Source organism: Gordonia sp. (in: high G+C Gram-positive bacteria) (genome assembly GCF_012515855.1).
GTDB lineage: Bacteria > Actinomycetota > Actinomycetes > Mycobacteriales > Mycobacteriaceae > Gordonia.
Genome location: NZ_JAAYXO010000014.1, coordinates 1 through 56784, shown reverse-complemented (window position 1 = coordinate 56784; position 56784 = coordinate 1). Strand labels below are relative to the sequence as shown.

At 68.2% G+C, this 56784-nt stretch carries 57 protein-coding genes and 1 tRNA gene (1 of these 58 only partly in view); 28 read left to right on the top strand and 30 right to left on the bottom strand.

Annotated features, from left to right (window positions below; translation table 11 throughout):
• From GX543_RS00960 to GX543_RS00950, 3 genes are all read right to left on the bottom strand, one after another.
• A protein-coding gene (locus GX543_RS00960; protein ID WP_290849196.1) for an LppP/LprE family lipoprotein crosses the window boundary here: on the bottom strand, window positions 1-551 show its 5' portion. It extends 151 nt beyond the left edge of the window; the window shows 551 of its 702 coding nt (coding positions 1-551); it begins with the start codon at window positions 549-551; the stop codon falls past the left edge of the window.
• A gap of 124 nt (window positions 552-675) precedes the next feature.
• On the bottom strand, window positions 676-1929 hold the full coding sequence (gene purD / locus GX543_RS00955; RefSeq protein WP_290849194.1) for a phosphoribosylamine--glycine ligase: 1254 nt from the start codon (window positions 1927-1929) through the stop codon (window positions 676-678).
• Between the two features lie 50 nt (window positions 1930-1979).
• Window positions 1980-3170, bottom strand: coding sequence for a low temperature requirement protein A (locus GX543_RS00950; protein ID WP_290849193.1), 1191 nt, complete (start codon window positions 3168-3170; stop codon window positions 1980-1982).
• 127 nt (window positions 3171-3297) lie between these two features.
• On the opposite strand from GX543_RS00950, the gene GX543_RS00945 reads away from it, so the two are divergent.
• Window positions 3298-5409, top strand: a complete 2112-nt coding sequence (locus tag GX543_RS00945; protein ID WP_290849192.1) for a DEAD/DEAH box helicase — start codon at window positions 3298-3300, stop codon at window positions 5407-5409.
• Window positions 5410-5463: 54 nt separating this feature from the next.
• On the opposite strand, the gene GX543_RS00940 is transcribed toward GX543_RS00945, so the two are convergent.
• From GX543_RS00940 to GX543_RS00915, 6 genes are all read right to left on the bottom strand, one after another.
• Window positions 5464-5892 (bottom strand): HIT family protein, encoded by a 429-nt coding sequence (locus GX543_RS00940; protein WP_290849190.1) that lies wholly within the window; start codon window positions 5890-5892, stop codon window positions 5464-5466.
• 4 nt (window positions 5893-5896) lie between these two features.
• The gene (locus tag GX543_RS00935) at window positions 5897-7423 is read right to left on the bottom strand and encodes a HAMP domain-containing sensor histidine kinase (RefSeq protein WP_290849189.1); all 1527 of its coding nucleotides are present in this window, start codon (window positions 7421-7423) and stop codon (window positions 5897-5899) included.
• Window positions 7420-8127 carry a response regulator transcription factor gene (locus tag GX543_RS00930; protein WP_290849188.1) on the bottom strand — a complete coding sequence of 236 codons (708 nt, stop codon included), beginning with the start codon at window positions 8125-8127 and terminating at the stop codon, window positions 7420-7422. The genes GX543_RS00935 and GX543_RS00930 overlap by 4 nt, the downstream gene beginning before the upstream one ends.
• A 613-nt stretch (window positions 8128-8740) precedes the next feature.
• Entirely contained in the window at window positions 8741-9922 is a 1182-nt protein-coding gene (locus GX543_RS00925; RefSeq protein WP_290849186.1) for a winged helix DNA-binding domain-containing protein, read from the bottom strand.
• Entirely contained in the window at window positions 9919-10344 is a 426-nt protein-coding gene (locus tag GX543_RS00920) for a RidA family protein (RefSeq protein ID WP_290849184.1), read from the bottom strand. Before GX543_RS00920 ends, GX543_RS00925 begins: the two co-directional genes overlap by 4 nt.
• A 10-nt stretch (window positions 10345-10354) precedes the next feature.
• Window positions 10355-11935: a carboxylesterase/lipase family protein gene (locus tag GX543_RS00915; protein ID WP_290849183.1), complete on the bottom strand. Its 1581-nt coding sequence runs from the start codon at window positions 11933-11935 to the stop codon at window positions 10355-10357.
• Between the two features lie 64 nt (window positions 11936-11999).
• Here GX543_RS00915 and GX543_RS00910 point away from each other — a divergent pair, with 64 nt between their 5' ends.
• The 5 genes from GX543_RS00910 (at window position 12000) to GX543_RS00890 (ending at window position 15964) form a co-directional block, all read left to right on the top strand.
• A complete protein-coding gene (locus GX543_RS00910) occupies window positions 12000-12476 on the top strand; it encodes a GyrI-like domain-containing protein (RefSeq protein WP_290849182.1) in 477 nt (158 codons plus the stop codon).
• Window positions 12477-12510: 34 nt separating this feature from the next.
• A complete protein-coding gene (locus tag GX543_RS00905; RefSeq protein WP_290849181.1) occupies window positions 12511-13428 on the top strand; it encodes an alpha/beta hydrolase in 918 nt (305 codons plus the stop codon).
• A gap of 13 nt (window positions 13429-13441) precedes the next feature.
• Window positions 13442-13828, top strand: coding sequence for a helix-turn-helix transcriptional regulator (locus tag GX543_RS00900; RefSeq protein ID WP_290849179.1), 387 nt, complete (start codon window positions 13442-13444; stop codon window positions 13826-13828).
• 166 nt (window positions 13829-13994) lie between these two features.
• Complete coding sequence (locus GX543_RS00895; protein ID WP_290849177.1) at window positions 13995-15215, top strand: alpha/beta fold hydrolase; 1221 nt, start codon at window positions 13995-13997, stop codon at window positions 15213-15215.
• Window positions 15212-15964: a 3-hydroxybutyrate dehydrogenase gene (locus GX543_RS00890; protein ID WP_290849176.1), complete on the top strand. Its 753-nt coding sequence runs from the start codon at window positions 15212-15214 to the stop codon at window positions 15962-15964. The genes GX543_RS00895 and GX543_RS00890 overlap by 4 nt, the downstream gene beginning before the upstream one ends.
• A gap of 25 nt (window positions 15965-15989) precedes the next feature.
• Here GX543_RS00890 and GX543_RS00885 read toward each other — a convergent pair whose 3' ends face one another.
• Both GX543_RS00885 and GX543_RS00880 read right to left on the bottom strand, forming a co-directional pair.
• The gene (locus GX543_RS00885; protein WP_290849174.1) at window positions 15990-18620 is read right to left on the bottom strand and encodes a multicopper oxidase domain-containing protein; all 2631 of its coding nucleotides are present in this window, start codon (window positions 18618-18620) and stop codon (window positions 15990-15992) included.
• 137 nt (window positions 18621-18757) lie between these two features.
• Window positions 18758-18832, bottom strand: a tRNA-Thr gene (locus GX543_RS00880).
• 183 nt (window positions 18833-19015) lie between these two features.
• Here GX543_RS00880 and GX543_RS00875 point away from each other — a divergent pair.
• From GX543_RS00875 to otsB, 5 genes are read left to right on the top strand one after another with little or no spacing between them, the layout of a single operon-like run.
• Window positions 19016-20479 carry a threonine/serine exporter family protein gene (locus GX543_RS00875; protein WP_290849231.1) on the top strand — a complete coding sequence of 488 codons (1464 nt, stop codon included), beginning with the start codon at window positions 19016-19018 and terminating at the stop codon, window positions 20477-20479.
• Window positions 20476-21270 (top strand): MerR family transcriptional regulator, encoded by a 795-nt coding sequence (locus tag GX543_RS00870; RefSeq protein WP_290849173.1) that lies wholly within the window; start codon window positions 20476-20478, stop codon window positions 21268-21270. The genes GX543_RS00875 and GX543_RS00870 overlap by 4 nt, the downstream gene beginning before the upstream one ends.
• Window positions 21271-21293: 23 nt before the next feature.
• Complete coding sequence (locus tag GX543_RS00865; protein ID WP_290849172.1) at window positions 21294-21461, top strand: hypothetical protein; 168 nt, start codon at window positions 21294-21296, stop codon at window positions 21459-21461.
• Window positions 21462-21464: 3 nt separating this feature from the next.
• A complete protein-coding gene (locus GX543_RS00860) occupies window positions 21465-22895 on the top strand; it encodes a trehalose-6-phosphate synthase (RefSeq protein ID WP_290849171.1) in 1431 nt (476 codons plus the stop codon).
• Complete coding sequence (gene otsB / locus GX543_RS00855; protein WP_290849170.1) at window positions 22892-23656, top strand: trehalose-phosphatase; 765 nt, start codon at window positions 22892-22894, stop codon at window positions 23654-23656. The genes GX543_RS00860 and otsB overlap by 4 nt, the downstream gene beginning before the upstream one ends.
• A 24-nt stretch (window positions 23657-23680) precedes the next feature.
• Here the strand turns inward: otsB and GX543_RS00850 are convergent, their stop codons facing one another.
• Window positions 23681-24814, bottom strand: a complete 1134-nt coding sequence (locus tag GX543_RS00850) for an ROK family transcriptional regulator (protein WP_290849230.1) — start codon at window positions 24812-24814, stop codon at window positions 23681-23683.
• 81 nt (window positions 24815-24895) lie between these two features.
• Here GX543_RS00850 and GX543_RS00845 point away from each other — a divergent pair, with 81 nt between their 5' ends.
• Complete coding sequence (locus GX543_RS00845; protein WP_290849169.1) at window positions 24896-25654, top strand: SDR family oxidoreductase; 759 nt, start codon at window positions 24896-24898, stop codon at window positions 25652-25654.
• 12 nt (window positions 25655-25666) lie between these two features.
• On the opposite strand, the gene GX543_RS00840 is transcribed toward GX543_RS00845, so the two are convergent.
• Complete coding sequence (locus tag GX543_RS00840) at window positions 25667-26323, bottom strand: TetR/AcrR family transcriptional regulator (RefSeq protein WP_290849168.1); 657 nt, start codon at window positions 26321-26323, stop codon at window positions 25667-25669.
• Between the two features lie 161 nt (window positions 26324-26484).
• Between GX543_RS00840 and GX543_RS00835 the strand changes: the two genes are divergently transcribed.
• Genes GX543_RS00835 through GX543_RS00820 form a run of 4 tightly spaced genes read left to right on the top strand, consistent with a single transcriptional unit; the run spans window position 26485 to window position 30910 of the window.
• The gene (locus tag GX543_RS00835; protein ID WP_290849167.1) at window positions 26485-27300 is read left to right on the top strand and encodes an enoyl-CoA hydratase/isomerase family protein; all 816 of its coding nucleotides are present in this window, start codon (window positions 26485-26487) and stop codon (window positions 27298-27300) included.
• 31 nt (window positions 27301-27331) lie between these two features.
• The gene (locus GX543_RS00830; RefSeq protein ID WP_290849166.1) at window positions 27332-28072 is read left to right on the top strand and encodes an SDR family oxidoreductase; all 741 of its coding nucleotides are present in this window, start codon (window positions 27332-27334) and stop codon (window positions 28070-28072) included.
• Between the two features lie 28 nt (window positions 28073-28100).
• The gene (locus GX543_RS00825; protein WP_290849164.1) at window positions 28101-29768 is read left to right on the top strand and encodes an AMP-binding protein; all 1668 of its coding nucleotides are present in this window, start codon (window positions 28101-28103) and stop codon (window positions 29766-29768) included.
• Window positions 29765-30910: an acyl-CoA dehydrogenase family protein gene (locus tag GX543_RS00820; RefSeq protein ID WP_290849162.1), complete on the top strand. Its 1146-nt coding sequence runs from the start codon at window positions 29765-29767 to the stop codon at window positions 30908-30910. The genes GX543_RS00825 and GX543_RS00820 overlap by 4 nt, the downstream gene beginning before the upstream one ends.
• Before the next feature lie 21 nt (window positions 30911-30931).
• Here GX543_RS00820 and purU read toward each other — a convergent pair whose 3' ends face one another.
• Window positions 30932-31822, bottom strand: coding sequence for a formyltetrahydrofolate deformylase (purU, locus tag GX543_RS00815; RefSeq protein WP_290849160.1), 891 nt, complete (start codon window positions 31820-31822; stop codon window positions 30932-30934).
• 27 nt (window positions 31823-31849) lie between these two features.
• On the opposite strand from purU, the gene deoC reads away from it, so the two are divergent.
• Window positions 31850-32527 (top strand): deoxyribose-phosphate aldolase, encoded by a 678-nt coding sequence (deoC, locus tag GX543_RS00810; protein ID WP_290849158.1) that lies wholly within the window; start codon window positions 31850-31852, stop codon window positions 32525-32527.
• Between the two features lie 86 nt (window positions 32528-32613).
• Here the strand turns inward: deoC and GX543_RS00805 are convergent, their stop codons facing one another.
• From GX543_RS00805 to GX543_RS00780, 6 genes are read right to left on the bottom strand one after another with little or no spacing between them, the layout of a single operon-like run.
• Entirely contained in the window at window positions 32614-33810 is a 1197-nt protein-coding gene (locus GX543_RS00805; protein ID WP_290849156.1) for an LmeA family phospholipid-binding protein, read from the bottom strand.
• On the bottom strand, window positions 33807-34628 hold the full coding sequence (locus GX543_RS00800; RefSeq protein WP_290849228.1) for a carbon-nitrogen hydrolase family protein: 822 nt from the start codon (window positions 34626-34628) through the stop codon (window positions 33807-33809). The genes GX543_RS00805 and GX543_RS00800 overlap by 4 nt, the downstream gene beginning before the upstream one ends.
• A gap of 23 nt (window positions 34629-34651) precedes the next feature.
• On the bottom strand, window positions 34652-35578 hold the full coding sequence (locus GX543_RS00795; RefSeq protein ID WP_290849154.1) for a hypothetical protein: 927 nt from the start codon (window positions 35576-35578) through the stop codon (window positions 34652-34654).
• Between the two features lie 60 nt (window positions 35579-35638).
• Window positions 35639-36427 carry a class I SAM-dependent methyltransferase gene (locus tag GX543_RS00790; RefSeq protein WP_290849152.1) on the bottom strand — a complete coding sequence of 263 codons (789 nt, stop codon included), beginning with the start codon at window positions 36425-36427 and terminating at the stop codon, window positions 35639-35641.
• Window positions 36424-36936, bottom strand: coding sequence for a DUF2505 domain-containing protein (locus GX543_RS00785; RefSeq protein ID WP_290849150.1), 513 nt, complete (start codon window positions 36934-36936; stop codon window positions 36424-36426). Before GX543_RS00785 ends, GX543_RS00790 begins: the two co-directional genes overlap by 4 nt.
• A gap of 22 nt (window positions 36937-36958) precedes the next feature.
• Window positions 36959-37447 (bottom strand): DUF2505 domain-containing protein, encoded by a 489-nt coding sequence (locus GX543_RS00780; protein WP_290849148.1) that lies wholly within the window; start codon window positions 37445-37447, stop codon window positions 36959-36961.
• A 24-nt stretch (window positions 37448-37471) separates the two neighbouring features.
• Between GX543_RS00780 and GX543_RS00775 the strand changes: the two genes are divergently transcribed.
• The gene (locus GX543_RS00775) at window positions 37472-38551 is read left to right on the top strand and encodes a UDP-N-acetylmuramate dehydrogenase (RefSeq protein ID WP_290849146.1); all 1080 of its coding nucleotides are present in this window, start codon (window positions 37472-37474) and stop codon (window positions 38549-38551) included.
• Here the strand turns inward: GX543_RS00775 and GX543_RS00770 are convergent.
• From GX543_RS00770 to GX543_RS00750, 5 genes are all read right to left on the bottom strand, one after another.
• Window positions 38529-39608, bottom strand: coding sequence for an alpha/beta fold hydrolase (locus GX543_RS00770; RefSeq protein ID WP_290849144.1), 1080 nt, complete (start codon window positions 39606-39608; stop codon window positions 38529-38531). The two genes, GX543_RS00775 and GX543_RS00770, sit on opposite strands and share 23 nt — an antisense overlap.
• Window positions 39605-40384 carry a MerR family transcriptional regulator gene (locus GX543_RS00765; protein ID WP_290849142.1) on the bottom strand — a complete coding sequence of 260 codons (780 nt, stop codon included), beginning with the start codon at window positions 40382-40384 and terminating at the stop codon, window positions 39605-39607. Before GX543_RS00765 ends, GX543_RS00770 begins: the two co-directional genes overlap by 4 nt.
• A gap of 19 nt (window positions 40385-40403) precedes the next feature.
• A complete protein-coding gene (locus GX543_RS00760) occupies window positions 40404-40730 on the bottom strand; it encodes a DUF2516 family protein (protein WP_290849140.1) in 327 nt (108 codons plus the stop codon).
• Window positions 40731-40743: 13 nt separating this feature from the next.
• The gene (locus GX543_RS00755) at window positions 40744-41244 is read right to left on the bottom strand and encodes a helix-turn-helix transcriptional regulator (protein ID WP_290849138.1); all 501 of its coding nucleotides are present in this window, start codon (window positions 41242-41244) and stop codon (window positions 40744-40746) included.
• Window positions 41245-41366: 122 nt separating this feature from the next.
• Window positions 41367-42584: a DUF445 family protein gene (locus tag GX543_RS00750; protein ID WP_290849226.1), complete on the bottom strand. Its 1218-nt coding sequence runs from the start codon at window positions 42582-42584 to the stop codon at window positions 41367-41369.
• A gap of 213 nt (window positions 42585-42797) precedes the next feature.
• Here GX543_RS00750 and GX543_RS00745 point away from each other — a divergent pair, with 213 nt between their 5' ends.
• Window positions 42798-43541 (top strand): TetR/AcrR family transcriptional regulator, encoded by a 744-nt coding sequence (locus GX543_RS00745; RefSeq protein ID WP_290849136.1) that lies wholly within the window; start codon window positions 42798-42800, stop codon window positions 43539-43541.
• A gap of 92 nt (window positions 43542-43633) precedes the next feature.
• On the opposite strand, the gene GX543_RS00740 is transcribed toward GX543_RS00745, so the two are convergent.
• The 4 genes from GX543_RS00740 to GX543_RS00725 all read right to left on the bottom strand — a co-directional run bounded on the left by GX543_RS00740 (window position 43634) and on the right by GX543_RS00725 (window position 48114).
• Entirely contained in the window at window positions 43634-44332 is a 699-nt protein-coding gene (locus GX543_RS00740; RefSeq protein WP_290849134.1) for a heparin-binding hemagglutinin, read from the bottom strand.
• A gap of 272 nt (window positions 44333-44604) precedes the next feature.
• Window positions 44605-45480: a 3-hydroxybutyryl-CoA dehydrogenase gene (locus GX543_RS00735; RefSeq protein ID WP_290849133.1), complete on the bottom strand. Its 876-nt coding sequence runs from the start codon at window positions 45478-45480 to the stop codon at window positions 44605-44607.
• A gap of 190 nt (window positions 45481-45670) precedes the next feature.
• Window positions 45671-46960 (bottom strand): isocitrate lyase, encoded by a 1290-nt coding sequence (gene aceA / locus GX543_RS00730; protein ID WP_290849132.1) that lies wholly within the window; start codon window positions 46958-46960, stop codon window positions 45671-45673.
• Window positions 46961-47349: 389 nt separating this feature from the next.
• Window positions 47350-48114, bottom strand: a complete 765-nt coding sequence (locus tag GX543_RS00725) for a hypothetical protein (RefSeq protein ID WP_290849130.1) — start codon at window positions 48112-48114, stop codon at window positions 47350-47352.
• A gap of 74 nt (window positions 48115-48188) precedes the next feature.
• On the opposite strand from GX543_RS00725, the gene ramB reads away from it, so the two are divergent.
• From ramB to GX543_RS00680, 9 genes are all read left to right on the top strand, one after another.
• Window positions 48189-49619, top strand: a complete 1431-nt coding sequence (gene ramB, locus GX543_RS00720) for an acetate metabolism transcriptional regulator RamB (RefSeq protein ID WP_290849128.1) — start codon at window positions 48189-48191, stop codon at window positions 49617-49619.
• Between the two features lie 107 nt (window positions 49620-49726).
• A complete protein-coding gene (locus GX543_RS00715; protein ID WP_290849126.1) occupies window positions 49727-50272 on the top strand; it encodes a carboxymuconolactone decarboxylase family protein in 546 nt (181 codons plus the stop codon).
• A complete protein-coding gene (locus tag GX543_RS00710; RefSeq protein WP_290849125.1) occupies window positions 50272-50913 on the top strand; it encodes a class I SAM-dependent methyltransferase in 642 nt (213 codons plus the stop codon). Before GX543_RS00715 ends, GX543_RS00710 begins: the two co-directional genes overlap by 1 nt.
• Window positions 50914-51111: 198 nt before the next feature.
• Window positions 51112-51924: a class I SAM-dependent methyltransferase gene (locus tag GX543_RS00705; RefSeq protein ID WP_290849124.1), complete on the top strand. Its 813-nt coding sequence runs from the start codon at window positions 51112-51114 to the stop codon at window positions 51922-51924.
• 61 nt (window positions 51925-51985) lie between these two features.
• Window positions 51986-52345: a cupin domain-containing protein gene (locus GX543_RS00700; protein ID WP_290849123.1), complete on the top strand. Its 360-nt coding sequence runs from the start codon at window positions 51986-51988 to the stop codon at window positions 52343-52345.
• 10 nt (window positions 52346-52355) lie between these two features.
• Window positions 52356-53021, top strand: a complete 666-nt coding sequence (locus GX543_RS00695) for a hypothetical protein (RefSeq protein WP_290849121.1) — start codon at window positions 52356-52358, stop codon at window positions 53019-53021.
• A 74-nt stretch (window positions 53022-53095) separates the two neighbouring features.
• Window positions 53096-53566: a hypothetical protein gene (locus GX543_RS00690; RefSeq protein WP_290849120.1), complete on the top strand. Its 471-nt coding sequence runs from the start codon at window positions 53096-53098 to the stop codon at window positions 53564-53566.
• A gap of 4 nt (window positions 53567-53570) precedes the next feature.
• Window positions 53571-54320 carry an ATP-binding cassette domain-containing protein gene (locus GX543_RS00685; RefSeq protein ID WP_290849119.1) on the top strand — a complete coding sequence of 250 codons (750 nt, stop codon included), beginning with the start codon at window positions 53571-53573 and terminating at the stop codon, window positions 54318-54320.
• Window positions 54317-55195, top strand: a complete 879-nt coding sequence (locus tag GX543_RS00680; protein ID WP_290849118.1) for an ABC transporter permease — start codon at window positions 54317-54319, stop codon at window positions 55193-55195. Before GX543_RS00685 ends, GX543_RS00680 begins: the two co-directional genes overlap by 4 nt.
• Window positions 55196-55633: 438 nt before the next feature.
• Here the strand turns inward: GX543_RS00680 and GX543_RS00675 are convergent.
• The coding region (locus GX543_RS00675; RefSeq protein WP_290849116.1) for an HNH endonuclease signature motif containing protein at window positions 55634-56784 on the bottom strand (1151 nt) is incomplete at its 5' end.

Genomic DNA, 56784 nt, shown 5'->3' with positions numbered 1-56784 from the left:
GCGATCGACGTGTACGAGAGCTCGTGGGGTTCAACCGTTCCCAGGTACTTCCCGTTGCCGAACAGCAGCACGCGCGAGGTGTACGTCGCATCGTTGAAGCCGCTGCCGTTGACGAGGAGATAGTCCAGGCCGCATCCGCCGGACAGCGGATTGTTGCTCGCACCGACGATCCGCCACTCGCCGCCGTTCGAGTCGGTGCCGATCGACGCGATTGCGTCCTGCGAGAGCTTGGTGTTCAGATCGAAGCAGAGACCGTGGCCGCTGCCGGGCCGCTTGGACTCGGTCGCCGGCGCCGGCGTCGCCTCGGGCGCCGGCTCGGTCTGCGGAGTCGCCGCCGGACCGGACTCGACGGTCGTGACCGTCTGCGGTGCCACTGTCGGCTGTGCGTCCACCGACGTCGGAGCTCGCCCCTGTGTCGACGGTCGCGGCACCTGTGACACCTCCGACGACGGCTGGGCCACCTGGTCGTCCCCGGGGCTGCTGCACCCGGTGAGTATCAAGCCGAGGGCCGCTGCTGCGACGACGGCGCGCGTTGCGTTCTGATTCCTCATTCTTCGTCTCCCACACTTCGCTGTCGTGATCTCGCCCGACCTATGGGTTAGATCGCGCGGGACCACAGACGCGTGACCCCGGCGTCATTCATTCGAACGATGCCGGGGTCAGCGAACGGGGTGACTACAGACTGATGCGACCTTCTTCGGCTGCCTTGCCGATGTCGGTGCGGAAGTGCGAGCCGGTCAGCTTCACGCCGGCCAACCGCTCATATGCCTGGGCGCGGGCGGCCTTCAGGTCGGCACCGCGACCCACGATCGACAGCACGCGGCCTCCGGACGAGACCACCTCGCCCTTCTCGTTCAGTGCGGTGCCCGCGTGGAGCACGCCCTCGCCTCCCGCACCGGCGATCGGGTCGCCGGTGCGCGGCCGACCCGGGTAGTTCTCGGCGGCCAGCACGACCACCACGGCGGCGCCGTCGTACCACTGCAGCGCGGGGAGATCGGCCAGGGTGCCGCGGGCGGTGGCCGCCAGCGCCGTGCCGAGCGGGGTCTGGAGGAGTTCCAGGACGCCCTGGGTCTCCGGGTCGCCGAAGCGGCAGTTGAACTCGACGACGGCCGGCCCCTCGTCGTCGATCGCCAGGCCGGCGTAGAGCAGCCCGTTGAACGGCGTGCCGCGCTTGACCAGTTCGGCTGCGACCGGCTTGCAGACCTCGTCGACGATGCGGTCGACCATCTGCTGCGGCAGCCACGGCAGCGGCGTGTAGGCCCCCATGCCGCCGGTGTTGGGTCCTGCGTCGCCGTCGCCGACGCGCTTGTGGTCCTGCGCGGGCAGGAGCGGTACCACGGTGTCGCCGTCCACCAGGCAGAACAGCGAGACCTCGGGTCCGGACAGGAAGCTCTCGAGCAGCACCGGGTGCCCGTTCTCGAGACAGTCCGCGGCGTGCGCGCGAGCCGCGGCGCGGTCGGGGGTCACGACGACACCCTTGCCCGCGGCCAGGCCGTCGTCCTTGACCACCCAAGTGGGACCGAAGCGGTCGAGCGCAGCATCGAGTTCGGCGGGATTGTCGACGATCTCGGCGCGCGCGGTCCGTACGCCCGCGGCGGCCATGACGTCCTTGGCGAAGGCCTTGGAGCCCTCGATCTGAGCCGCCTGGGCACCCGGCCCGAAGGTGTCGATTCCGGCTTCGCGCAGCGCATCGGCGACGCCGAGGACCAGCGGGACCTCGGGTCCGATCACCACCAGATCGGCGGCGACTTCCTTCGCCAGCGCCACCACAGCGGCGGCCGACGCGACGTCGACGGCATGGTTGGTCGCCAACGCCGCGGTTCCGGCATTGCCTGGTGCCGCGTGGAGTTCCGTCACCGACGGGTCACGCTTGAGTCCGAGGAGGAGGGCATGTTCGCGGCCGCCCGAGCCGATCACGAGTACGCGCACGTCGTTCAGCGTAGTGGGTCCGCACCCGGTTTCACCTCACGGGCGGTGGTTCAGCGACTGCTTCTCGGAACGGCGAGCCGAACACTGACCTCCACCACCAGGACCGCCATCACCGGAGCCAGGCAACCGACCATCGCGGCGACCAACAGATTGGCGCCCGCCGCGGCGATCACCGCTCCGAGGATCAGTGGCACCATGCTCGCGAAGACCAGCGGAATCAGTCGGCGGTCCATGCCGGCCAGGAAGTAGTACATCGCGATGGTGCCCAGGCAGAAGATCGTCAACGGGATCGCGATGGCCGCGTACACCGCGATCTCCGAGATCGCCGTCTCCTTCTCCAACCACAGCGCGATCAGGTGGATGCCCGAGCCGACCGCGGCGCAACTCACCACGATCAGCATGCTGCCGTACCCGAACACGAACGACCGGCCCGGTCGCTGCGCCAACGGACGTCCGACGTCGAGGCCGAAGTACAACCACCACATCGCGAAGGTGACGCCCATCGCGGCCAGGCCGAGCGCCGCCGTCTCGACGCTCCACCCGGTGTTACCGATGATGGCCTGCAGCACGGCGACGGTGCCGACGACGCCCTCGCCGAGGGTGATGACGACCAGCGTCGAATAGCGTTCGACGATGTGCCCCGGATGCCACGGGGTCGACGCGAAACGCGTCTCCGCGATTCCCGGTCCCAGCAGTTCGATCGCCATGCACACGGCGATGCCGACGAGGGTCGGCATCAGGTCCAGCGGCAACGCTGCCACCACCACCCATCCCACCTGCGCGATCGCGGTCATCAGCGCGTAGGTGAGTGCCGTGGCGCGGTACTCGCGCGCCTGCGCGGCCGCCCGCAGCCACTGGACGATCATCGCCGCGCGCATCACCAGGTAGCCGATCACGACCACCGCGATGTCGACGTGCTCGTCCGCGTCGATCGACTCGAACACCGCGGGCATGCCGATCGCGATGATCGCCACGCCGATCATCTGCACCAGGGTCAGCAGGCGATAGACCCAGTCGTCGGTGTCGAACGCCGACGAGAACCACGCGAAGTTGATCCACGCCCAGACCGCCGCGAAAGTCGCGATGCCGTACCCGATGATCGCCGTTCGGTAGTGACCCTCGGCCAGGTACTCGGCGAGTTGGACCCCGGCGATCGAGAATGCGACCACGAAGACGAGGTCGTAGAAGACCTCGAGGTCGCTCGCGCCGCGTTCCTCTTCATTCGGATCTCGTCCGGTCATCTGGCGGAGGCTGGTCGCTATGCTCACCGGCAAAGCGTAGACCACGCAGACCGTCCTGTGGATGATTGTGGTTCCGCTGTGGACAACGTGTTCGCCGGTGTCACACCGCACCGATAGATTGGTCGGCATGAGCACGCAGCAGCCCGACAGGCAGCAACCGACTCGTGAACTCGATCCCCGGCAACGCGAGATCGCCGACGGTGTCATCACCTCGCTCGCCGGGCCCGACGCGCGCCTGCGCGCTGATCAGGAGACGGCGGTCGCCGCCCTCGCCTCGCCCGGCGCGCGGGTCCTCGTCGTGCAGGCCACCGGCTGGGGCAAGTCCGCGGTGTATTGGGCGGCCACCGCGGTGATCCGGGCCGCGGGCGGCGGTCCGACGCTGATCGTTTCACCCCTGCTGTCGTTGATGCGCGATCAAGTCGCGGCCGCCACCCGGGGCGGCCTGCGCGCCGCGACGGTGAACTCGGCCAACATCGACGACTGGTCGGCCGTGGAGCACGACCTTCTCGACGGCACGCTCGACGTGCTGCTGGTGTCACCCGAGCGGCTGGCGAATCCCGGTTTCGGTCGGCGAGTCCTCGACGCCCTCGCCGGGCGACTCGGCCTCGTGGTGATCGACGAAGCACACGCCATCTCCGACTGGGGCCACGACTTCCGCCCCGACTATCGCCGCGTGTCCGACGTCCTGCAGACGCTGAACCCGCAGACGTCGGTGCTGGCGACCACCGCCACCGCCAACGAGCGCGTGACCGCCGACGTCGCCGCGCAACTCGGCGACGCGACCCTGGTGCTGCGCGGCCCACTGGCGCGAAAGTCGTTGCACCTGAACGTGATCGACGGCCTCGATCCGTTGGAGCGCTATGCCTGGGTGGCGCAGGAGCTGCCGATGCTTCCGGGCTCCGGCATCGTCTACGTCCTCACCGTCGCCGACGCCGACCGCCTGGTCCAGGCCGTTCGGGCGGTGCACGGCGACGAGCTTCCGGTGGCCGCGTACACCGGCGGTCTGCCCGCCGACGAGCGTCATCGCCTCGAGGACGAGCTCCTGGCCGGCCGGGTCAAAGCCCTCATCGCGACCTCCGCGCTCGGGATGGGCTTCGACAAACCCGACCTCGGTTTCGTGGTTCACGTCGGCGCACCGCCGTCGCCGGTGTCGTACTACCAGCAGGTCGGTCGTGCCGGTCGTGCGCTCGACGAGGCCGTGGTGATGCTGCTCGCCTCGAAACTCGACGACGCCATCTGGGAACACTTCGCGACGGCCACCATCCCCGACCCCGCGCGGATGGACCGACTGCTCGAGGCCCTTGCGAACGCCGACGGCCCGATGACCGTGCCCGGCCTCGAATCGGCGACCGGCATTCGACGCGGCCGCGTGGAACTGATGTGCAAGCAGTTGGCCGTCGACGGCGCGGTGGAGCGCACCAGTGACGGCTGGCTGGTCACCGGGAAGCCCTGGACGTACGACGCCCCGCATTACGAGGGCGTCCTCGCGGTTCGACGGCGCGAGGCCGACATCATGAGGTCGTTCATCCGCGGCGAGAAGTGCCTGATGCGGCTGCTCACCGAGTCGCTCGACGACCCCCGGTCGCAGGACTGCGGCCAGTGCTCGGTGTGCCGCGGCGAGATCACCCCCGGCCTCGCCGAAGCGCCGGAGGTCGAGGTGGTGAGAACCGTCGGCGGCGTGCTCCGACGTGATGCCGAGACACTCGAACCCCGGAAGATGTGGCCCGGCGGTGCGTTCGGAACGCGCGGGCGCATTCCGCCCGCCGCGATGGCCGAGCCCGGCCGCATCCTCGCGTTCGCCGATGCGCCGCAGTGGCGTGACGTCCTCGACGCCGCGAAAGCAGGCGACGCCGTCGCCGATCAATTGGCGGATGCCGCGGTCAACGTCGTCGCGCGGTGGGGACGCGAGTCCGGCGTACGCCCGGACCTCATCTTCTCGCTCGACCTCACCGGGCGGGGGCTGGCTGCGACCCTCGCGCAGAAGCTGCGGGAGGTCGGTCGTCGCGACGGCGACGCACTACCCGTTCAGCCCGGACAGCGCCCCGGCCGCGAGGAAACGGGGGCCACCGAGGCTGCGTACTGGCGCGACCACCTCGGGCCGATGCCGCAGGTCTCGGGCAACGTGCTCGTGGTCGTCGACGAGACCAGTTCCGGGTGGCCCGTCACCCTGGCCGCCGCGCAACTGCGCGAGGCGGGTGCGACAGCGGTGCTGCCCTTGGTGATCCACCGGACGGCCTGAGCAGAGGTCAGGTCGTTCCGGCGGCGGAGTTCTCCGTGGAGTTCTCCGTATCGCTCAGGCGTCCGGCACGTTCTCCGCGTAGCCGAGCGCACGCAGGCTGGCGCGAACCTTGGCCGCAGCCTCGTCGAGCGCTTCCGGGGAGACGTCGCGGTCGGCCTTGGTGAGGTCGAACGTCTCCAGGGAATGCGCCGGGAACACGTGGACGTGCAGGTGCGGCACCTCGAGGCCGGCGATCAGCAGACCCATGCGGGGAGCGTCGTAGGCGGCCTTGACCGCACGGCCGATCTTCTGCGCGACGTCGGTGACGTGAGTGAAGGTCGGGGTGTCGATCTGCTCCCAGTGGTCGATCTCCTTGCGCGGGACCACCAGCACGTGGCCCGGCGACACCGGTTCGATCGTCATGAATCCGACTGCCGTTCCGTCCTTCCAGACGAATCGTCCCGGCAGGTCTCCGTTGATGATGTGCGTGAAAACCGAAGGCATGCCTTCAGTCTAGGTCGCCGGTCGGCGCCGTGTCCGGTTCCGGTCCGGAGTCGCCGGAGCCTTCGGGATCAAGGCCCGCGCTGTCGATCCGCGGCAGGACGAACCAGAACCGCGCCCCCTGGCCCGGTGCCGTGTCGACGCCGACCCGACCGCCGTGCGCCGCGACGAGCGCGGCCACGATCGACAGGCCGAGCCCGTTGCCCGCGCCGTTCCGTTCGCGATGGCGGGAGTCGTCGCCGCGATAGAAGCGTTCGAAGACGTGGGCGGCGTCGTCGGCCGTCATACCGGGCCCGTCGTCGGCCACCGTCACCGCGACCTCCCGCGGCTCCGCGTCCACGCGCACGGTGATGTGCGCGTCGGGTCCGGCATGCGCGACCGCGTTACCGACCAGATTGCGGATCACCTGGGTCAGGCGCGACGGGTCGCCGCTGATCACCGGGTCGCCGGTGCCGGGCGGGATGTCGAGGGTCAGGTCGGCCTCGGGTGCTGCGGCGCGGGCGGCTTCGACGGCGTCGGCCGCCAGAGTCACCATCTCGACGGCGCCGCGGTTGAGCGGACGTCGGGCGTCGAGCCGGGCGAGCATCAGCAGATCTTCCACCAGCAGGTTCATTCGGTCGGCCTCGGAGCCGATCCGGCGGACCGCGTCGTCGGGGTCGGCGGCACCCATCGACAGCAGTTCAGCGAAACCTTTGATGGAGGTGAGCGGAGTTCGCAGCTCGTGTGATGCGTCGGCGACGAACCGACGCATCATGGCTTCCGACTCGCGAGCCTGCTGCTCCGAGCGGGCCGTGGCCGCGAATGCTCCCTGGATCTGGGTGAGCATCACGTTGATCGACTTGCCGAGGCTGCCGACCTCGGTATTCTCGGGGCCCTCCGGCACCCGCTGGTGCAGGTCACCGCCCGCGATGGCGTGGGCGGTCTCTTCGACGCGGCGCAACGGTCGCAGGCTCGATCGCACGAGCAGCGAACTCAGCACCCCGATGACCACCACGACGACGGTCCCGATCCCGACTTGCAGCCAGATGAGGCGGTTCATCGTCGCCTGGACGTCGGTGAGCGGGATCGCGACGACGGTGGCGCCGTTGGTCGAGTCGCGCTTGATCACTCGCCACTCGGGCCCTCGACCCTGCGAGTCGACGGTGGTCGGACCGACGTCGCCCGACGGCAGTGAGCTGAGGTCGGGTTGGGCGGTGAAGTCACTGATCGTCATCATCATGCCGCCGGGGATCTCAGTGGAGACGTAGTACTGCGACGGCGGTCGTCGCGGGCCTGCGGGATCGGGACGGTGCCCGGAGTCCATGCCCCGCGGTCGTGCCCAGCCGCTGACCGCGTCCTGCAGACCGGAGTCGGTGCGCGACATCAGGTCGTTGCGCATCGCCGAGGTCACGGCGAAGCCGGAAAAGACCAGCCCCAGCGCTACCAGCACTCCGGTCAGCACCACCAGCGAGATCCGCAAGGGCACGCCCCGGCGCGGCCCCCCGGGGGCACTGGGCGGAGGGGCCTGCTGCACGAGCGGGGGCTCGGTGGTCATTCGCGCGGCTCGCGCATCACGTAGCCGACGCCGCGCAGGGTGTGAATCAGCTGCTTGGGTCCGGTGTCGACTTTGCGCCGGAGATAGGAGACGTACGACTCGACCACGTTCACGTCGCCGCCGAAGTCGTAGCTCCACACGTGGTCGAGAATCCGGGGCTTCGACAGCACCGTCCCGGCATTCACCATGAAGTAGCGCAGCAGGGTGAACTCGGTCGGCGACAGCGACACCAATTTCCCCGCTTTGAACACCTCGTGGGTCTCTTCGTCGAGTTCCAGGTCGGAGAAGACGATCCGACTCGGAGTCTCCTCGGCCTCACCGAAGCCGCTGCGACGAAGGAGTACCGCGAGGCGAGCGACTACTTCCTCCAGGCTGAACGGCTTGGTGACATAGTCGTCGCCGCCGATGGTGAGTCCGTTGACCTTGTCCTCCACCGAGTCGCGCGCCGACAGGAACAGGGCGGGCGCGTCGACGCCGTCGGCCCGCAGCCGACGCAGGAGCCCGAAGCCGTCCATGCCCGGCATCATCACGTCGAGCACAAGCACGTCGGGTTTGAAAGTGCGGACGGCGTCGAGGGCGCGCGGGCCGTCGGCGGCCGTCTCCACCTCGTAGCCCTGGAACTTCAGCGACACCGAAAGCAGCTCCCGGATGTTCTCTTCATCGTCGACCACGAGCACCTTGGCGGGTTTGTCAGCTGTTGCCATGCGCCCAGCTTGCCGGACCCGCCGCCGATTCGACTGGGAACAAGCTGTCAGCTTCCTGTGAGTGGTCGCGCCTCGGCCGGTCGTGTCGGCCCCAAGTTGGTCGAGTCGGCGAGTGAGCGCAGCCGAGCGCCTCCCCCTGCTGGTCGAGTCCGCGAGTGAGCGCAGCGAACCCGCACACAATCGAGACCCGCGGTGCCAGCGATCTCGATAAACCGATGCGGGCTCCGCTCGCAGCGGCACTCGATCAACGTGAAGGCGACCCGGCGAGTGAGCGCAGCCGAGCGCGCATCCCCCTGCTGGTCGAGTCGGCGAGTGAGCGCAGCGAACCCGCCCGGTATCGAGACCCGCGGTGCCAGCGATCTCGATAGACCGATGCGGGCTCCGCTCGCAGCGGCACTCGATCAGCGTGGGGCGAGCTGGCGAGTGAGCGGAGCGAACCCGCCTCCCTTGCTGGTCGAGTCGGCGAGTGAGCGCAGCGAACCCGCACACAATCGAGACCGGAGCAACCACGCGCAAAGGCGATCTCGATACACCGATGCGGGCTCCGCGCCGCAGCGGCACTCGATCAACGTGGGGTCGAGTCGGCGAGGGCGCGCTGCCGAAGTCGCCGGTCTCAGCCGCGATACCGCGTCATCAGCGGCGACGGGAAGTTCACCACCGGGCGGTCGTCGTCGAGCCAAGCGGTGAGCTCCTCGGCCCGTATGGACAAGGCCCTCTCCGCTTCCGGGGGCAACGCCTCGAGCGCGATGACGTCGACCGCCCCGTCGCGCATCGCCCAGCCGCCGACGATCCGACCGTCCCACCACGCCGTCTGGCCGCCGTTGCCAGTGCTGTCGAAGAGTTCTCCGGCGTGCTCGCCCAAGTAGAAGTCGCGTTGCTTCCAGCCCATTGTGGTCGGGTCGAGGCTCGGCAACAACAGGGCTCGGGGTTCCACCGACTCGACGGGGTCGAGGTCGTCGGACATCAGGTAGCCGACCGCGCCGCCGTCAAGCTCCACCTCCGTCACCTCGAGCGATGCGAGGGCCTTACGCACGGCCGTCTTGGTGGAACCGAGCCACCAGACCAGATCTGTCTCAGTCCCCGGACCGTACTGTCGCAACCAGCGCTCCGCCAGGGCCCGGTGGCCGGTTTCGATGTCGACGTGCGGGAGTGGCGCACCCAGCCACTGGTCCATCGCGACCCACGACGGCCGCGACCGGTGCCACACCGCACTGTTGGGTCCGCGCACCACGTCACCGAGCGCGGCCATGTAGTTGAGCATCCGGGGCAGCATGGGCGACGGCCCGCCGTACGACTTCCCCTCGTCGCGCGTGATCGCGATGTCGAACTCGGGCAGCAGTTTCCGCACCTGCGGGGCCGGGTACGCGGAGCCGTCGGCGAACGCGGCCAGCACCGCTGTTCGCGCCTGCTCGATCCACGCCTCCGGGTCGGCGGGGCCGTCGTCACGTCGCAGGTCGCGCAGCATGTTGGTCCGCTCGGAAGCGGCGACACGCGGCCCCACCGCACCGACCGACTCAGCCAGCATCGGCCGGGTCATCACGAACAGCGTCCGACGCATGACGAGCTGCTTCACCAGTGAGCGATCGCGGTAAAGCGCCGTCTCGATGACCTCGGGGGTCGGGGCGCCGCCGCGGGCCCACGCCGAGAGGTGGACGGTGGACGCGTTGGTCGCATGCAGTCCGACCACCGCGTCGGCGACCGTCGTGACCGCGTGCCCGGCGGACCCGTCGAGCAGGTGCCGACGCTGCAGGCGGGCTCGACGCTGCTGGTCAGAGATGTACGGTCGGGCCGTCACGCCGACTCTCCCGTCGCAACGACCGCCTCGATCTCGACCATCTGGCCGGGATAGGGCAGCACCGTGACCCCGACGACGATCGCGGGCGGCGTGTTTCCGCCGAACGCGGCGTCGACCGCCTGCCACACCGCTCCGAGCGTCGCGCGGTCGGCAGTCGCGACGTACACGGTGAGCTTCGCGATGTCAGCGCGCCGGGCGTTCTGCTCGCGCAACACGACGTCGAGGCATTCCACGGCACGCCGCACCTGCGTCACCGGATCGTCCGGGCCGACGATCTCGCCGGCGTCGTCGAGTGGCGACAGCCCCGCCGTGTAGATCAGAGCGCCGGCCGACACCCGCGATCCGTAAGCGAAACCGCCGTCGTGCAGTCCGGCCGAACCCCACGTCTCTGTACTTCCACGCGTCACACTGTCTCCACTCATCGGACTCCACTCATCGAAAGCTGAGCACCTCGTCTCCCCAGGCACGCAGGATGTTGTCGTCCAAGCCTTCCACTGCCAGATCGTCGTTGCCGCCGATCAGCAGCGAACTGTGGCGCATCGGCTCGTACGCCTCCCAGATCGCATCGCCGTCCTCGCCGGTGTTCGGGTCACCGTCTGCAGCGAAGCCGAGCCAGCGGTACTGCATCCGGTGGCGAACCTTCTCCCCCGTCGCACGACCGCCGAGCGCATACATCGGGTCGCGCTTGGTCGACGCCGGATTGCCCCACACGTACGGCACCTCCGTGGCATGCGCGGCGCCGTAACCGAGGACGCGGAGAAGTGGGGTCGCCCAATCGAAGCGATACAGGTACACCGGCGCCACCTGCGCGTGCGACTCGGTGATCCACACCGCGGGCATTCGGAAGCCGATGTCACGGGAGATCGCCATGCTCCGCACCCCCGAGGGAACGTGCCGGTACGACGAATCGAGATGGTCCGCCTCCGGAATCCGCAGCCCCGGCCGTTCAGCGCCGATCAACGTGAACATGGCGTCGACACCCTGGTCTTTCACCGGCAGCAGCGGGGTCGACATCCAGCGGAACAGCGAGGTCTCGTGACGATTGGTGCCGATCAGCAGCGGCACGCGGTGCGATTCACCGGTGACGATGGCTTCGAGCGGATCCAGCGGAACCAGATCACCGTCGACCACGGGGGCAAAGGCGATGGTCCCCGGAAATCGATTCGGGACCAGGTTGAAGACGGTCGACGACGCGTTCACCAGATTCAGCGCGGGCGTTTGACGCAGGTTTCCCGACCGGACGTACTCGCGGGGGAGCTCGGCCAGCAGCATGTTGGCATAGCGCTCGCCCCGCTCGGCGTCGTACACGGTGGTCGCCGGCGAGCTCTGCGCAATGGCCTTGTGGAACAGGCCTTTCGCCGCGGGCGAGGCCAACAGCGTGGTGACGACGCCCGCGCCTGCCGACTCGCCGAACAGCGTGACGTTGGCGGGGTCGCCACCGAAGCGCTCGATGTTGTCGCGCACCCACCCGAGCGCGGCGATCACGTCCGACAGTCCGCAGTTGGCCTGGAACTCCTGGTCTCCGGACGAGAAGTGACGCAGGTCGGCGAAACCGAAGGCACCCATCCGGTAGTTGAGGGTGACGATGACGGTCGGTGTCCCGCGGGTCACTGACGACTGCACCAGCGAGCCCGGGTCGTACAGCGGCTGCGATCCCGCACCGCACAGGTAGGCGCCGCCGTGCACCCAGACCATCACCGGCAGACGTGCGTCAGTGCCCGCGACGTCGCGCGGGGTTCCGACATTCAGATAGAGACAGTCCTCGTTCGCGTAGGCGTCAGGTCCGAGGTCGATGACCTGCATCACCGGCTGCGGACAGACGGGCGCGTAGTTGCGCGCGTCGACGATCTCGGTGCGTTCCCGGGGCGGCTGAGCGTGGAGCCAGCGACGCGGTCCGGTCGGCCGGGCGGCATAGGCGACGCCGAGCCACAGGTCGGCGGAGGGTGTGCTGGTGCCTCGAAGCGGGCCGTAGACGGTGTCGACGACAAGATCGGTCTCGGTCACGTCGCCCATTTTGCCCGGAGAACCTGGTCCGCGCACCACACGCGATGTCGGAGGGCAGTCGTATTATCTGTGCATGACCGATTCGCTGCCGCTGATCCTTCGTGAAGAGCCGTTCTTCGACGCCATCGAGATCGAACTGCCCGAGGGCGTCGCGGTGGTGACCATGGAGTTCCCCGAGGTCACCCTCGACCGTCTCCCCGAGATCTTCGACAGCCACTTCCACGAACTCGCCCAGGCCGGACCGATCGGCCCCGGATTCGCGATCTATCACGGCGACGTGACCGACGAGTTCGACCTCACCATCGGTTTCCCCGTCGCCGGGCGCACCGATGTCGACGGCCTCGACAACGGGTACTTCCCGACCGGGCACGCGCTGGTGATGTCGCACCTCGGCGGGTTCGACGGCCTCGGTTCCGCATGGGAGTCGCTGATGGAAAGGCACTTCGCCAAGGGTGGTTCCGCCCCGCGCGCGATCGTCGAGGTCTATGTCACCGACCCCAGCGTCATCGAGCACGACGACCTCCGCACCGATCTCTTCGTTCTGCTCTGACAACTTTCTGCGCCGACCAGACAGGAGTGTTCGCATGCCTTCACGCACCGGTACCGCAGCGGTCGGCGATCTCGAGATCTGCTTCGACGAGTTCGGCGACCCCGACGATCCCGCCGTCCTGCTCATCATGGGCATCGGCGCGCAGATGGTGTTCTGGCGCACCGAGTTCTGCGAGCAGATCGCGGCGCACGGCTACCGGGTGATCCGATTCGACAATCGCGACAGCGGGCTGTCGTCGAAGCTCGACGGGGTGGCCCCGGGCGGGGGCCCGCTGTTGCTGAATCTGGCCCGCTACTGGGCGGGCATCCCGACCGCAGGCACCGCGTACACCCTCTCCGACATGGCCGACGACGCCGCCGGGGTTCTCGATCACCTCGGCATCGAGCGCGCCCACATCGTCGGCGCATCCATGGGCGGAATGATCGCCCAGGTCTTCTGCGCCGAGCACGCCGACCGTGCGCTGTCGGCCACGGTGATCATGTCGAGCAACAACCGCCGTTTCCTTCCGCCGCCCGGCCCTCGGCAGATGCTCGCACTGTTGAAGCGGCCGCCCAAGAACGCGACGCGCGACGATGTCATCGCCCAGAGCATGCGCCTGTCGCGCATCATCGGCAGCCCCGTCTACCCACCGGAGCCGGCGGTGGCGCGTGCGCACGCCGCCGAGTATTACGACCGCAGCTTCTATCCGGTCGGGTTCGCCCGCCAGTTCGCCGCCATCATGGGAACTGGCAGCTTGGTCGCCGCCGACCGCCGTATTGCAGCGCCGACGCTCGTCCTGCACGGATCCCATGACAAGCTGATGCGCATGTCGGGTGCCGAAGCGATCGCGAAGACGGTGCGTGGTGCGCACCTCACCGTGGTCGACGGTATGGCCCACGACCTCCCGCGTCCGCTGTGGGACCAGATCGTCGGCGAGCTCACCGGACACTTCGCTGACTCCGATCGCGCTTAGGAGCACTCTGTCATTGTCCAGTCCTGACCTGCCCCACCCGATCGGCGACATCGTCCGCTACCAACGTCAGGTAGCCGCCCTGTCGCTGCGGCAGCTCGCGACGATGGTCGGCATCTCGAATCCCTACCTGTCGCAGATCGAGCACGGCCTGCGCGCGCCGAGCCAAGAGGTTCTCCATGCGCTCGCCGACGCGCTCGGACTCGATGCCGAGGAGCTCGCGGCACCGAGCGACCAGGTGTCTGACGTGGTCGCCGCCATTCAGGCCGACCCGGAATTGACGCCGGAGCAGCAGCGATCCTTGACGCACGTGTACCAGAACATGCTGGTCGCATCGCGTGCGCTCCGTACCGGAGGGGCACCCGGAAGCAATGAGTCCCAGGACTCGCCCAACGACGAATGAGTCGAAATACCCTCACGATCGCCGATCGCTAGCTAGCGTTGCTAGCACCAAGGAATCGTCGACTGTGAGGTTGTGCCATGAACGAGAGCAAGATCACCGTGTGCGGAGGCCCCGGTCGGCCCCCTGTCTCGACCGTCAGCGTCTCGACCGTCAGCGAGGTGCGCCGATGACCGCGACGACGACGCCCACCGCGCCCACTCAGGTCCAACGGTGGGCGCAGGCCCCGACCGATCTCGCCACCGCGTGGATCAAGGGATGGACCGGCTACAGCACCGCCGCCCTGACCTCGGGCACCTTCACTCCGATGCACATGCTCTCGGACTGGGCAGCATGGACGCAGGCGGCGACCAAGCGGACCAAGCCCGACTGGGCCACGCCCCACACGGTGGTGCGCACCTGGCCGCAGGTCCGACTGCTCGACTTCTCGACCCCGGACGCCGACGCGACGCAGGTCCCGATCGTCTTCCTGCCACCCCAGGGCGGACATGCGTCGACCATCGTCGACTACTCCGCCGACCAGAGTCAGGTGCGTACCGCACTCGCCGCGGGCGTCGACCGCGTGTACTCCGTCGACTACCTGCCCGCCACCGAGGCCACCGCGAACATCACCGTCGAGGACTACATCTCGATTCTCGACGAGATCGTCGCCGAGGTCGGCGCCGAGGTCGGCGGAGCAGTTCACCTCGTCGGTGACTGTCAGGGCGGTTGGCTCGCCGCGATCTATGCAGCTCTGCGCCCGCACGCGGTCCGCAGCCTGGCACTGGGCGGCGCCCCCATCGACACGCACGCGGGCGACTCCGCGGTCAGCGAGTGGATGTCCGCGCTCACCCGCCACGGCGACATCGACGCCTACCGCGCGCTCGTCGCAGCGGGCGGCGGCAAGCACCTCGGCGCCAACCAGGTCCTCGGCTTCAAGATGCTCGAGCCCACCGAAGAGTTCAATCGCCTGTGCCAGCTATGGGGCAGCATCCGCGACCCCGAGTACGTGGAGCGGTACGACTCGTTCGCCAACTGGTTCGAGCACGGGCAGGACATGCCCGGCGCCTTCTACCTGTGGGTGGTGGAGCATCTGTTCTTCAAGAACCAGTTGATCGCGGGCGAGCTGGTGGTGGAGGGCACCGTCGTCGACCTGTCGGCGATCGAGGCTCCGCTGTACTTGATCGCGGGCGAACGCGACCACATCACGCCGCCGGCGCAGATGTTCGCACTCGCCGGGGCCGTCTCGACGCCGGCGGACGATGTCCGCACCTGGACCCTGGATGCAGGCCATCTCGGCTTGTTCATGGGCCACGCAGCCCTGTCGGGACCGTGGACCGAGATCTTCGAAGACCTCGCCCGACGCAACCGCGAGACCGCGGTCGCCGCGATCGAATCGAGCGAGGCATGAGCGGGCCGCAGGCAGGTCGTCGCGCCCTGGTCACCGGCGCGGCCGCAGGCATCGGCGCCGCCGTCGCCCAGCGTCTGGCCGACGACGGCGCCCACGTCACCGTGGCCGACGTCGACGGCGACCGCGCGGCACAGTTCGCCGCGCAGATCGGCGGCACCCCGTGGGCCGTCGACCTCACCGACACCGCCGCACTGGCCGATCTGACCCTGGACACCGACATCCTGGTGCACAACGCGGGTATCCAGCATGTGAGCCCGATCCAGGACTTCGAGCCGGAGTGGTTCCATCGCATCCTGGCGCTCATGGTGGAGGCGCCGTTCCTCCTGACGCGCGCCGCCCTGCCCGGCATGTACGAGCGCGGCTTCGGGCGCATCGTGCACGTCTCGTCGGTGCACGGTCTCCGCGCCTCGCCCTACAAGTCCGCCTACGTGACCGCCAAGCATGCCTTGGAGGGACTCGCCAAGGTCACCGCCGCCGAAGGCGGTCCGCACGGCGTCACCAGCAACTGCGTGAACCCCGGCTACGTGAAGACCGCGCTGGTGACCAAGCAGATCGCGGAGCAGGCCGTCGCCCACGGCATCTCCGAGGACGAGGTGGTCGAGAAGATCTTCCTCGCGGGCCCGGTGATCAAGCGGTTGATCGAGCCGTCAGAGGTCGCCGACCTGGTGTCATGGCTGTGCAGCGACGGGGCCGGGATGGTCACCGGATCGTCGTACATCATGGACGGCGGATGGACCGCAACCACCTGAGCACAGGGCACGCCGCCCACCGCCGCTATTCGACGATGATCTTGCCCATCGCGCCGCGGTCGCCGTCGAACATGCGGTGGTTGAGGAACGTGTAGGTGCCCGGTTCCAGGAAGGTCATCTCAACAAAACCGCCCTGCGCGGGCAGGAGGCCCAGTGCCTGCGATCCGCCGCGCAGGGCGTTGTCGCGCCGCAGCAGGTAGGCGCCCTCCTTGTAGACGGTGTCGAACTGGCTGCCGATCACGTGGAACGACAGCGGCTCGTTGGGCCCGGCGTCGAGCACCCACATCCGGATGCGGTCGCCGACCTTCGCTCGCAGCGGCCGGTATACGTACTGGTTCGCGTAGCCGTTGAACATCACCAGGTCGGGAATACCGGCCGCCACCTTGTCGGCATCGATCGGCGCCCCATCCGGCCCGAGGTACCACTCGGACTGGGTGAACAGGTATTCGGCGTCGACGGGAGCCAGATCCGGCGGATCGATCACCACGGCTCCGAACATGCCGGCTGCCAGGTGCACCGGCATCGGCATCGTCGCGCAGTGATACAGCCAGATGCCGGTGTGCTCGGCGCGGAAGCGGTAGACGAGGCGCTCGCCGGGGTTGATGTCGCGCATGTTCGTGTCGGGCGAGACCATGCCCGCGTGGAAGTCGACGGAGTGCGCCATGGTGCCGTTGTTCACCAGCGTGATCTCGAAGGTGTCGCCGAGCTTGCCGCGGAGCACCGGCCCCATCGTCTCCCCGTTATACGTCCAGCGAGTGGCGGTGGTGCCGGGTGCGATCTCGCCGGGCGCCTCGGTCACCTCGAAGGTGTACTTGTGCACTTCTCCCGCGGGTGCCGGAGCCAACCGCGGATCGCGAGCCCGGAAGTCGGGGCCCGGATCCTTCATGAAGTCCACCGTGGCCGCGGGCCCGGTCGCGGGACCACCGGCGCCGTGTCCGTCGTGGCCAGTGGAGCCGTCGTCGCCCTCGACCTTGATGTGCAGGACCATCCCCTGCTGCCGGTGGCCGATGATCGAGCACCAGCCTTCGATCGACCGTCCGACGACGCCGACGTCGACGGTCGCGGACTGTCCCGGCGCGAGGCGACCGGTGTTCTGTCCGGTCTCGAGGACGAGGTCGTGCACCATGTCGTCCTTGTTGGTCACGGTGAGGACCAGGCGGTCGCCCTTCGGCACCGTGATGGTCTCCGGGGTGAATCGCATGCCGACCGCGTCGACCTGAACGGTCGTCGTCTGGCCGGTGGGTGCCACACCTCCGGAGGCGTCGTCGGCCGACAGCGTCCCGCCGCCGCCCAGCGCCACCCCCACCGAGATCACCAGCGCGAGTGCGGTCGCGGCGGCGACACCTTGGAGTCCGAGTTGCGGCGCCCGAGACCCGACAGTCGCCGGGGCGGCGGCGGGCGCCTCCGAGACATCGCTCGCAGCCGCCTGCGCTCGCCGCACTGCCATCGCGGCGACCGCACTGCGAATCATGATCGGCAGGAACAGGATGTACGCCAGCATCACCAGCGCCGAGAGGGTCACCTTGACCCAGCTGGTGAGCGGCATCAGCCACAGCAGCAAGCCGGCGTTGATCACGAGCACCCGCCACAGCCACCAGGTGTTCATCACGCGCTTGCCCGCGACCGTCACCTCGCCGCCGCCCATCATGGTCGGCAGCAGGTGACTCATCACACCGAGCAGCAACTGACCGGCGAAGCCCGCCAAGAACCACACCGTGAGCAGCGAGATGCGCGAGGCGTCGAACGGCCCGGTCAGCAGGATCACGGCGTAAGCCGTCAGCGACCCGATGAGCCAGAGCAGCGCCGCGGTGATCGAGGCCGACGCGTAGGAGTCGGGCGGTCGCCGCAGCAGCACCGGCACGAACGGCGCGACGACGATCAGCCACCCGACGAGGTAGACCCCGACGCCGACGGCCGCGACCACCGGTTGGTCCGAGAGCGCGCCCGAGCAGATCACCGCGACTCCGACCACCAGCGCTGCGAGTGCCGGCGGCCGTCGCCGAGTGCTCACCTGCGTCTCCCCCAGCAGGCGCGGGAACATCACCATAAGGACACCTGCGGCGGCCAGACCCAGGAACCCGAGAATGTTGAGCGCCTGGTGCGCCACCAGGAAGCCCGCCTGTTCGGGGTCGGCGAAACCGTAGGCCAACGCGACTCCGAAGCCGGCGCCGAAGGGCAGCAGGCAGGCGGACGCGACGAAGAACCACGCGCTGCCTTCGTTCTCTGCCGGGCCCTCGCCCCGTTCGGCCCGCACTCGCCGCGACTCGCCGATCAACAGGGCGAGCGCCACCGCATGCCACGCCAGCACACTGCCGATCACGATGGCGCCGACCATGGTGACCTGCCACCATGCGCCGAGCATGCCGACGATGATCACGAGCAGACCGACGTTGACGGCATAGATGCGACCGATCTGCCACGGTCGCCGCTCCGGCGGCAGATGATGTCCCAGGAAACGTTCGGCGAGGGTCTGCGACCACAGCAGGATCGAGTTCGCGACCAGCCCGATCGTGAAGATGTGGACCAGCAGCCAGCGCGAGTTCGGGATGGCCCAGTGCGCCAATCCCACCAGGATCAACACCATCATCCAGACCCGCACGGGCATGCCCGCGCGACGGTGCCAACTGGTCGGCCGCCGATCCCGCGTTCTGTTCACGCCCCAATATTAAGGAGAGAACTCCTCGAAAAGGTCGCCGGGCGACGCGGATCACCGCATATCCGCCCCGGATTCTCGGTACGCCGTGGATCGACCGGGGAGAATACACCGGCCGGGCCCAGACGGGACCGGCCGGTTGGAGCCCCCTGTCAGGATTGAACTGACGACCGCTCGCTTACAAGGCGAGTGCTCTACCACTGAGCTAAGGAGGCCTGCCGCGGAAGTATATAGGGTCACATCCACAACCCGTAACGCCCGGTGGCGGGCCGACGAAATCCCCCGGGAACCGGCACAGAAGCGCCTGTCGGCCGGTGCCGACAGATGCCAGTATCGATAGCGGAGACCCGTTCCTCGGGCCCGACCGCGCGACGAACCTGTGAGGAGACAGGGTGCGACTGAAGACCGCGTTCCGGCAGGGACTCGACAAGCTCGTCGGTGAGGCCACGGCGACGATCGACACGATCGAGCCGGGCAGCATCGTCACCGCACCGCGCAAACCGATCCCGCTCGACGACGAGGCGGCCATCACCGAGGTCCTCGACCTCGCGGCCCGCATCGGCGCAGTCCTTCTCGACTCCGGCACCGGCGCCATCGACACCCGCAGTCAGATCGAGTTCGTCGCGGGCATCTATGGTCTCGACGACATCGAGATCGACGTCACCTACAACACCATCCTGGTGAGCGCGCGCCGCGGCCCGACACTGCCGCCCGTCACCACCGTCCGAACCGTGCATTACCGCTCGCTCGACTTCACCCGCCTCGCACACGCCGACCGCCTGGTTCGCCGCATCCGCCAGTTGGCGATCACCCCGGGCACGGCGCACCGCATCGTCGACGGCATCACCAGCAGCCCGCACCCCTATCCGTACTGGATGGCGAACCTGGCGTGGGGCGCCATGGCGCTGGGCATCGCCATCCTGCTCGGGGGCACGACGATCGTCGGAACGACGGCGTTCCTCACGACCATCGTGATCGTTGCGCTCAACCGTCGGCTCGCCCGCATCGGCACCCCGATCTTCTTCCAGCAGATGGTCGGCGGCTTCATCGCGGTGCTGCCTGCGGCCGGGCTGTATCACTGGCGCGAGGCGCTCCATCTCACCTTCGCGCCGTCGCAGATCATCGCGGCGGGCATCGTCGTGCTGCTGTCGGGCCTGTCGCTGGTGGGATCGGTGCAGGACGCGATCACCGGGGCGCCGATCACCGGTACCGCCCGGTTCTCCGAGGTGGTGCTGATGACCGGCGGCATTCTCGCCGGCGTCGGCCTGGCGATTCGGCTGATCGAGACCGTCGACATCAACCTGCCGGGCCTCACCACCTCGTCGCCGTTCGGCCCGTCGGACCCGGTCTCGAGCCTGCTGGGTGGCGCCATCGCGGCCGGCGCGTTCGCTGCGGCCAGCTACGCCGAGCGACGCGCGATTCCGGTGGCTCTCGGAGCGGGCATGCTGGCGTCCGGCGTGGTCAGCGGGCTGTCGTTCACGGCCGTCGGACCCATCGTGGCGAGCGCGATCGCCGCCGTGGTGGTCGGGCTCATCGGTGGTCTGGCCGCACGTCGCGCACTGGTCCCCCCGCTGGTGGTCGCAGTCGCGGGCATCACGCCACTGCTGCCCGGCCTCGCGATGTATCGCGGCCTCTTCGGAGTGATGAGCGAGCAGACCCTTCCCGGACTCCGCGAACTCGCCACCGCGCTCACCATCGGCTGTTCCATCGCAGCCGGAGTGACCCTCGGCGAGTTCATCGCCCGCACCATCAAACGACCGCATCTGCCGCCCGGCCTGATCCGCCCGCGGATCCCGGGCCGAGAGAACCGCCTCGAGGGCTTGACCCTCACGCGACGTAAGCCACCACGATCGAAGACATGACGGTGACGAGCAACGCGACGGGCAACCAGACGGACCCCACCTGGACGGTGGGCAGGCTGGCCGATCTGACCGGGGTCACGGTGCGCACCCTGCACCACTACGACCAGATCGGACTGCTGTCGCCGACCGAGCGCACGCCGGCGGGCTATCGCCTCTACACCGAGGCCGACCTCGCTCGCCTGCAGCGCATCGTCGTCTACCGGCGGCTCGAGATGCCGCTGGACGAGATCGCGACCCTGCTCACCGGAGACGACGACCCGGTCACCCATCTCCGCAGGCAACGCGACGCCGTCATTTCCCGGCTGCGCGAGTTGACCGAACTCGTCACGGCCATCGATCGAGCAATGGAGAGAGAAATGGCTCAGCAACCGGCGACCCCAGACGACATGCGGGAGATCTTCGGCGACGGCTTCCAGGACGAGTACCAGGCCGAGGCTCAGGAGCGCTGGGGCGACACCGACGCCTGGCGGCAGTCGGCGAAGCGGACGGCGAAGTTCAGCAAAGCCGACTGGCAGCAGATCAAGGACGAGACCGACGAGATCAACGCCGCGTTCGTCGCCGCGCTGCGCTCCGGCGAACCCGCCACCGGCACGGCCGCGATGGATGCCGCCGAGCAGGCTCGGCGGCAGATCAACGACCGTTTCTACGACTGCAGCCACGAGTTCCACCGGTGCCTCGGCGACATGTATGTGAGCGATCCGCGGTTCACCGCGACCTACGAGGAACTGGCGCCGGGACTGGCTCAGTTCGTCCGCGATGCGATCGCCGCCAACGCCGACAGGCACACCTGATTCGCTCGGGTAGAATCCCCGGCATGGCAGCAAACCCCACCCCCGACATCGCCGACGACGACGAGCTGGAGCCGGTAGCCGACGAGACCGCACACATGGCCCGACGAGTCGTGGCCGCCTACGCAACCGACGCGGACGAGTGCCGCATGCTGTTCGCGATGCTCGGCATCGCGCCCGGCGAGGCCGCCTAGGGCATGACTGCGCCCGACGGGCACCCTGCGGCGGGTGCGAACTTCGTTGTCGTCGCAAATCGACTTCCCGTCGACAAGCGTGTCGAACCCGACGGGACCACCGTCTGGAAGCGGGCGCCCGGCGGTCTGGTGACAGCCCTGACGCCCACCTTCGCCTCCCGCACGGGAGCGTGGGTGGGCTGGTCCGGCATCCCCGATTCCGCTGAGAATCCCCCGGTGGACGGCATCGACATCCACGCGGTTCCACTGAGCCACGACGAGATCGCCGACTACTACGAGGGCTTCTCGAACGCCACCCTGTGGCCGCTGTACCACGACGTGCTGGTGAAGCCCGAGTACCGCCACGACTGGTGGGACACCTACGTGACGGTGAACCGCCGGTTCGCCGAGGAGACCTCGCGGGCCGCCGCCCCCGGTGCCACCGTCTGGGTGCACGACTACCAGCTGCAGCTGGTCCCGGCGATGCTCCGGGACCTTCGCCCCGACCTCCGCATCGGCTTCTTCCTCCACATTCCGTTCCCCCCGCGCGAGCTGTTCAGCCAGCTGCCGTGGCGACGCGAGATCCTCGAAGGCCTGCTCGGCGCCGACCTGATCGGTTTCCACCTGCCGGGCGGTGCCGAGAACTTCCTGTCGCTGGCCCGTCGCATCCTGGGCGTCGAGGTCTCCACCGACCCCGTCGGGGTTCGCGACCGGTTCGGCACCGTCGCCTACGACGGCCGCACCGTCCAGGTGGGCTCGTTCCCGATCTCGATCGACTCGGCGAACGTCGCCGCCAACGCCGCGCGCATGGCCGACCGTGCCGCCGAGATCCGCGCCGAACTCGGCGACCCGGAGGTGCTGCTGCTCGGCGTCGACCGTCTCGACTACACCAAAGGCATCGACGTCCGGCTCGCCGGCCTGGAACGGTTGTTCGCCGCGGGCCGACTCGATCCGGCCACCACCGTGCTGGTGCAGCTGGCCAGCCCGAGCCGCGAGCGGGTCGACAGCTACATCGAGATGCGCAATCGGATCGAGCAGACCGTCGGCCACATCAACGGCACCTACGGAACCGCGGCCCGGCCGCCCATCCGCTATCTGCTGCAACCGGTGCCGCGCGACGAGCTCCTCGCCTACTTCCGCGCCGCCGACGTCTGCCTGGTGACCCCGATGCGCGACGGCATGAACCTGGTGGCCAAGGAGTACCTCGCCTCCCGGGACGATCTCGGTGGCGCCCTGGTGCTCAGCGAGTTCACCGGCGCCGCCGCCGAGCTCACCGAGGCCTATCAGCTGAACCCGTACGACGATCGCAGCGTCGACGACGCCATCGCCGCGGCCGCGACCGATCCCGTCGAGGAGCGGCGTGAGCGGATGACGGCGTTGCACGAACAGGTGATGACCAACGACGTCGACCAGTGGGCGCACGCCTTCCTCGACGCGTTGGCCGCGGATCGATGAGCCGACCGGTGCTCGACGAGGCCTTGACGACCGCGCTCGCGAAGCTCGCCGCCCGACCGCGGATCCTGGTGGCCTCCGACTACGACGGATGCGTGTCACCGATCGTGTCGCGGCCGGAGGACGCGGTCCCGAATCCGCGGTCGATGGCCGCGCTCGAAGCGTGCGCGAGGACGGCGGACACCGTCGCCGCCCTCGTGTCCGGCCGCGCGCGGTCCGACCTGCAGTCGTTGTCCGGCGCGAGTGACCGGTTGACCCTGGTCGGCAGCCACGGCTCGGAGTTCGCCGAGGGATTTGACACCGCGGTCGGCGACGCCGAGCGCGAGTTGCTGGCCCGCATCATCGCCGAGTTCGAGACGATCAGCGCGCGCTTCCCCGGCACCTCGGTGGAAATGAAGCCGATCAGCACCACCCTGCACGTCCGCAACGCCTCCGACGACGACGCCGCCGCGGCCCTGCGGCTCGCCGAGTCCGGTCCGGCGTCGTGGGACGGCGTGTACGTGACGCACGGCAAGGCCGTCGTCGAGCTCGCGGTGATCGAGACCAGCAAGGGGCACGCCCTCGACCGCCTACGCGACGCCCTCGCGGTGGATGCGATCGTGTACCTCGGCGACGACGTCACCGACGAGAAGGCCTTCGCCCATCTGCGTGACGGTGACGTCGGCGTGAAGGTCGGAGCGGGTGACACCGCCGCGCAGTACCGGGTGGCCGATCCCGACGGGGTCGCCGCGGTGCTGGAGACACTCGTCTCCCTGCGGGGCTGACCGGTCTCCCTGCGGGGCTAACCGCTACTCCCCCACGACCCCCAGCGGATCGGCGTACAGCGCCGACAGCGCGACCGCGATCGCCGCGGATTCCGTCACCTGCACACCGAAGCACGTCGGCACGATCTCCAGCGGTCCCGGCAGCAGGGTCGCCGCGTCGAACGCCGCCTGCACCGGAGCCAGTCCGTGCGGATGCGCCGAGAAAGCGTCGCCCGCCACGACGATCTCGTCCGGATTCAGGACGTCGCGCATGGTCGCGACCGCCTCACCGAGAACGCGAGCGCGGTCGTCGGCGACGACGCCCGCCGAATCGGCCACTCCGAGTCGGGCGGCCGCGGCCTTGGTGGCCGCCGTGCCGATGACGCCCTGGAGCGCCGCGACCGGCTCGGTGTCGAGCACCCCGGGGCGCACCGGCAGCCCGGCAATGGTCCCGGCGCCGCGGGCCGGCTGATGAACGTCGCCGTCGATGATCAGTGCCATGCCGACCGTCTCGCGCGCATAGAAGACCAGACTCGACCCGGTGCGCGTCACGGTGGACGCCAGGAGCAGTTCGGCCGCCGCCATCGCCTGCACGTGTTCGGCCACCGAGACCGGCACACCGAGCACGGCGTGCAGTCGCTGCCCGAGCGGCTGTCGTGCCCAACCGAGAATCGGGTGGTCCACCACGCCCGTGTCTTCGTCCACCACTCCGCCCAGCGCCGCACCGCCCCACAGGACCCGACGGCCGGAGAAACGACCGGCGAGTTCACTCAGCAGATCGCAGAGTCGACCGATCGCCGTCTCGGCGTCGGTCCCGGTGAGTTCCTGGGTGCGAATGGCGTGGCTGTACAGGGTCCGACCGCCGACATCGGCGATCACCAGGGCTGTTCGCCGTGCACCGATGTGAATGCCCGCCACGCAGTACCGTTCGCCGTCGAGCGTCAACGGCCGCTTGGGCCTGCCGACTCCGGAACTGCTGAGCAGATCGGGTCGCTCCACCACCAGGCCGACGTCGAGCAGGGCGTTGACCTGACGATTCACCGTCGCCGCGGAGAGTCCGGTGTCGGCGACGAGTTGGTCTCGGGTGGCGGGGGCGCCCACCCGGACGGCGTTCAGGACCGCTGCGGCCGGGCCGGTCCCGAAGTGGAGGGGCGCGGCCACAACGCCGCTGATCGTCATGGCCCCGAACTTAGCAGTCATTCATGACCGCGATCACCGTGACCGCCGAGCGCGCGCGGCCGCATCTCTTAGACTCGAGGCATGACCAACCCGGGAAACGCAGTCGGCAACAACAAGATCGCAGTGGTGACGGGCGCGAGTTCGGGAATCGGCGCGGCCACCGCCCGGGCCCTCGCGCGCGACGGTTACTCGGTGGTCCTCGGCGCTCGTCGCACCGATCGGGTGGAGACCCTCGCCGAGGAGATCGGCGGCCGGGCGATGTATCTCGACGTCACCGACGCCGCCTCGGTAGAACGCTTCGTCGCAACGCTCGACACCGTGCACGTGCTGGTCAACAACGCCGGCGGCGCCAAGGGACTCGCGCCGGTCTCCGAGGCCAACCTCGAGGACTGGCGATGGATGTGGGAGACCAACGTGGTCGGCACCCTCCGGATCACCAAAGCGCTGCTGCCCAAACTCGAGGCATCGGGCGACGGCCTGATCGTCACGATCACCTCCACGGCGGCGCTCGAGGTCTACGACAACGGCGCGGGCTACACCTCCGCCAAGCACGCCCAGGGGGTGCTGCACCGCACGCTGCGACTGGAACTGATCGGCAAGCCGATCCGCCTCACCGAGATCTGCCCCGGCATGGTCGAGACCGAGTTCTCGCTGGTCCGCTTCAACGGCGACGAGGCCAAAGCCGACGCCGTCTACAAGGGTCTGCAGCCGATGATCGCCGACGACATCGCCGAGCTGGTCGCGTTCACCGCGTCCCGGCCGCCGCACGTGAACCTCGACCAGATCGTCGTACGTCCCCGCGACCAGGCGACGTCACGCCGGAACATCAAGACCGGCTAGCGCGAGCTGCCGTCAGCCGACCAACAGGTCCGCGTACTCGGCGACGAACTCGGGTGCCACGAGCCCGCGCAGCGACAGCGCGAGTTGCGCCCGGATGTACCCGTCGATGTCGAGCGTCCGCTCGAAGTACCAGTGCTTGAGCGCCCACGCGTGTGCCAGCAGCAGCAGGTTGTAGGCCACCAGATCCGAGTGCTGCGCCACCAGCCGTCCCTCGGCTATGCCGTCGGCCAGGGCGCGACGCAGCGGATCGACCGTCGCCACCTCCAGTTCCTTGATCCGTTGTCGGGCCTCGTGACCGAGCGCATTGCTCTCCCGGTAGGTCAGCAGCGCCGCGTGGCGACGTGAATCGATGACCCGGCAATACGCGCCGAACGCAGCCCCCACGCGGCGGACGGGATCGTCTCCGGCGTCGGCGATGGCCGCGGGCACCTCCACCTCGAACTGGGTCAGCACGTCTGTGATCACGGCCAGCAGGACGTCGTCCTTGCTACCGAAATAGCGGTAGATCAGCCCGACACTCACCCCGGCTTCGGCCGCGAGCGCCTGCATCGAGACGGCCTCCGATCCGGTCTTCTCCATGAGCCGGGCCGCGGCGTCGAGCAGCTGCCGAGACCGCTGTGACGCACGCGCCTCTCGCGCCGCGACGTCGGGATCGAGAATCTCGGACATCGTTGTCTCCCTCCAACCGAGTAGCCCTAACGGTAGATGAACGAATATTCATCTTTCTGGTCGGACCCCTTGACGGCCCGCACTAATGAATCTATGTTCATCATTAATGAACCAATGTTCATTCTCACTCGACACGGCACCCGAACGCAAGGACGGTCATCATGAACTTCTCCGACTACCAGCATCTTCTGTTCGAACGTCGCGCCAACGGCGTCCTGCTGATCACCCTCAACCGACCCGAGGTCTTCAACGCCACCAACGAGACGATGCACGCCGAACTCGCACGGGTGTGGGGCGAGGTCTCGGCAGACCCGGAGACTCGCGTGGCCGTCGTCACCGGGGCGGGCAAGGCCTTCTCCGCGGGCGGCGACCTCTCCATGGTCGAAGCCATGGCAGGCGACCACGAACGCGTGGCCGACATGCTCGATGAGATGAGCCGCCTGGTGTACGGCCTCGTCGACTGCAACAAGCCGGTGATCTCCGCGATCAACGGCGTCGCCGTCGGCGCGGGCACCGTGGTCGCCCTGCTGGCCGACATCTCCGTCTGCGCGGAGGACGCCAAGCTCGGCGACGGGCACGTGAAGCTGGGTGTCGCCGCGGGCGACCACGCCGCGATCCTGTGGCCGCTGCTCGCCGGAATGGCCAAGGCCAAGTACTACCTGATGACCGGCGAGATGATCACCGGAGCCGAGGCCGAGCGGATCGGCCTGGTCACCAAGGCCCTCCCCCGCGACCAGGTGCTTGACGAAGCCCTCCGGATCGCCGAGGTGATGGCGACCGGTTCGCAGAACGCCATCCGCTGGACCAAGAAGTCGCTGAACAACTGGATGCGCAACGCCGGTCCCATCTTCGATCAGTCGGCCGCCTACGAGATGCTCTGCTTCATGGCGCCCGACGTCGTCGAGGGCTACACCGCGCTCCGCGAGAAGCGCGCGCCCGCCTTCCCATCGGCCGCACCGACCGCCCCCACCGCCTGATCCGACCAGCGCACGAGAAGGAACCGCCACCATGAGCACCACATCCATCGCCGTCGTCACCGGAGCCGGTTCGGGCATCGGCCGTGCCATCGCCCTGGCCCTCGCCGAGCGCGGTGACACCGTCGTCGCCGCCGACCTCGACCTCGACGCCGCCATCGCGACCGTCGAGCAGGGACCGGCCGGACGCATTCACGCCATGGAAGTCGACATCGCCGACCGCAGTCGGGTGGACGCGCTCCGCGACCGGGTGACCGCCGAACTCGGCGTCGCCGACATCCTGGTGAACGCCGCAGGCTGGGACCGCACCGACCAATTCCTGAATGCCACCCCCGAGTTCGCCGAGAAGGTCGTCGCCATCAACTATCTGGGTCCGGTGCACATGTGCAGCGCGTTCCTGCCGGGGATGGTCGACGCCGGGAACGGCGGCAAGGTCGTCAACGTCGCCAGCGACGCGGGCCGCGTCGGCAGCGCGGGCGAGACCATCTACGCCGGAGCGAAGGGCGGCGTCATCGCGCTCACCAAGTCGCTGGCTCGCGAGATGGCGCGACACGGTATCAACATCAACTGCGTCTGCCCCGGCCCCACCGACACGCCGCTGTTCGCGTCGCAGGCCGAGAAGCTGCAGGAGGCCTTGATCCGGGCCATCCCGTTCCGCCGTCTCGCGCGGCCGGAGGAGATCGCCGCGCCGGTCGTCTTCTTCGCGTCCGACGCCGCGTCGTTCATCACTGGCCAGGTGATCAGCGCCAGCGGCGGCCTCACCATGGCCGGCTGACCGCGCCTCGTTCAAGGAGCCCCCGATCATGTCTTACACATACGACGCCCGCGCCTACCGCGAGTACTTCGAGAACGACTTCACCTACCTGAACGGCTTCCGTCGGAACGTCCATCGCTTCGCCGACCGCCCGGCGATTCAGCTCGCCGAGACCGGCGAGAACATCACCTACGCCGACCTCGGCGGCCGAGTCGACGCCCTCGCTGCGGGTTTGATCGCGGCGGGCGTGCAGCCCGGCGACGTGGTGGCCTATCAACTGCACAACGGTCCCGAGTTCGCCGAGCTCTACCTCGCGACGCAGGCCGCGGGCGCGGTCGGAGCCCCGATGAACTTCCGGCTCGCCGCAGGCGAGACCGCTTACATCCTGAGCACCACGCGCCCGAAGGTCTTCGTCTACGACACCTCGCTCGGCGAGGTCGTCGCGACCGCCCTGGAGCACGCGACCCACGTGCCGGAGGTGCTCGTCGCGGTCGGGGACGGCGAACCGCTCGCGGGACGCGACGGCAGCACCGTCCTCCGCTACCGCGACCTTCCGGAGCCGGGCGGCACGCCCCCGCCGCCGCAGCGCACGGTGTGGGACGAGACCACGCGGTTGTTCACCTCGGGCACCACCGGCATGCCGAAGGCCGTGCCGATGAACAGCATGATCGAGGTCTTCAGCGCGCACGACGTGATCATGCAGTTCCCGCTCTCGCCCGAGGACAAGACACTGAACATGACGCCGTGGTTCCATCGCGGCGGACTGTACTGCGCGGGCCCCAACCCCACCTTCTACCTGGGCAGTTCACTGGTCCCGATGCACACTTTCGATGCCAACGCGACGCTCGACCTGGTGGAGCGGCTGGGGCTCACCTTCCTGATCGGCGCACCGACCAACCTGGCGATGCTGGCCCGCGCGCAGGTGGCCCGCCCGCGCGATCTCTCGACGCTCAACGGTCTCGTGACCATGGGCGCACCGCTCGAGCGCGAGGCCGCGCTGCACTACCAGGAAGTGCTGAATCCGCGAATCTTCAACGGCTACGGCAGCACCGAGGGATTCTGGAACACCTTCCTGCGGCCCACCGACCTGCCCGCCATGGCCGGGACCGCAGGCCGCTCGTGCATCGACGACGACGTCGCCGTCGTCGCCGTCCGCGACGGCGGGCTGGCTGATCCCAGCGACGTCGTCGCCCGCGACAACACCGCGGTCGGCGAGGTGATCGTCCGCTCCCCGAAGGGCGCCGCGCAGTACTACGACAATCCCGAGCAGGACGCCGCCAAGTTCCGCGACGGCTGGCTGTACATCGGCGATCTGGCCACCTGGGACGAGAACGAGTTCGTGACAATCGTCGGCCGCAAGGACGACATGCTGCTCTCCGGCGGCGAGAACGTCCACCCGGTGCAGGTCGAGGAAGCGCTGAACGCCCATCCCGGCGTCGCCGACTCGCTGGTGGTCGGCGTGCCCGACGACGAATGGGGGCAGCGGGTGGTCGCGTATGTGGTGCGCGTCGACGGCGACACCACCAGCGCGGAGCAACTCGACGCCCACTGCCACCACCATCCGATGCTGTCGTCGTTCAAGCGGCCGCGCGCCTACCGGTTCGTCGATCAGCTCCCGGTCTCGGCGACCGGGAAGAAGCTGCACTACAAGGCCACCGAACAGGCTCGCGACGACCTCGCTTCCGGCCGCTTCGAGCACATGGGAGGACGATCATGAGCGCACTGCAACTCGACGACGAGCACCGGCAGTTCCGGGATCTGGCCCGCAGTTTCGTGGCCGAGAAGATCGTCGGTCAGCACGAGGGCTGGGAGCAGTCGGGCCGACTGCCCGCGTCGATGTTCACCGACGCGGGCGGACACGGACTCCTGGGGTTCCCGGTTCCGGAGGAGTTCGGCGGACCGGGGGTCGACGATTTCCGCTACCACGCGATCATCGTCGAAGAGGTGGCCCGCGTCGGTGCGGCCGCCGCCGCGATCGCGTTCTCACTGCAGAACGACGTGGTGCTTCCGTACCTGACCGACCTCGCCGACGCCGAACAGCAGGCCCGCTGGCTGCCCGGAACGGTGACGGGCGAAACCGTGCTCGGCATCGCGATGACCGAACCCGGCACCGGCAGCGATCTGGCGGGCATCGCGACCACCGCGGTCCGCGACGGCGACGACTACGTGGTCAACGGCGCCAAGACGTTCATCTCCAACGGCGAGAACGGCACCCTGTTCGTGGTGGCCGTGCGCACCGGCCCCGAGCGGCACGGCGGACTGTCGTTGCTGGTGGTCGACGCCGAGACCCCCGGCTTCGAGCGCGGCCGCAATCTCGACAAGATCGGTCTGCACGCGCAGGACACCAGCGAGCTCGCCTTCACCGACATGCGCGTGCCCGTCGCCAACCGGCTCGGCGCCGAGGGCGACGGCTTCTATCAGCTGGTGCGGAATCTTCCGCAGGAGCGCCTGTCGCTGGCGGTCGGCGCCGTCGCCGCCGCCGAAGGGGTCTTCGCGGCCACCCGCGAGTACGTGGAGCAGCGTCGTGCGTTCGGCTCGCCGATCGGCGGCTTCCAGAACACCCAGTTCGTGATGGCCGAGCTGGCCACGGAGCTCGACCTGGCGCGCACCTTCCTGGACGACTGCCTCGCCCAGCACGTGGCGGGCGAGCTCACCGCAGCCCGTGCCGCCAAGCTCAAGTGGTGGACCACCGAACTCCAGGTCCGCGTCGCCGACCGATGCCTGCAACTGCACGGCGGGTACGGCTACATGCGCGAGTACCCGGTGTCGCGGGCGTTCGTCGACGCGCGCATCCAGACGATCTACGGCGGCACCACGGAGATCATGAAGACCATCATCGCGAAGGACCTGGGCTTGTAGGGCTACGCGGACACGCGTCCGCTACTGGAAGACCACCGTCTTGCGGTCGTGGACGAGGACCCGGTGCTCCAGGTGCCAGCGGACGCCGCGGGCCAGCACCAGCGTCTCGATGTCACGGCCCTGGCGGACCATGTCGGCGGCGGAGTAACCGTGGTCGATGCGGCTGACGTCCTGCTCGATGATCGGACCCGCGTCGAGGTCGGCGGTCACGTAGTGGCACGTGGCGCCGATCAGCTTGACGCCGCGATCGAAGGCCTGGTGATACGGGCGGGCGCCGATGAAGCTCGGCAGGAAGCTGTGGTGAATGTTGATGGCCCGCCCGGCCCACGCCTCGCACAGCTCGGGCGGCAGGATCTGCATGAAACGCGCCAGCACGATCGCATTCGGGTCGTAGCCCTCCACGATCCGCTGCACCTCGGCGAAGGCCTCGGCCTTGCCCTCCTTCGGAAACGGCACGTGGTGGAACGGGATGCCGAAACGGGTGGTCAGTTGCTCCAGATCCCGGTGATTGCCGACCACGGCGCTCACCTGCGCCGGGAAGTCGCCACGCTCGGCACGCGAGAGGATGTCGGTGAGGCAGTGACTGTCCTTGCTCACCAGCAGCACCACCGACTTCTCCGCACCGGAGTCGGTGACGTTCCATTCCGCTTCCGGACCGAACATCGCGGCCACCTCGGCGAACCGCCGACGGAATTCCTCGACCGGCATGCCGACCGAGTCCGCGCGCACCGCCTGGCGGGTGAAGAACCAGCCCGTCGACGGATCCGAGTGATATGCGGCCTCGGTGATCCAGCCGCCGACTCCGGTCAAGAACCCGGAGAGTCCGGCGACGATGCCGGTGCGGTCGGGGCAGCCGAGAGTCAGAACGAAACGACGTTCGTCGTCGTCTGAGGAGATCTGGGAGTTGCTCACCCGTCTAAGTGTGCCAAGCTCGAATTCGTGATCAACACCAACCTGACCCGAGCGGCTGTCGCAGCGATGGTCGACCACACGATCCTCAAGCCCGAGACCACGCGCGCGGAGGCCGAAGCCACCGTCACCGAAGGACTCGATCTGGGTGTCTACGCCATCTGTCTGTCGCCGTCGATGCTGCCGATCGACACCGGCACAGCCGAGACGTGCGTGGTGGCGGGCTTCCCGTCGGGCAAGCACCACTCGCTGGTCAAGGCCGCCGAGGCTCGGCTCGCCGTCGACACCGGCGCCGACGAGGTCGACATGGTGATCGACGTCGGCGCGGCGGTCGCAGGCAACTACGACGAGGTCTTCGCCGACGTGATGACCGTCCGCGAGGCCATCGGCCACGACGTGGTGCTGAAGGTGATCGTCGAGTCGGCCGTGCTCCTGGAGACGATCGGTGAGGAAGGCCTCGCCCAGGTGTGCCGTCGCTGCGTCGAGGCCGGCGCCGACTTCGTGAAGACCTCCACCGGATTCCATCCGTCAGGCGGTGCGAGCGTCCGCGCGATCGAGGTGATGCGCGCGGCGGTCGGACCGGATCTCGGAGTCAAAGCCAGCGGCGGCATCCGGACCGCGGAGTTCGCCGCCGAGCTCATCGCGGCCGGGGCCACCAGGCTCGGCCTGTCGGGCAGCCGCGCGGTGCTCGACGGCTTCCCCGAGTAGCCCGTAAACACTTCCACCGTTGATCGTTACCCGGAGCGGGTCACGATCAACGGTGGAAAGGCGATCGGGGAGGTCAGCGGCAGGACCTAGACCGAGCAGCCGTTTCCGCCGCTCGTGTCGCCGATCTGCTCAGCCGCCGACTTCAGGTTGACGTCGGTACCGGCGAACGCGAAGTCGACACCGTCCTTGGCGACGTCGAGCTTCGAGACCTTGATCTGCTTGAAGAGCGGGCCGAACATGGCCGTGGTGACCTGATCGACGACCGGTTGGGCGAAGTCGTTCGGCAGGCCGAAGACCAGGGCGGTGGCCTCCTTGACCTCGAACGTCACCGCACCGTCCTTCACGATGGGCTTCAAGGTGACGGTGGCGGGCACCGGGATGATCGCGACGGTGAAGGTGGTCGAGATCTTCAACGTCCCGGCCGACGGGTCGGCGGTGATCTCCTCGATCGTGCTGCCTGTCTGCTGACCGTTACCCTCGCCCCCCTGGGTCAGCGACTTGATCCGCTCGTAGGGCAGGAAGCCGTTGCCTTCGAGCTTCTGCACGGTGCCGCCGTCGGTGCTGATCCCCTCCGCGCGGGCGTGCAGGCGAATGTTGTTGCTGTCGCCCGACGAGGTGTCGACTTGAACCCACGGGACGTCGCCGTCCATCATCGACAGCAGCATCGGTCGTCGCGAGACGGAGACGTCGGTCTGCGTGCCGGTCAGGTTGTCGAAGGAGGTCTGCAGGCAGCTGGTGACCTTGTTTCGGATGTAGAGTTCGGAGCCGACGCCCGCGATCACCACCAGCAGGACCACAGCGGCCACCACCAGACCGATGGTCCGACCGCGTCCGCGTTTGCGACCGCCCGACGACTTCATCGGCGATGACATCACCGGGCCGCTGGGCGGCGGAGTCGGCGGACCCGACGGAATCGGCTCGAACGCGCTGGAATCCAGCGCATCCATCTGCATCGTCGGCGGCTTGCCCGTCTGCGAGTAGGCGTGCGTCTTCGGGTCCTGGACGGCCCGGATCGGCCCGGTGATCACTTCTCCGGTGGGGGTCTCGTCGAGGACGGCCGGCGGCGGGTCGTTCGACGGCACGGGAACGGTCGGCTGATCGCCCGCGGACATCTCGCTCGTGGCGTCGTCTGCCGACTGCTCGCCGGCGGGCCCATCAGCGGACGAGGCGTCGGCATTCGGCTCGACGGCAGCCGTCGACTCATCAGCGGTCGACTCGTCGACCGCTGGCTCGTCCGCGGTCAGGTCGTCGGGGTGCTGCGACGAGGGGTCTCGCTCGGTCATATGCGTGTGGTCCCATCCAGTCGGGGAATTTCGCGGGCATTGGCAAGCACGGCCAGCGCCTCGCGCGCTTTGCGTGTCAAGCCCAGGTCGATGTCGTGGACGCCGGTGTGCGCCGCAGAATCGTAGTCGGCGATCACGCTACCGAACGGATCTGAGAGGCGGCTATGACCTATCCCCGTCGGGGCTGTGGAATCCCTGATCGCCGGATCGTCGGACAGGGCCTGCCCCACCGCGGCCACGAACGCCGTGGCGTCCAAGGCGCGGGCGGTCGACAGCACCTCCCACTGCTGCACCTTGCCCGGGCCCGATCCCCACGACGTCGGCACCGCGATCAGTTCGGCGCCGCGTCGCGCCAGTTCGACGAAGAGCGCGGGAAACCGGATGTCGTAGCAGGTGGCGACCCCCACCCGATGCCCGGCGACGTCGACGACGAGCGGTTGGTCGCCGGGAGCGATGGTCTTGGACTCGGCGAAACCGAAGGCGTCGAACAGGTGGATCTTGTGGTAGCCGACCGGTTCGCGTCCCGGGCGGGCGACCAGCACCGTGTTGTGGATCCGACCGTCGTCCGCGGGGGTGAACATGCCCGCCATCACGGCGATGTTCTCGGCGTCGGCCACTCGAACGACTTCGCTGGCCCACGGCCCGTCGAGCGGTTGCGCGACCTTCCGCAGCGAGACGCCGAATCGGCACATCGTCGCCTCCGGAAAGACGATCAGGTCGGCGCCGTCGGCTGCCGCCCGCGCGGTCCGGTCGACGACGGTGGCCAAGTTGGCCTCCGGATCGTCGCTCGAACCGATCTGGGCCATCGCCAGTCGCATGTGCACTCCCTCAGACGCGTCGGTCACCTCTGATAGAGCGTAGATCCCTCCGGCCCACTGGTGCTGCTGAGGAGCTTGGCGAAGCAGTGATCACGGTCGAAGCCGCTGCTGCGGCACCAGGACAGCGCCGCCTGCGGGGTCGCGAAGTTCTGCGCGGACACGGTGATCCACCAGTTCTGCTGCGAGAACACCGGCCATTCGCTGGAGTTCAGCAACTTCACCTGCGGATAACGCGACCGCGAGGTGTTGTGCTCGGCGAGGATCGACTGGTAATCCCAGGTACGACCATCGGCGTAGAGACCGGGCTGTTTGGCGCTGATCTGCGCCGCCCATCGATTGTCGTGCGACGATCGGATGGTCGTGGCGTCGGACGCCGTGCGCTCCTGCAGTTGACGCAGCGCGTCGGCGGTCGGGTCGACCACCTCGGTCACGGTGTCGGGGGCCTGCTGCACCTCGGTGGTCCCCGGTTGGTTCGCCACCACGTCGTCGTCGGAGTTCGCGACCTTGGTCCAGATCACCGCGGCGGCCGCCACCAGACCGATGATGCAGGCAATCGCGATGCCGAGCAGCACGGCGCGGCCGTTGCCTCCCGACGGCGGCTGCGAGTAGCCGTACACCGGGTAGCCGCCGCCCGTCGGCGGACCCGACGGGTGCTGGTTCCCCGGGTAAGGGGTGTTCGCGTACTGGGTGTCCGAATAATGCTGGTCTGTGTACTGCTCGTTTGAGTAGTGCGGGCTGACGGCGTACTGGGTGTCGGAGTAATCGGCCGTCGGGAACTGGGACGTCGGGATCTGGGATGTTCGGCTGTCGACCGCACCGCTCTGGTCAGTCGACGGGGCCTTCGTCAGCGAGTACGGGGGCGGCGTGCCCCCGCCTGCACCGCCGGTCGGCAGCGGGCGCGACATCGTCTCGCCGAACGGGTCACTATCGGGCTGGCCTGGGGTCGACATGCGCCAATCGTAAACCCGATATCGGACATCCTGGCAGGTCCCACTGAACGAACGACAGGCTCAGTTCGGCGCGACCAACTCCCACGGGACCGACAGCAGATTGTCGACCCGACGCCCCCGCGGAATCGTGACCGCGATCCCCGAGTCGACCATCATCTCGCGGGCGTAGCGCCAGCGGTCGCGCGGTCCGTACGTCTCATGCGAGGCCGCCCGGTCCCAGCAGCGATCGGCTGCGACGAGGAGCGCGTGGATCGCTTCGCCTGCGATGTTGTGGTGGATCAGCGCCTTCGGCAGCCGTTCCGCGAGCTCGGAGGGGTGTTGAGTGTGCGCAGGCGACCACGACAGGGTCAGCTCCAGCGGGCCGTCGGTGTCGAGCAGAATCCAGCAGCAGCGGCGACCGATCTCGTCGCACGTGCCTTCGACGATCAACCCGCCGGGCGCCAGTGCGGCCTGCATCTGGGCCCACGCGGCGGCGACCTCGTCCTCGTCGTATTGACGAAGCACGTTGAAAGCGCGAACCAGGTGAGGATGCAGCCCGGCCAACTCGAACCCGCCGAGCGCGAACCGCACACCATCGCGGGGCGGCACGATGCGTTCGGGGTCGATCTCGAGTCCCACCATGTCCAGATTCGGGACGACGCTCCGCAGCCGGGTCGCCATCTCCACCGCGGTGTCCGGGCGCCCGCCGTAGCCCAGATCAACCGCCAGCGGATGCGCGACGGCCAACGCCTGCCGAATGCGTCGATCGCTCACCATCGCGCGATCGACCCGACGCAGCCGATTGATGTTCGTGGTGCCGCGGGTGATCCGCCCGCGGGGACGTCCGGCCGCGAGGCCGGACCGGCTCATGCGAGCTTGTCCTGCACCCAGGTCGAGGTGAACTCGGCTTCGCCGCGGAACAGATCGACGAGGTTCACCAGCATCAGCTGCTCGAGCTTGGCGTTCACGAACGGGATGTAGACCTTGACCTCGGTGGTCTTGCGAATCGTGCAGCCGGTCTCGGTCGAGAAGAGCTCCTGCTCACCGGTCAGCGATCCCGGTCCGGCCGGGATCGACGCGGTGTACGTGCCGGTGGTGCCCGCGGGGTCGAACGATCCGTAGGTCTCGACACGCGTGATGAGCATGTCCTTCATCATCACGGTCTGCGCGATCGGCGGCAGCATGTCGCGGGTGATGGTCTGCTGAAGAGTCACCCGGATGCCGTCGTCGTTTCGCTCGAACTCGTGGACGTTCGAGATGGGCGTCAACTCGCGGAATCCCTCCATGAGGTCTTCCCAGTAGTTCTTCTGCGAGAGCGCCTGGTAGATCGTCTCGGCCGGATGCGTGTACCGGGCGGAGTAGCTGAGCCGTCGTGCCATGTGAAACAGCGTAACGGCAGATTTATCCCTGCAGAAATTCGACGGTGGCGTCGCGCTCGGCGTCGAGGAGGTGCCCGACCTGCTCGATGATGGCCTTCTCGATCTTTCCGCCGACGAAGGGGATGCCGACGTTGGCCGTGCCGAGGTAGCTCGCGACGGCGGGATCGCCACTGATGGTGATGTCGCCTTCGATCGTCGCCGGCGCACCCTTGACCTGGGCCTTCATCGATCCGGTGATGGTCTCTCCGACCAATCGGAAGACGCTGGTGCGGGGGATCTCGAGGTCGCCGGGACGCACGGCCGTGACCACCGACGGCAGGTTCTCCGCGCCGACGCCCTGCGTGGTCACCACCGTCACCGTGTCCCCGTCGATCGCGACCGAATCGACGGAGCCGTGACCGGCGTTGGTCGCCTGGATCAGCTCGTGCCAATACTGCTCGGTGCTGATCTGCGCCCACAGCGCGGCCACCGAACACGGGTAACTGACCGAATGCTCGAACTTGCTCGACATAGGAGTCAGGCTACCGTTACTCGCGTGACGAATTCACCCGAGACCGTAGGCCCGCTGCTGGCGTCGCTCACCACCCTCCGCCTCGGGGGGCCCGCACGGGCGATCGTGCGGTGCACCGAGACGGATGCGCTGGTGGCGACGGTCCTGGACTTGGACTCGCGCGGCGAATCCGTCCTGATCGTCGGAGGCGGCTCCAACCTGGTGATCGGCGATGACGGTTTCGACGGCACCGCCGTGGTGGTCGCGTCGACCGGGATCGAGTACGCGGAGGAAGACGGCCGCCCGTACGTGATCGCCGAAGCAGGCAACGACTGGGACGCCCTCGTCGCCGACACCGTCGCTGCGGGCTTCGGCGGCCTGGAGTGCCTGTCCGGCATCCCGGGGGCAGCCGGAACCACCCCCGTACAGAATGTCGGGGCCTACGGCGTCGAGGTGGCCGACATTCTGCGTGAGGTCCGACTGCTGAGCCGAGCGACCGGGCAGACCCGATGGGTGGGTCCCGACGCGCTCGACCTCGCCTACCGCACCAGCAGTCTGAAGGGGCGCGACGCCGAAGTGGTGCTGGCGGTGTCGTTCTGGCTCAACCCCGACGGGGTGTCGGCGCCGATCGCCTATCGCGAACTGGCGACCGCGCTCGGCGTGGAGCCCGGCGGCACCGCCGAGGCCGCACGAGTCCGTGAGCGCGTGCTGGAGTTGCGCCGCGGCAAGGGCATGGTGCTCGACGACGCCGATCACGACACGTGGAGCGCCGGCTCGTTCTTCACCAACCCGATCGTGCCGGAGTCGCAGGTCGACGACATTCTGGCGCGGATCACCGAGCGCGTCGGCCCCGACGTCGCGGTGCCTCGCTATCCGGCGGACGCCGGCGTCAAGCTGTCGGCCGGCTGGTTGATCGAACGCGCCGGCTTCACCAGGGGTTTCCCCGGCGACGACGCCGCGGCCAGACTCTCGACCAAGCACACCCTGGCGCTGACCAACCGCGGATCGGCGACCACAGCGGATCTGCTCGCGCTGGCCGGACGAGTCCGGGACGGGGTGCGGGACGCCTTCGGCGTCGACCTGCACCCCGAACCGGTACTCGTCAACTGCCAGTTGCCTCGCTGACCCCGACCAGGAGATCGTCGAGCAGCGCGTTGAACGCATCCGCGCGCTCGAACGGCACCATGTGACCGGAGCCCTCGTAGGTGGTGTGCGAGTGCAGGAAGCCGCGGCTGCTGAGGGCCCTCGCCATCTCGATGGAGTGCTTCGGCGGGGTCAGCAGGTCGGCGGAACCGGATACGACGACGGTCGGCACGGTCACCTTGTCCAGGCCGGACAGCACGTCGAGCCGGTACATCGCCGCGCCCCAAGCACCCCGCGCCGTGGGCGAGCACGCCGACACCATCTGGTCGGAGAACGCGACGTGCGCCGCTCGGGCCACCGGCCCCAGTGACACGTAGTGCTCGAAGCGCGCGGTCAGGGAGTTCACCGGCAGCGGCAACGGCGCCGAGGTGAAGACCCGCGCCAGCACCTTCTTGCCCGGCTTGGCCAGGGTCGGCAGCGAGTCCGGGATCAGGTGCTGCCGCTGGACCACGCCGCGGGCCGCCGTGGCGCAGAGCACGATGGCCGAGACCTTGTCCTCCATGCCCGCACCGAACTGCTGGGCCCACGACATGATCGTCATGCCACCCATGCTGTGACCCACGAGAACGGCCCGCTTGCCCTCCGGGATCATCGCTTCGAGGACCGCCTGCAGATCCTGCCCCAGCATCTCGACACTGGGCTTCACCGAACCGAGCTCCGACAGGCCGTGTCCGCGCTGGTCGTATGCCACGACCGGACGAGTGCCGCCGAAATGGTTGAACTGGGCGTTCCAGAACGCGGTGTTGCAGGTCCAGCCGTGGATCAGGACCAGGATCTCGTCCGAGTCGGCGATGTCGCCCGACGCGACCACGTGCAGCAGGGTGCCGTCGGGCGTCCCGACCACCGACGAGCGCATCGCGTGAGTGGGCGTGTTCAAGCGGGGATCGGCGCCGTCCTCGACCGGATCCGGGTACTTGAAGACTTCGCGGAGCATGGCTCCGCCGGTGATCGCGAACTGTGCCGCCGTCGCCCCGGCGAACGCCGCGGCTGCGATCGTGCCCCACTTGCGGGTGGTTGCCCACTTGCTCTTGCTCGTCATTGGTCGTCCTCTTCCGTTCGGCCGTCGGTCGCCCGACTGTCACCTGCAGCCTCACGCTGCTTCGCGTCGAAAAAAGTGGTGGCATCGCCGATCGCGCGAGAGATCTCCTTGTCGAGTGCGCGACTGAAGGTCGTCTCCACGATCTCGTGAGCCATCGGCCGAACCGTCTGGATCAGTTCGGCGATCTTCGCCAACTTCTCCTCGCTGAGGTCCGGCAGATTCTCGTCGAAGTACTGGTCGGTGATGATGGATACGAAACTGCGAGCGACATCGGTCAGATCCGACTCGACTCGCACCCATCGCTCGAGCAGGTCATCGATGTCGATGCCGCCCTTGACCAGCGCCTCGGCGCCTTCGAGCACTTCCGGGTTGCGGATTGCATAGTGGGTGCCGTCTTTGGTGAGCAGTCCCAGCTTTTGGCTGAGGCCGATGGCCCGCTCGTCGGCGCCCAAGGTCTTCTTCAATTCGGTGAAGGTGATGGTCGCGGCGCGCTTGATACTGCGCAGCCTGCCCCCCTTGGGGGCCGCGCGCAGCACGTGCTCCACCTTCATTCCGTAGTGCGCGGCGTGGAGGAGTTCGCTGATGGTGGCGAACGTGTAGCCGCGCTCGAGCATGCGTGAGATCAGATTGAGACGGACCAGATGCTCCTCGGAGTACCAGCCGGTGCGACCGCGGATGGTCGGCGGCGGCAGCAGACCGCGATCCTGGTACACGCGAATGTTTCGGACGCTGACCCCGGACACCTGGGCGAGGTCGTTGATGCGGTATTCACTCACCGGTGATGACTCCGCGTCTCTACGCGTTCTTGCGGAACCAGGAACGACCGAGAACGCCGTCGATCCGGACCCGGACGTCCACCACGTAGACCAGCATCGCGGTCACCGCGGCCAGGAAGAACATCAGCCCCATCCCGAAACCCGCCTGAACCACCCAGATCAGGATGGTCGAGACGGCCAGAATCGACACCCAGAAGGTCTTCGACTGCGCGTCGGTTGCGGTGAACGCGTCGGGTCGAGTGATGGCCGCATGGACCAGCGCCACCGTCGAGGTGACGCCGGCGACGATGGTGATCGCCAGCAGGATGTAGACCTGGGCGTTGTGAACGAAGATCGCTGTACTCACGACTCCACCTTAATCACGGCGTAGGCGGTGCCGAATCGGCACCGAGGGCTTCGATCACCCCGTCCGGCAGGATGGGGGCGCCGTCGACGAGCGGAGGCTGTTCGACGTCGTCTTGCGGGTTCTCGCGGCGGAACGAATCGTAGATCTCCAGCAGCATCTGCTTCTGGCGTTCGCTGATGGAGTTGTCCGCGAGCAGGGCGTCGCGCACCGGGCTGGCGGGCCGGGCCTCCAGAATGCCCGCGCGGACGTAGAGCACCTCGGCCGAGACCCGAAGGCCCTTCGCGATCTGGGAGAGGACGTCGGCTGACGGCTTGCGGAGGCCGCGCTCGATCTGCGACAGGTAGGGATTCGAGACGCCGGCGCGCTCGGCGAGCTGACGCAGCGAGACCTTGGCCGACAAGCGCTGGCTGCGAATGAAGTCGCCGATGTCCTGCGCGGCGTTCGCCACGGCGTCGACGGTTCCGCTGTCATGCTCGTCGCCGTGCTCGCGGCTGTGGTTCTGCTCGGATGTCATGTGAACTGTTCTCCTCCCGCCATTCCAGTATCCGCGACCTGCGCTAGCAGATGCAAGCGCAGGTGACCGGAGCCCGGATGACGTGCGGTGAAGCGCTGGGACACAGTGAATCCCACACGACGCTACGAGAAGAGCAGCACCGACACCGTGTAGATCGTCAGCCCGGCCAGTGATCCGACCACCGTGCCGTTGATTCGAATGAACTGCAGATCGCGACCGACCTGCAGTTCGATCTTTCGACTCGTGTCCTCGGCGTCCCACCCGCGCACCGTCTCGGTGATGACCGAGATGATCTCCGGCGAGTAATTGTCCGCAACGTGGCGAGCGGCGCGAATCGTCCAGCCGTTCATCTTGGCCTGCAGCGGCTCGTCGTCTCGGATGCGTTCCGCCAACTGCACGACGGCGTCCGAGAGCGAGGTACGCAGCGTCGACTCCGGGTCGTCGAGCATCTGCTCGATGACGGCCTTGCCCGCCTGCCACGCGGTGGACGCCGCTCCCGTCACCTCGTCGCGCCCGAGGAGTTCCGCCTTCAGTCCCTCGAACTTGGCGATGGTGGCGTCGTCGTGCTGCAGTTCCTGCGCGAAGTCGGCGACGAAATCGTGCATCGCCACGCGAAGTTCGTGGTTGGGATCGGCCCGCACCTTGTAGGTGAACTCGGTGAGTTCGCGGTAGATCTTGTCGCCGACCAGGTGATTGACGAACTTCGGCGCCCACGCCGGGCCGTCGCGGTCGACCACCCGATCGACCAGCGGTGCGCTGCCGAGCGCCCACTCGTGCGCGCGGTCGCAGGCCAGCTGGATCACCGGTTCGAGTCGGTCTTCGGCGACGAGTTGCTCCAAGATCCGTCCGGCCGGCGGCGCCCACACCGGCTCCGCCGCCCATTTGAGGACCGCTTGGATGAATCGCTCGATGTCCTCGTCGCGCAGCATCTCCGACACCAGCTTGAAGACTCGGGAGACCTCGTCGTTGACGCGCGGCTTGTTGACGGGGTCGGCGAACCAGGTGGAGAGACGGCGCGGCAGATCGAGGGACTGCACACGGTTCTCGATGACCTCGCGCGTCATGAAGTTCTCTTGAATGAAGCCGCCGAGTTGTTCGCCGATCTGGTCCTTTTTCCGCGGGATCAGCGCGGTGTGCGGAATCGGCAGACCGAGCGGTTGCCGGAAGAGTGCCGTGACCGCGAACCAGTCGGCCAACGCGCCGACCATGCCGGCCTCCGCGGTGGCGCGGACGTACCCGACCCAGGCTGCGACATCCTGTCCGTCGCGGTGTTCGAGCCAGCGCATGACGAAGTAGATGACCGCCGCCCCCAACAGCAGACCGGTGGCGACGATCTTCATTCGCCGCAGGTCGCGAGCCCGTTGAGCGTCGTTCGCGGTGAGCCCCGCCGGGACTGTCGGGCCCGCTGCGGACTGCGGTCGGTGATCGAAGGTTGACGACACTCGTCCAGTCTTACCCACGGCCTACTAGTGTTGCCAGTGATGCCGAACCCACCGATACCGACGAGCGCCGCACGCGCAGCTGTGAACGCGGCTGCGACGTTGACTCGTGAGTTGGAACAGCGAGTCCTCACCCCTGCAGTGGAGGCCGTCGCATCCGATGGGCGCAAGCAGCGCTGGGAGAAGCACAAGCAGGATCGTCGCGCCGAGTTGACCACGGGCACCATCGAGGCGGTCCGCGCCCTCGGCGCCGACGCGGGGATGGACGACATCGCACGCCACATCGGGGTCTCCAAGACCGTGCTGTATCGCTACTTCGCAGACAAGAACGACCTCGCCGCCGCCGTGACCCTCGCCTATGTCGAGTCCACGATCATGCCGCGGCTGATCGAGGCGCTCTCCGGCGACATCGGCGACTACCACCTGGTGCAGGCGACGATCAGCGTCTACGTCGAGACCGTGTCGTCGGACCCGAACGTCTATCGCTTCACGATGGCCCGACCGTCTGGAAGCCGCCCGGTGGCCGCCGATGCCGAGAAGATCTTCGCCGGCGCGCTCGAATCCACCCTGGACGCTCGGTTCGCCGCTCGCGGTGCGCAGGTGGCCGGGGCCCGCACCTGGGCGCGCGCGATCGTCGGCGCGACCACCCGTTCGGTCGAGGAGTGGATCACCGACCCGGATCGATCGTCCACCGAGATCACCGATGAGCTCACGATGCTGATCTGGAGCGGCCTGGTAGGCATCGTGGCCGCGGGTGGCGACCCGAAGGCGTTCGCCGCCGACCCGCCGAAGCTCCCCCGGTCGAGTGATCCCACCTCCGTCTCGCGGACAACGTCCGGCCCAGACCCCCGGCCCTGAATCTCCGGCCCTGAACAGAAAGACCGGCCCGGACACACGAGGTGTCCGGGCCGGTCTGTCAGCTGTTCGCTAGCGACTCACGTCAGGGCGAATCACTTGGCGGTCGGTGCAGCCTTCTTGGCCGGAGCGGCCTTCTTGGCGGGTGCAGCCTTCTTGGCGGCGGGCTTCGCAGCCGGCTTGCGTGCGGCGGTCGCGGTGACCTTCTCGGCGGCGGCGTCGGCGTCAGCCTTGGCCTTGACGCCTGCGGACTCGATGTCGGCAGCCGCGTCGAGCAGCTTCTCCGAGACCTCGTCAGCGGCGACAGCCGCGTCCTCGACGCGATCAGCGGTGCGGCCGGCCAGTGCGGCAGCGCGCTCGCCCAGCTCGCGGGTCTGGGTCGACACGGCGCCCAGGGCGTCCTCGGTCAGGTCCACAGCGTCCGCGTAGACCTTCTCGACGCGGGCGATGTTCTCCTCGACGTACGGGGTCTGACGGAGACGCTCGACAGCGCTCTCGCCACGCTCCGCGAGCGAGTTGTACAGGCCGGTGGTGGCCTCGATGTACGGCTCAGCGACCTTGAGGAGCTCCTCGGTGGTCAGCTTGGCGCGCAGCTCTTCGACGCTGGGGAACTCGGTCGGCAGCTCGGTCAGGCGGGCGCGGGTCTCGTCCAGGCGGGTCTGGGTGCGCTCACGCGACGACTGTGCGCGGGTCTTCAGCTCGGCGAGGGCGTCCTTGACTTCCTGGACGGCGACGTCACCGGCGCCGACGACGGCGTAGACCGGGGTGGGGAGGGTACGTTCGACGGTGCTCATGGTAACTCCTTGCTTGCGATAACTTGCACTATCAGTGTGCGCCACAGTGCTAACAAAAGCTAGCGAATCAGCTAGCAGAGTGGTCGATGTCACGCTCGAAGACATACTTTCAGCCAGAAGTAAACCTACGCTTACCTGGCCTTCAGCAACGAGATGGTCCTACCCGCCCGGCTTGCGCCATTTAGCTAACTGCTAGCAAATCCTATGATCCTGGGTTGCAACGACGACCACGAGGTCCCCGATCATGCTTGCTACAGCAACCACTTGGCGGCCTATTTCACGTCCGCGTACCGGAAGAATCCCTGCCCCGTCTTCTTTCCGAGACGACCCGCCTCGACCATCCGCAGCAACAGCGGCGGCGGCGAGTACAACGGTTCCTTGAACTCCTCGTACATCTTGTCGGCGATCGCCTTGACCGTGTCGAGACCGACCAGATCGGTGAGCTTCAACGGCCCCATCGGATGCGCGCAGCCGAGCACCATCGCCTTGTCGATGTCCTCGACGGTCGCGAATCCGCTCTCGGCCATCCGCACCGCGGAGAGCAGGTAGGGCACCAGGAGTGCGTTGACGACGAAGCCGGACCTGTCGGACGAGTGGACGACCTGCTTGCCGAGAACGTCGTGCGCGAAGGCCTCGGCCCGGGCGGCGGCGACGTCGGACGTCATCAGCGTGGTGATGAGTTCAACCAGCGGCAGCACGGGGACGGGGTTGAAGAAGTGCAGACCGATCACGCGGCCGGCGTCCTGCGTCGCCATGCCGAGCTTCATGATCGGAATCGACGAGGTGTTCGAGGCCAGAATCGCGTCCGGAGCGGTGACGACCTTGTCGAGCTCACGGAAGAGTTCGGCCTTGACGGCCTCATCCTCGACGACGGCCTCGACCACCAGTTGCCGGTCGGCGAAGTCGGTGAGATCAGAGGTGAATCGCAAGCGCCACGACGCCTGCTCGCGTTCGCGCTCGGTCAGCTTCCCGCTGCTGACGCCGCGATCGAGCGAACGCAGAATCCGGGTGCGGCCCGCGGCGGCCAACTCGCGGGTCGTCTCGTAGACGAGCACGTCCACGCCGGCGCGGGCACATACCTCCGCGATACCCGCACCCATCTGACCGGCGCCGACGATGCCGACGCGCGAGATCTTCTCGGTTGCCATGAATGGTGCTCCTGGAGGTTGTGCGACTGGTTGCGCCACGAAGAACGCGCCTGAAGACGGCGACACGACGCCGCCGGTGAAGCTGCCCGCTTAGCAAGGAACCCGGGGCACACAGGAGGGTTGCCCCTCCTGTGTGCCCCGGGCTCAACATGCTGTGTTCGACCTCGACTCGTGAGATCGACTCGAGTTCCTAGTGGAACTGGCCCTCTTCGGTCGAGCCCTTCAGGGCTGCGGTCGAGGTGTTCGGGTCGACAGTGGTGGCGACCTGGTCGAAGTAGCCTGCGCCGACCTCACGCTGGTGCTTGATGGCGGTGAAGCCGCGCTCCTCGGCTGCCTTGAACTCGCGCTCCTGCAGGTCGACGAATGCGGTCATGCCCTCGCGAGCGTAGCCGTAGGCAAGGTCGAACATGCCGTAGTTGAGCGAGTGGAAGCCGGCCAGGGTGATGAACTGGAACTTGAAGCCCATAGCGCCGAGCTCCTTCTGGAACTTCGCGATGGTCGCGTCGTCCAGGTGAGCCTTCCAGTTGAAGGACGGGCTGCAGTTGTAAGCCAGCAGCTGGTCCGGGAAGTCAGCCTTGACCGACTCGGCGAACTTCTTGGCGACCTCGAGATCCGGAACACCGGTCTCCATCCAGATGAGGTCCGAGTACGGTGCGTAGGCCTTGGCGCGGGCGATCGAGGGCTCGATGCCGTTCTTGACGCCGTAGAAGCCTTCCGAGGTGCGGGTGCCGTCCAGGAACGGGCGGTCGCGCTCGTCGACGTCCGAGGTGATCAGGGTGGCTGCCTCGGCGTCGGTGCGGGCGATGACGACGGTCGGCACACCGGCGACGTCAGCAGCCAGGCGAGCCGAGGTCAGGGTGCGGATGTGCTGCTGGGTGGGGATCAGCACCTTGCCGCCGAGGTGGCCGCACTTCTTCTCCGAAGCGAGCTGGTCCTCCCAGTGCGAGCCGGCGACGCCTGCGGCGATCATGGCCTTCTGGAGCTCGTAGACGTTGAGGGCGCCACCGAAGCCGGCCTCGCCGTCGGCCACGATCGGCACGACCCAGTTGTCGACCGAGGTGTCGCCTTCGACGCGAGCGATCTCATCGGCGCGCAGCATGGCGTTGTTGATGCGACGGACGACCTGCGGGACCGAGTTGGCCGGGTAGAGGCTCTGGTCCGGGTAGGTGTGGCCCGAGAGGTTCGCGTCACCGGCGACCTGCCAGCCGGAGAGGTAGATGGCCTTGAGGCCGGCGCGCACCTGCTGCACGGCCTGGTTGCCGGTGAGGGCGCCGAGGGAGTTGATGTAGTCCTCGTTGTTCACCAGGTCCCACAGGATCTCCGAGCCGCGTCGAGCGAGGGTGGCCTCTTCGACGACGCTGCCCTGCAGCTTGACGACCTGGTCCGCGGTGTAGTTGCGGGTGACACCCTTCCAGCGGGGGTTGGTGTCCCAATCCTTCTGGAGCTCTTCAGCGGTACGGGGCTTTCCGACGTTGCTCATAGCCTTCGCTTTCGTTCGTGACTGCGGCAGTGCAGTGTCTTCGTGATCGGCGAGGTGTCGATTTATGCAAACCGAGCCGCGCCTTGAGGCATTGCCTGGATTCACTGTGCCATACGACAAATGCCCTGGTCCAGCGATTGCGAACTGCAAACTAGGGCCAGCTTTTTGACGGGTTTTGCAAAGTTTGTAAATCTGATCGTGTGGATTCGTCGGCCGCCCTGCGAAAAAGTACGTGCGTACTGCAAGAACCCCGATGCGCCCCGGGGCGAGATGCTCACAGCCCGTGGGGAGTTCGAGTGCGCCAACAAGTTACCGGCGAGTCGGGGTTTGTGGGTGACCTCACAGGCCGCCCGGCGGCCGAGCGGCCGAGAACCGGGTCCGGCGCGGACTCAGCGAGCGGCGCGCTCGGCGGCCTGCTGGACGAGTTCGGTGAACTCGGCATCGGACAGCGGCGGATCGATGGCTTCCGGGGCGGTCGGCTGCACCGCCGAGTCCGGGCCGGCTACGTTCAGCTGCACCGTGACCGTCTGCCCGTCGGGACGCTGGACCAGCACATTCGACAGCAGCGCGCTGCGCACCCGCACCCCGCCGTCACCCAGGGTGGTCACCGTGTCCGAGCGGACGACGACGGACTGCTTGACGAAATCACCACGGGGACCGGTCAATTCGGTGTTCCGGGTGACGATCTCCGCGGTCGCCAGGGTGCCGCGGGTGGGCACCGCAGTGACGATCCGGCAGGCACCGGTGGTGGCCCGGCGGTCGGCGCCGAGGTCGCGCACCACGGTGCTGACCACCTCGGACAGCGTGCCGGACTCCGACTGGGCCACCAGCAGCACGGTGTTCTCCGAGGTCAACCGCGGGTTGAAGTCGGCATCGGCGGTCGGCCGGCACTCCTCGGGACGGAACTCCACCGTCTCCGCCTGCTCCAGGGTGCGGCGGTTGACGCCGATCAGCTCGTCGACGGTCGCCTGGGTGTACAGCGTGTAGCCGGCCGGCAGCGCATCCGATTCGAGGACCAGCGCGGTCAGCGGCAGTGGGGCGTCATCGGCACCGGAGCAGCCGGTCACCGCACCCACCAGCGTCGCAGCGGTCAGGATGGAGACCAGCAACCGGTTGCGCAGCATCCGGGCTCGGCGCGGGGTATCGATCGGCACGCGGTCACCGTACCGGCTCGGCGGCGCCGGAACACGACAGCCGACACCGGAACCCGACAGCAGGAGGCACGGCCATGAGTAAGACCTACGTGGGTTCACGATTGCGGCAGCTGCGCGGCGAGCGCGGACTGTCGCAGCAGGACATGGCCAAAACGCTGGGCATCTCGGCGTCCTATCTGAACCAGATGGAGCACGACTCACGCCCGCTGACGGCCTCGGTGCTCGGCCGGATCAGCGAGATCTTCGGCATCGACATCGGCTTCTTCGACCCGCAGGACGACGTCCGGCTGATCGCCGAACTCCGCGAGGCGCTGATGGAGGAGGACCTCGAGACCGCGCCGTCGGCCGCCGAGGCCGCCGCGATCAGCGCCATGGTCGGCGGACATCGGCCTATCGCCGAGGCGATGGTCAACCTGCACCGGCGCTACCGGCTGATCTCCGAGCAGCTCGCGGCCGTCACCTCCGGCCGCGGCGACCCCGGCATGCGCGGGGTGATCAGCGCCCCGCACGAGGAGGTGCGCACCTACTTCTACGACCGCCGCAACTACATTCACGAACTCGACGTGGCGGCCGAGGACCTCACCTCCCGGATGCGCATGCACTCGGTGGACATCCGGAACGGGCTGATGGACCGGCTCGAGGACCGCCATTCGGTGCGCGTCATGCGCCGCGTCGACCTCGGCGACAACGTCCTGCACCGGTTCGACCCGGACCGGCGGCTGCTGGAGTTCTCCGCCGCTCTGTCACCCGGGCAGCGCAGCTTCCGGATCGCCTCCGAGCTGGCCTTCCTCGAGTTCGGCGACCTGATCGACGAGCTGATCGCCGAGGGCAACTTCTCCACCGAGGACGCGGTGACCCTCGCCCGGCAGGGGCTGGCCAGCTACTTCGCCGCGGCCGCGATCCTCCCCTACTCCCAGTTCCACGGCGCCGCAGAGGATTTCCGCTACGACATCGAGCGGCTGTCGGCGTTCTACGCCGTCTCCTACGAGACCGTCTGCCATCGGCTGTCGACGCTGCAGCGACCGAACCTGCGCGGGGTGCCGTGGACCTTCGTCCGGATCGACCGCGCCGGGAACATGTCGAAACGACAGTCCGCCACCAGCTTCCACTTCTCCGCGAGCGGTGGCACCTGCCCGCTGTGGAATGTCTACGAGACCTTCGGCTCCCCCGGCAAGATCCTCACCCAGATCACCGAGATGCCGGACGGCCGCGAGTACTTCTGGGTCTCCCGTACCGTCGAACGCCGGGCCGCGCGATACGGACAGTCGCCCAAGAGTTTCGCGATCGGCATGGGCTGCGAGCTGCGGCACGCCGGCCGGGTGGTCTACTCCGACGGCCTGGAACTCGGCCCGCAGGCGCGGGTCACCCCGATCGGCGCCGGCTGCCGGGTGTGCGAGCGGACCAACTGCTCACAGCGCGCCTTCCCGCCGCTCGGCGCCGCCCTGGACATCGACGAGCACCGCAGCACCGTCTCCCCGTATCTGAGCCGGCCGCGCGCCGACTGAACCCGCCCCGGGCTGCGCCGCCACCCGTTCTCCGCGGCGAGGCCCCGTCGCCGGCTGAGCGGCCCGGCCACATGGTGACCGTCGACACATTCCGATACGGTCGTTCCATGAGCGATGCGCGGGTGGAACCGGGACGACTGGCCGAGCTCGGACCGATCAACTGGCTGGTGGTGCGCGCCATGTCCCTGGCGACCGGCACCGACAATGCACACATCTTCGCCACGCTCGGCCGCTCCAAGGGTCTGTTCCGCGGCTGGCTGCACTATTCGAGCCGGATGATGCCGTTCGGGGAGCTGTCCCGCAAAGAGACCGAGATGATCATCATCCGGGTCGCCCACCTGCGCGGCTGCGACTACGAACTCGACCATCACCGGCGCCTCGGCGCCAAGGCCGGGATCACCGGCGAGCTGTACGCCCGGATCCTCGACGGCCCGGACGCCGGCTGGGGCGACCGCGAACGAACGCTGCTGCTGGCCGTGGACGAGCTCGTCGGCACCCGGGACATCACCGACGGCACCTGGCAGGCGCTGCGCCGGCACCTCACCGAGCGCAAGGCCATCGCCTTCCTCCTGCTGGTGGGCCAGTACGACTCGCTCGCGACGACCATCGGCGTCCTGCGCGTCCAGCGCGACACCTTCGCTCCGGGCCGCTGATGAACTCCCCCGCCGCCCGGCTCATGCAGAACCGGCTGTTCTCACAGATCTACGAGAAGCTGTGGCGGCCGGTCTTCACCCGCGGTTTCAGCCTCGGCGGCAGCGCGACGGCCGACTACGACCGGGCGCTGCGCGCCTACCTCGCCCGCCCCGGCGAACGCGCGGTGCTCGACGTGGCCTGCGGTCCCGGCAACTACGCCGCCGACGCGGTGCGCGGCCTGACCGGCCGCGGACACTATGTGGGACTGGACTTCTCGGCACCGATGCTGGCCGAGGCCGCACGGGTGCACGATCATCCGCGCATCACCTTCATTCGCGGCGACGCCCATCACCTGCCGCTGACCGCCGACTCCTTCGACACGGCCACCTGCCTGGCCGCGCTCTACCTGATCCCGGATCCGCTGCCGGTGCTCGACGAGATGTTCCGGGTGCTGCGGCCCGGCGGCGAGCTGATCGTGTTCACCTCGGTCGACGCCTCGGTGGCCGGCCTGCCCGGCGTCGACGCCGTCGCCGGCCTGACCGGACTGCGCATCTTCGGCCGCCGGGAGATCGTCGACCACCTCGAAAAGCTGGGCATGATGCACGTCGAGCAGACGATCACCGGCACCGGACAGTATGTGCACGCTCACAAGCCGGCCTGAGCCTTCCCGTTCACCTTTGCCGAAAGCCTCTGCGGCACTATGGTTTCCGTCCTTCCCACGAGGCCCCGAAGCGATCGATGCCTACCGCGTGAGCAAGCTCTCAGCAGAATGCCTCTAGGTTCTGGCGAGTCGGTAAGGCTAGGCTATTAACAGCAGTTGAATTCCTTGAAACCTCATCGCCCCACAGGAGCGTCGATCATGAGCCAGCACGAACATCCCCACGACGATCTGCCGATGGCCGGACGCAAGGACGCCGACATGCCGGGCCACTGGCTGCTGGCCCGGATGGGCAAGCGCGTGCTGCGCCCCGGTGGCCTGGAGATGACCAGCCAGCTGCTGGCCGACGCCGGCCTGACCGGCGCCGACGTCGTCGAATTGGCCCCCGGCCTGGGCAAGACCGCCGGCGACATCGTCAAGGCGAATCCCAAGTCGTACACCGGCGTCGAGGCCGACCCGGAGGCCGTCGCCCTGACCCAGTCGGTGGTCGGCGCCCGCGGCACCGTCGTCGAAGCCGATGCGGCCAAGACCGGCCTGACCGCCGATGCGGCCGACGTGGTGGTCGGCGAGGCCATGCTGACCATGCAGTCCACCCGCGGCAAGGACGCCATCGTCGGCGAGGCCTTCCGGGTGCTGCGTCCGGGCGGTCGCTACGCCATCCACGAGCTGGCACTGAACCCGGACACCCTGTCCGACGACCAGAAGGCCGAGATCAGTAAGGCTCTGGCCCGCTCGATCAAGGTCAACGCCCGCCCGCTCACCGAGCACGAGTGGCGCGAGGTTCTGGAGAAGGCAGGCTTCGAGGTCGAGCGGGTGCGCTTCGGCAAGATGGCGCTGCTCGAGCCGCGCCGCAACCTGGCCGACGAGGGCCTGTTGGGCACCCTCAAGATCGTCGCCAACGTCGCCCGCAACGGTGACGCACGCCAACGCATCCTGGGGATGCGTAAGGTTTTCCGGACATACCGCAACGAGCTGGCGGCCATCGAGGTCATCGCCCGCAAGCCGGCCGCCTGACCCCGGCTGCCTGACCTCAGCGAACCGCCCGCCCGCACAGCCCAGCGCAGAAAGTCGCGTCATGACTCAAGTCCCCCCGTCCGAGACTCCGGCTCCGGATCCGACCTGGAAGTTCCTCACCGGCCTGGCCGCGGAGAACACCGAGGACACCGGCGAGCGCCCGAAGATCAAGGTGCTGCATCGGGGCGAGAGCGAGACCGTCATCCGGCTGGCTTTCCGGGCGGGACAGACGATGCCCGAGCACACCGCGGCGCACCCGATCGTGGTGCTCGGGCAGCGCGGCCGCATCGACTTCACCGTCGGCGGGGTGACCAGTGACCTGGCACCCGGAACCGCCATCCGCGTCGACGCCCGGGTCACCCACGATCTGGTGGCCCGGACGGACGCGACGGCCACGCTGATCGTCGTCCACGGACGCTGAGGTGACGAGCATGACGACGACCACCACCGGACGGCAGCGCGACCGCGTGCGCAGCCTGCTCGCCGAGGCCGACGGGCCGATCGACGCCCAGGCGGTGTCGGCGGCGCTCGGCGTGCACGTCACCACCGCCCGCTTCCATCTGAACAACCTGGTGGACGAGGGTTCCGCGGAGACGGTGCCGCTCGCCCCGGAGGGCGTGGGACGTCCCCGGGTGGGCTACCGGATCGTGGTGGCTCCGCCGATCGACGAGCTGCTGCTGATGCTCATCGCCAAGATGGGCTCCACCCCCGAGGTGCGCGAGCATCTCGCGGCCGAGGCCGGCCGCGAGTGGGCGGCCCGGCACGGCGTGGCCGAGGCGGACCCGCAGGAGATGCTGGTCCCGGACCCGGTGGTGATCGTCGAGACCATCCTGACCCGGCTGGGGTTCCGCATCACGGACGTGATGAGCGCTTTCGGCCGGCACGAGATCAATCTCTGCGGCTGCCCGCTGCAGCACATCGGCGACGAGCTGCCCGAGGTGGCGCGCGGCGTGGTCCGCGGGATCGTCGAACAGGCCCTGGCCGCCGGCTACCAGAGGCTGGGCGGCGCCTACTCGGTGACCGTCCGCCCGGACGGCCGCGAGGGCGACTGCGAACTGCACCTCAGCCTGGAGCGAGCGAAAGCCAGCTCACACTGAATTAGGGTTGCCTAGCTTCATTTAGTGCAATAGATTCACTTTTAATCATCCGCCCGAGATCTTTGGGAGACATCATGATCCGCCGCATCCGCCTCCTCGCGTTCGCCCTGCTGACGCTGGCCCTGACCGTCACCGGCGTCGGCCTGAACGCCGGCCAGGCGCAGGCCCTCCCGGCGAACTTCACGGTCACCGCCGCCAACCCGAGCGTCCAGGATCTGGACGACATCGTCGAGTTCCTGGTGGAGACCAATGCCTCAGACGAGGCCAAGGCCCGCAACCTCGAGGGCGGCATGAACGCGGTCATCGTGCCGCGGACCGTGTACAACCTGGGCATCTTCCGCGCCCCCAAGGGCTGGAACAAGATCACCGGCATCACCTCGCGCAGCAGCAACTCGATCCTCGCCACCCTGCAGGCCGGTTCGGCGGGTCGCCCGACCGTCAACGTGACCGTCGAGTTCAAGAAGATCGGCAACTGGAAGCTGTCGAACAACTCCCTGTGCCAGGGCGTCAAGACCGTCGGCCTGAACATCTACTGCAACGCCTGATCCCTTGATCGAGATCGACGATCTGCGGATCGACCTGGGCAAGCGCACCATCCTGCGGGAGGTGAACCTGTCCGTCGCTCCCGGTGAGATCGTCTACCTGCTGGGCCGCAACGGTGCTGGGAAATCCACACTGCTGCGTGCCGCGTGCGGGATGGTGCCCTGCCGAAGCGGCGAGATCCGCATCGACGGGGCACCGTTGCATCACACCTCCTCCCCGGCCCGGAACATCGGCATGCACCTGGGCATCGATCCGGTGCACGCCGGGCACACCGGACGACGGCAACTGCGGTGGATCGCCACCGCCGCCGGCGTCGGCCGCGACCGGGTGGAGGACGCCATCGAGCTGACCGGAATCGGCGGCTTCGTCGACCGGCGGGTGGGCAGCTACTCGCTCGGCATGCGCCAGCGGCTGGGGATCGCCTGCGCACTGCTGCCGGAGGCGCAGAACCTGGTCTTCGACGAGCCGCTCAACGGGCTCGACGTCGAGGGCATCATCTGGTTCCGGAAGCTGCTCGAATGCCTTGCCGCCGACGGCCGCGCGGTGCTGCTGGCCTCTCACCTGCTCAGTGAGGTGCAGCGCAGTGCCGACCGGATCGCGGTGATCGACGACGCGACGCTGACCGTCGACCTGCCGACCGACGAGGTGGTCGCGACCTACGGCGACCTGGAGCGCGGCTATCTGGCGCTGATCGGCGCCGAGGCCGCCACTGCAGCCGGCGACGAGTTCGCCGCACGAGAAGGGGCACTGTCGTGAGTATCGCCGTCGACGCAGGCGGGCGGCACCGCCGGGAGATCGAGGCCATCGGCGTCCGCACCGGGGTGCTCAGCGACATCGCCGCCGGCGCCGGCCAGATCTGGCGCGGTGTGCGGGCCGAGGCGGTGCGCAGCGGCGGTCTGCGCGGGGTGCTGCTGCTCGCGGCGTTCCCCGCCGGGGTGCTGGTGCCGCTGCTGGTGACCTTCGCGATCGCCTTCGCCTTCGAGCGGATCGCCAACTTCGACACCACGGATATCACCGTCACCGAGACCACGACCACCAACTCGGTGTACTGGGTCATGTACTTCACCGTCGCCGTCGGCACCATCACGGCGGCCTTCGCCCAGGCCAGCGCCATGCGTGGACCCGGCCGCGATCTGGATCGGTACCTGTATCCGCGGACCTGGACCTCGCCGCTGGGTCGCTGGATCTATTACGGACTGCTGACCGCCGTCGCCTCGCTGGTGCTGATCACCGTCATCATGGCCACGCTGGGTCCGCTCTTCCCCACCGTGTACAGCCAGGTGGATCTGACCTCGGACGCCGGCGTCCGTTTCTTGATCACCGTGCCGATCCTGTCCTTCTTCGCCTGCGGCATGGGTGTCGGCGTCGCCGCGGTGATCGGCAGTCCGGCGGCGAGCATCGCCTTCCTGCTGCTGTGGATCTTCCTCATCGAGGAGGCCATCTACCTGGTCCCCAACGGCATGAAGATTCAGGCGTACATGCCCTTCCTCAACGGCATCTGGTCCACCGGCCAGGAGATCGTGATCGACCCGACCTGGGGCAAAGACGGCGCCCTGATCTACTTCGGCCTCGTCTCGATCGGGGTGTTCCTGATCGGCATGGCTGTGCTGGCCCTCCGCCGCCGCAACTGACGGTTCTCCCCCGCCGTTCGATATCGGCCCGCGAGCAGGCTCCCGCCCGGGTGCCGGTGCGCTCCTCTGACCCCGGAGTGCACCGGCACCCGTTCTTCGGGCGCTTCTCTGTATGGAGTTCTCAATCAACGTGCGCCCGCCCGGAGGGGCGAGCTGGGTCTAGCGGTCTAGCGGTCTAGAGAAGGTGTGGTTTCGATTCGGGCCTCCTCCGTCGGCCCTACTCAACCGCCGACGAGAGGCGCTCTCTCGTTCGGTCGTCGAGTGCCGCCGAGCTTGCGAGGCGGCGTATCGAGACGCGTGCGCGAGCTGGCCTCGACGCTCCTTCGTCGCGAGCACTCGACCACCGACGAGGGTCGTCGAGCGCACTCCCCCTCGGTCGTCGAGTGCGCGGCGAGCCGCTAGGCGAGACGGGCGTATCGAGACGAAGACGCGAAACGGTCAGGCGGCGGCGTGCTCGTAGAGGGTCATCGTTCTTCGGGCATTGGAACGGATCAGCTCGCGGCGTCGGTCCGGATGCTCAGGATCGGCCGGTGGCCGGAACCACGGATGGCGGTCGGGTCCGAGGAGTACTTCCCAGCCGGTGTGATGGACCATCGTGTGATGGGCGCGGCAGAGGAGGACGCCGTTGTCGAGGCAGGTCGCACCGCCTTCGCTCCATGGCGTCATGTGGTGGCCGTCGCACCACTTCGCCGGACGATCACAGCCGGGGAACGCGCAGCCGCGGTCGCGGACTTCCAGGGCCTTGCGGAGCTTTCCGGTGAACAAACGCTGACTGCGGCCGACATCAAGCGGCACGCCCTCGCTGTCGACGAGGACCTCGGAAACGGCCGCATCGCAGGCGATCAGCTCGGCTGAGGTGGCGGTGATCGGGCCGCCGAAACCCAGCGAATCCGCCTGCCGGACAACGCCGTCCGGTAGCTCTGGGATCGCGATCTCCAGGCCACTGGTGATGACCGGTGCCTGACGGACGACGGTGACGGTCGGCAGCACGCCACCGGAGGTGGGTCGGTCGTAGCCGTATAGGTAGGCGCGCACGATCTCGGCGAGGGCGTCGCCGCGGCGGCGAGCTGGTGAGCGCGGATCGGCGGAACCGTCGGGTTGCGGGATCGGTTTGGTGAGCGGATCGAGGGCGGTGACGAGGGCGTCACCGTTGAGGACGTCGAGGTCGAGTTCGGCGACGAACCGGCCGTCGTCGGTCTGAGTCAGCGTCATCTCGTTCAGGTCGGTGTTTTCCGCGACCGGCACAGCGCCTTCGGGGAGTGCGTCGGGTTCGGGGGCGAGTTCGATCGCGAACGCGCGGGCACGTTTCATCACCGCGGCCGGGTTCAGCTGCACGGAGAGGGTGCGGATGATCTTGTCGCGCTGCTCGGTCGATAGCTCGACGCGTCGACGGATGTGTTCGGTGCCTTTGACCACGGCGTCGGCGAACTCGGCGGAGGTGTGGCCGTCGCGCATTCCGGCGGCGACGGTCGGGAAGCGGTGCAGGGCGCGACCGAGTCGCCCCATGCGCTGGGCCACCACCGGGGCGACGCCGATCGCGAGCAGCAGGTCTGGGCCGGTCTTGAGTTTTCGTCGTAGCGGGATGTTCT

Excerpts from the sequence above, each read along its gene's own strand:
- GX543_RS00950 (WP_290849193.1), bottom strand. The coding sequence starts at position 3,170 with ATGACCGGACGAGATCCGAATGAAGAGGAACGCGGCGCGAGCGACCTC.
- GX543_RS00945 (WP_290849192.1), top strand. The coding sequence starts at position 3,298 with ATGAGCACGCAGCAGCCCGACAGGCAGCAACCGACTCGTGAACTCGAT.
- GX543_RS00940 (WP_290849190.1), bottom strand. The coding sequence starts at position 5,892 with ATGCCTTCGGTTTTCACGCACATCATCAACGGAGACCTGCCGGGACGA.
- GX543_RS00935 (WP_290849189.1), bottom strand. The coding sequence starts at position 7,423 with ATGACCACCGAGCCCCCGCTCGTGCAGCAGGCCCCTCCGCCCAGTGCC.
- GX543_RS00930 (WP_290849188.1), bottom strand. The coding sequence starts at position 8,127 with ATGGCAACAGCTGACAAACCCGCCAAGGTGCTCGTGGTCGACGATGAA.
- GX543_RS00920 (WP_290849184.1), bottom strand. The coding sequence starts at position 10,344 with ATGAGTGGAGACAGTGTGACGCGTGGAAGTACAGAGACGTGGGGTTCG.
- GX543_RS00915 (WP_290849183.1), bottom strand. The coding sequence starts at position 11,935 with ATGGGCGACGTGACCGAGACCGATCTTGTCGTCGACACCGTCTACGGC.
- GX543_RS00910 (WP_290849182.1), top strand. The coding sequence starts at position 12,000 with ATGACCGATTCGCTGCCGCTGATCCTTCGTGAAGAGCCGTTCTTCGAC.
- GX543_RS00905 (WP_290849181.1), top strand. The coding sequence starts at position 12,511 with ATGCCTTCACGCACCGGTACCGCAGCGGTCGGCGATCTCGAGATCTGC.
- GX543_RS00895 (WP_290849177.1), top strand. The coding sequence starts at position 13,995 with ATGACCGCGACGACGACGCCCACCGCGCCCACTCAGGTCCAACGGTGG.
- GX543_RS00890 (WP_290849176.1), top strand. The coding sequence starts at position 15,212 with ATGAGCGGGCCGCAGGCAGGTCGTCGCGCCCTGGTCACCGGCGCGGCC.
- GX543_RS00870 (WP_290849173.1), top strand. The coding sequence starts at position 20,476 with ATGACGGTGACGAGCAACGCGACGGGCAACCAGACGGACCCCACCTGG.
- GX543_RS00865 (WP_290849172.1), top strand. The coding sequence starts at position 21,294 with ATGGCAGCAAACCCCACCCCCGACATCGCCGACGACGACGAGCTGGAG.
- GX543_RS00860 (WP_290849171.1), top strand. The coding sequence starts at position 21,465 with ATGACTGCGCCCGACGGGCACCCTGCGGCGGGTGCGAACTTCGTTGTC.
- otsB (WP_290849170.1), top strand. The coding sequence starts at position 22,892 with ATGAGCCGACCGGTGCTCGACGAGGCCTTGACGACCGCGCTCGCGAAG.
- GX543_RS00850 (WP_290849230.1), bottom strand. The coding sequence starts at position 24,814 with ATGACGATCAGCGGCGTTGTGGCCGCGCCCCTCCACTTCGGGACCGGC.
- GX543_RS00845 (WP_290849169.1), top strand. The coding sequence starts at position 24,896 with ATGACCAACCCGGGAAACGCAGTCGGCAACAACAAGATCGCAGTGGTG.
- GX543_RS00840 (WP_290849168.1), bottom strand. The coding sequence starts at position 26,323 with ATGTCCGAGATTCTCGATCCCGACGTCGCGGCGCGAGAGGCGCGTGCG.
- GX543_RS00835 (WP_290849167.1), top strand. The coding sequence starts at position 26,485 with ATGAACTTCTCCGACTACCAGCATCTTCTGTTCGAACGTCGCGCCAAC.
- GX543_RS00830 (WP_290849166.1), top strand. The coding sequence starts at position 27,332 with ATGAGCACCACATCCATCGCCGTCGTCACCGGAGCCGGTTCGGGCATC.
- GX543_RS00825 (WP_290849164.1), top strand. The coding sequence starts at position 28,101 with ATGTCTTACACATACGACGCCCGCGCCTACCGCGAGTACTTCGAGAAC.
- GX543_RS00820 (WP_290849162.1), top strand. The coding sequence starts at position 29,765 with ATGAGCGCACTGCAACTCGACGACGAGCACCGGCAGTTCCGGGATCTG.
- GX543_RS00805 (WP_290849156.1), bottom strand. The coding sequence starts at position 33,810 with ATGACCGAGCGAGACCCCTCGTCGCAGCACCCCGACGACCTGACCGCG.
- GX543_RS00800 (WP_290849228.1), bottom strand. The coding sequence starts at position 34,628 with ATGCGACTGGCGATGGCCCAGATCGGTTCGAGCGACGATCCGGAGGCC.
- GX543_RS00795 (WP_290849154.1), bottom strand. The coding sequence starts at position 35,578 with ATGTCGACCCCAGGCCAGCCCGATAGTGACCCGTTCGGCGAGACGATG.
- GX543_RS00790 (WP_290849152.1), bottom strand. The coding sequence starts at position 36,427 with ATGAGCCGGTCCGGCCTCGCGGCCGGACGTCCCCGCGGGCGGATCACC.
- GX543_RS00785 (WP_290849150.1), bottom strand. The coding sequence starts at position 36,936 with ATGGCACGACGGCTCAGCTACTCCGCCCGGTACACGCATCCGGCCGAG.
- GX543_RS00780 (WP_290849148.1), bottom strand. The coding sequence starts at position 37,447 with ATGTCGAGCAAGTTCGAGCATTCGGTCAGTTACCCGTGTTCGGTGGCC.
- GX543_RS00770 (WP_290849144.1), bottom strand. The coding sequence starts at position 39,608 with ATGACGAGCAAGAGCAAGTGGGCAACCACCCGCAAGTGGGGCACGATC.
- GX543_RS00755 (WP_290849138.1), bottom strand. The coding sequence starts at position 41,244 with ATGACATCCGAGCAGAACCACAGCCGCGAGCACGGCGACGAGCATGAC.
- GX543_RS00750 (WP_290849226.1), bottom strand. The coding sequence starts at position 42,584 with ATGAAGATCGTCGCCACCGGTCTGCTGTTGGGGGCGGCGGTCATCTAC.
- GX543_RS00740 (WP_290849134.1), bottom strand. The coding sequence starts at position 44,332 with ATGAGCACCGTCGAACGTACCCTCCCCACCCCGGTCTACGCCGTCGTC.
- GX543_RS00735 (WP_290849133.1), bottom strand. The coding sequence starts at position 45,480 with ATGGCAACCGAGAAGATCTCGCGCGTCGGCATCGTCGGCGCCGGTCAG.
- aceA (WP_290849132.1), bottom strand. The coding sequence starts at position 46,960 with ATGAGCAACGTCGGAAAGCCCCGTACCGCTGAAGAGCTCCAGAAGGAT.
- ramB (WP_290849128.1), top strand. The coding sequence starts at position 48,189 with ATGAGTAAGACCTACGTGGGTTCACGATTGCGGCAGCTGCGCGGCGAG.
- GX543_RS00715 (WP_290849126.1), top strand. The coding sequence starts at position 49,727 with ATGAGCGATGCGCGGGTGGAACCGGGACGACTGGCCGAGCTCGGACCG.
- GX543_RS00710 (WP_290849125.1), top strand. The coding sequence starts at position 50,272 with ATGAACTCCCCCGCCGCCCGGCTCATGCAGAACCGGCTGTTCTCACAG.
- GX543_RS00705 (WP_290849124.1), top strand. The coding sequence starts at position 51,112 with ATGAGCCAGCACGAACATCCCCACGACGATCTGCCGATGGCCGGACGC.
- GX543_RS00700 (WP_290849123.1), top strand. The coding sequence starts at position 51,986 with ATGACTCAAGTCCCCCCGTCCGAGACTCCGGCTCCGGATCCGACCTGG.
- GX543_RS00695 (WP_290849121.1), top strand. The coding sequence starts at position 52,356 with ATGACGACGACCACCACCGGACGGCAGCGCGACCGCGTGCGCAGCCTG.
- GX543_RS00690 (WP_290849120.1), top strand. The coding sequence starts at position 53,096 with ATGATCCGCCGCATCCGCCTCCTCGCGTTCGCCCTGCTGACGCTGGCC.